General features: G+C 76.0%; 23 protein-coding genes (1 of these 23 only partly in view). 5 read left to right on the top strand and 18 right to left on the bottom strand.

The window, feature by feature from the left end; all coding sequences use genetic code 11:
• The first annotated feature begins 266 nt into the window (after positions 1-266).
• Positions 267-1,994 (top strand): ricin-type beta-trefoil lectin domain protein, encoded by a 1,728-nt coding sequence (locus tag B5D80_RS14305; RefSeq protein ID WP_088644354.1) that lies wholly within the window; start codon positions 267-269, stop codon positions 1,992-1,994.
• Here the strand turns inward: B5D80_RS14305 and B5D80_RS14300 are convergent.
• The 16 genes from B5D80_RS14300 to eccD all read right to left on the bottom strand — a co-directional run bounded on the left by B5D80_RS14300 (position 1,991) and on the right by eccD (position 46,350).
• Positions 1,991-2,953 (bottom strand): hypothetical protein, encoded by a 963-nt coding sequence (locus B5D80_RS14300; RefSeq protein WP_088644353.1) that lies wholly within the window; start codon positions 2,951-2,953, stop codon positions 1,991-1,993. The two genes, B5D80_RS14305 and B5D80_RS14300, sit on opposite strands and share 4 nt — an antisense overlap.
• An 82-nt stretch (positions 2,954-3,035) precedes the next feature.
• Positions 3,036-3,659: a sigma-70 family RNA polymerase sigma factor gene (locus tag B5D80_RS14295; protein ID WP_245854567.1), complete on the bottom strand. Its 624-nt coding sequence runs from the start codon at positions 3,657-3,659 to the stop codon at positions 3,036-3,038.
• A gap of 202 nt (positions 3,660-3,861) precedes the next feature.
• Complete coding sequence (locus B5D80_RS34295; RefSeq protein ID WP_088644351.1) at positions 3,862-7,218, bottom strand: AAA family ATPase; 3,357 nt, start codon at positions 7,216-7,218, stop codon at positions 3,862-3,864.
• A 51-nt stretch (positions 7,219-7,269) separates the two neighbouring features.
• Positions 7,270-9,837: a hypothetical protein gene (locus tag B5D80_RS14285; protein ID WP_088644350.1), complete on the bottom strand. Its 2,568-nt coding sequence runs from the start codon at positions 9,835-9,837 to the stop codon at positions 7,270-7,272.
• Between the two features lie 6 nt (positions 9,838-9,843).
• On the bottom strand, positions 9,844-10,938 hold the full coding sequence (locus B5D80_RS14280) for a hypothetical protein (protein WP_088644349.1): 1,095 nt from the start codon (positions 10,936-10,938) through the stop codon (positions 9,844-9,846).
• The gene (locus B5D80_RS14275) at positions 10,935-12,023 is read right to left on the bottom strand and encodes a hypothetical protein (RefSeq protein WP_088644348.1); all 1,089 of its coding nucleotides are present in this window, start codon (positions 12,021-12,023) and stop codon (positions 10,935-10,937) included. The genes B5D80_RS14280 and B5D80_RS14275 overlap by 4 nt, the downstream gene beginning before the upstream one ends.
• 31 nt (positions 12,024-12,054) lie before the next feature.
• The gene (locus B5D80_RS14270) at positions 12,055-37,377 is read right to left on the bottom strand and encodes a WXG100-like domain-containing protein (RefSeq protein WP_088644347.1); all 25,323 of its coding nucleotides are present in this window, start codon (positions 37,375-37,377) and stop codon (positions 12,055-12,057) included.
• 58 nt (positions 37,378-37,435) lie between these two features.
• Positions 37,436-37,768 carry a hypothetical protein gene (locus B5D80_RS14265; RefSeq protein ID WP_088644346.1) on the bottom strand — a complete coding sequence of 111 codons (333 nt, stop codon included), beginning with the start codon at positions 37,766-37,768 and terminating at the stop codon, positions 37,436-37,438.
• A complete protein-coding gene (locus tag B5D80_RS14260) occupies positions 37,768-38,214 on the bottom strand; it encodes a YbaB/EbfC family nucleoid-associated protein (protein WP_088644345.1) in 447 nt (148 codons plus the stop codon). Before B5D80_RS14260 ends, B5D80_RS14265 begins: the two co-directional genes overlap by 1 nt.
• Before the next feature lie 67 nt (positions 38,215-38,281).
• On the bottom strand, positions 38,282-40,303 hold the full coding sequence (locus B5D80_RS14255) for a hypothetical protein (protein WP_088644344.1): 2,022 nt from the start codon (positions 40,301-40,303) through the stop codon (positions 38,282-38,284).
• 24 nt (positions 40,304-40,327) lie between these two features.
• A complete protein-coding gene (locus tag B5D80_RS32925; protein WP_144081667.1) occupies positions 40,328-42,430 on the bottom strand; it encodes a hypothetical protein in 2,103 nt (700 codons plus the stop codon).
• 4 nt (positions 42,431-42,434) lie between these two features.
• Positions 42,435-42,809 carry a hypothetical protein gene (locus B5D80_RS14245; RefSeq protein WP_088644343.1) on the bottom strand — a complete coding sequence of 125 codons (375 nt, stop codon included), beginning with the start codon at positions 42,807-42,809 and terminating at the stop codon, positions 42,435-42,437.
• Between the two features lie 60 nt (positions 42,810-42,869).
• Entirely contained in the window at positions 42,870-43,166 is a 297-nt protein-coding gene (locus B5D80_RS14240; protein ID WP_088644342.1) for a WXG100 family type VII secretion target, read from the bottom strand.
• Positions 43,167-43,197: 31 nt separating this feature from the next.
• Entirely contained in the window at positions 43,198-43,494 is a 297-nt protein-coding gene (locus B5D80_RS14235; RefSeq protein ID WP_088644341.1) for a WXG100 family type VII secretion target, read from the bottom strand.
• Between the two features lie 67 nt (positions 43,495-43,561).
• Positions 43,562-44,956, bottom strand: a complete 1,395-nt coding sequence (gene eccB, locus B5D80_RS14230) for a type VII secretion protein EccB (protein WP_158224176.1) — start codon at positions 44,954-44,956, stop codon at positions 43,562-43,564.
• A gap of 2 nt (positions 44,957-44,958) precedes the next feature.
• Complete coding sequence (gene eccD, locus B5D80_RS14225) at positions 44,959-46,350, bottom strand: type VII secretion integral membrane protein EccD (RefSeq protein WP_088644339.1); 1,392 nt, start codon at positions 46,348-46,350, stop codon at positions 44,959-44,961.
• Positions 46,351-46,506: 156 nt separating this feature from the next.
• On the opposite strand from eccD, the gene eccCa reads away from it, so the two are divergent.
• Positions 46,507-50,544, top strand: coding sequence for a type VII secretion protein EccCa (gene eccCa / locus B5D80_RS14220; RefSeq protein ID WP_088644338.1), 4,038 nt, complete (start codon positions 46,507-46,509; stop codon positions 50,542-50,544).
• Between the two features lie 84 nt (positions 50,545-50,628).
• Here eccCa and B5D80_RS14215 read toward each other — a convergent pair whose 3' ends face one another.
• Positions 50,629-52,080, bottom strand: coding sequence for a S8 family serine peptidase (locus tag B5D80_RS14215; protein ID WP_158224175.1), 1,452 nt, complete (start codon positions 52,078-52,080; stop codon positions 50,629-50,631).
• A 214-nt stretch (positions 52,081-52,294) separates the two neighbouring features.
• On the opposite strand from B5D80_RS14215, the gene B5D80_RS14210 reads away from it, so the two are divergent.
• The 3 genes from B5D80_RS14210 (at position 52,295) to B5D80_RS14200 (ending at position 56,665) form a co-directional block, all read left to right on the top strand.
• Positions 52,295-53,878, top strand: coding sequence for a hypothetical protein (locus B5D80_RS14210; protein ID WP_158224174.1), 1,584 nt, complete (start codon positions 52,295-52,297; stop codon positions 53,876-53,878).
• Between the two features lie 139 nt (positions 53,879-54,017).
• Complete coding sequence (locus B5D80_RS14205) at positions 54,018-55,502, top strand: S8 family serine peptidase (protein WP_088644335.1); 1,485 nt, start codon at positions 54,018-54,020, stop codon at positions 55,500-55,502.
• Positions 55,499-56,665: a S8 family serine peptidase gene (locus tag B5D80_RS14200; protein WP_088644334.1), complete on the top strand. Its 1,167-nt coding sequence runs from the start codon at positions 55,499-55,501 to the stop codon at positions 56,663-56,665. The genes B5D80_RS14205 and B5D80_RS14200 overlap by 4 nt, the downstream gene beginning before the upstream one ends.
• Positions 56,666-56,782: 117 nt before the next feature.
• Here B5D80_RS14200 and B5D80_RS14195 read toward each other — a convergent pair whose 3' ends face one another.
• Positions 56,783-57,272, bottom strand: partial view of a helix-turn-helix domain-containing protein gene (locus tag B5D80_RS14195; RefSeq protein ID WP_144081664.1) — the 3' portion only. The gene runs 182 nt beyond the window's last position; 490 of the gene's 672 nt are visible here — the last part of the coding sequence; its start codon lies off the right edge, out of view — the gene reads right to left on this strand; its stop codon occupies positions 56,783-56,785.

The raw sequence follows: 57,272 nt of genomic DNA, 5'->3' as shown, positions 1-57,272 counted from the left end.
GGTCCTGGCCGAGGCCGCGGTGGAGAAGTTCGGTGGTGACTCGGTGACCGAGATCCGCCGCAACCTGACCGGTTACCTCGACACCCTCGTCATCCGGTGAACGTCCGGCAGGTCGGCGGCGTGCCGACCTGCCGCCGGCCCGGACCACCCACCCCGGCAGCGCCCCGGTCACCGGCACCCGGCAAACTCCACGCTGATCCGACTGAACCTTCGGCTGGCTCGGTGCGTTGAGAGGTCGAAGCCACAGCCTGTCGAGGAGCGCACCGGTGCCACTGACCTCCACGTCCCACCGCCAGCGGCTGGAACGACTCGTCGGTGGGGTGCGGCAACGGCTGTCACCACTGACCGGTGTCATCCGGCGGGGACTGTCCCGCCTACCCGGCCCGCCGATCGTGGCGCGGATCGTCGCCGGGCTGATGGCGCTGGCGCTCGCCGTCCTCGCCGGCTTCGCCGCCAGCACCGGATTCGGCACCGCCACCGCCGAGACCGTGGAGGGCAAACCGGTCCCCGCCGAGCAGGTGCCCCTGATCGCCCAGGCCGCACTCTCCTGCCCCACCCTCACCGCGCCCCGGCTGGCCGGTCAGCTCATGGCCGCCTCCGGGTTCGTGGCCGACGCCCGCACCGACGACGGTGGCTCCGGCGTGGCCGGCCTCACCGACGAGCTCTGGCAGCGGTGGCTGCCCTGGCCCGACGCGCCCCGGCTGGACGTCGCCGCGAACATCGTCGCGCTGGCCCACCACATGTGCGACCTCGTCGGGCAGGTGTCGCACGGCGACATCGACGGCGACACCTGGCAGCTCGCGCTCGCCGCACACCACTCCGGGATGTCCGCCGTCCGGGCCGACCGGGGCGTCCCCGAGGCGGCGGCCGGGTACGTGCGGACCGTCGTCGGCTACGCCGAGTGGTACTCCCGGCAGCCCGACTTCGACCCGGACGCGGCGGACGCGTCACCGACGCCCGCCCCGCCCGCGCCACCCGCCGGCAGCGCGCCGCGCCCCATCCCCGACGAACACCTGGCGGCGATCCTCGCCGCCGGCCGGACCTGCCCGGCGGTGACCCCGGCGAAGATCGCCGGTCAGCTCATGGCGGCGTCCGGGTTCAACCCGAACCTGCTCGGCCCCAACGGCGCGCAGGGCATCGCCCAGTTCCTGCCCACCGTGTGGAGCCGCTACGCGACCGCCGGCCAGTCACCGTGGGACGCCGCCACGGCGATCGCCACGCTCGGCCGGACGATGTGCGCCCTCACCACCGACCTGGGCGGGCTGACCGCCGACCCGTACCCGCTCGCGCTGGCCGCCTTCCAGTGGGGCCCGGGGGTGCAGGCCGGCGGCGCACCCGACCTGGACACGGTGGACGAGAACGCCGGCCGGGTCCTCGCCTACGCCGCCTTCTACGCCCAGGATCCCCGGCTCGGTGGGCGTCCGTCGCCGCGTCCCCCGCTGTCGGACACCACCCGGGGACCGGTGCTGGCCCTGCCCACCCCCGCCGCCCCCACCGTCGCCGGGGCCGGCCCGGGACGGCCGAGCGCCGCCGCGACCAGGCCGGCCCCGGTCGCCACCCGGTCCACCCCGGCCGCCGCCCGCCCGACCACCGCGCCGCCGGCCGCGGCCGCCGCCGGTTACCGCATCCGTGGGTACGGCGGGAACTGCGTGTACGCGCCCAGCGCCGCCGACGGCCAGCAGCTGGTGGTCTGGGACTGCAACGGATCGGCCCGGCAGAAGTGGACGTTCGGCGGCGACGGCACGATCCGGATGGGGTCGCTCTGCATGGACCTGGCGGACGCCTCCAGCGCCGACGGCACCCGGATCCAGGTGGCGACCTGCAACGGCGGCTGGGCGCAGAAGTTCTGGATCAACGGCTCCGGCGATCTGGTCAACTCGGCGATCGGCAGGTGCGTCGACATCCGGGACTGGTCCACCGCCAACGGTGCCGGCCTGCAACTGTGGACGTGCACCGGTGAGGCCAACCAGAAGTGGACGCGGGTGAAGGTCTAGCGGGGGCCGGCGGTGCGGCCGATCCGGGCCGACACCAGTGCCGTCCCGTCGGTCTCCGCGACGGCGAAGAACGCCAGCGTGTCGACTGCGGCCGGGATCTGCCCGGTGACCTCCTGCGGCCCGGCCGTCGCCGTCCACTGTGCCACCTGGTAGGTGCGGGTGTCGGCGGCGACCGCGTAGAGCCGGTACTGCACCCCCGCCGTCAGGCCGAGCACGGTGGCCCGCACGTCGGAGGCCGGCCCGGGGCCGTCGGTACGGGCGGAGACGGTGACGGACAGCCGGGTGGCGGCACCGACCCCCTCCACCGTCACCCCGGCGGCGACCGGGTTGACCGTGGACCGTCGGGCGTCGGGCACACCGACCTGCTGCCGCTGCCCGAGCGTGACCCCCAGGGACACCGCCGCGACCATGGCGAGCGTGCCGGCGACGAGCCACCGCCGTCGACCCCGCCGGACCCGGTCGGGTGCGCGGCCGGCCGGACCCCGCCCGTCCGCGCCCCGGGAGGGCGGCCGGTCCGCCGGCACCGGGCGCGACGGCGACGGACCGGCTGGGGCCGCCGACGGACGCGACGCGGCGTCGACGGACGGCGGGAGTTCGGGGGCCGGCGGGAGTTCGGTCGCCGGCAGCGACTCGGCGGCCGGTGGGGCCTCGGGGGGCGGCGTGACGCCGAGGGCCGGGACGACGGGGGCCGACTCGGCGGCCGGGACGACGGGGGCGGAATCGGCGGCCGGGACGGCGCGCAGGTCGGCGATCTCACCGGGGGTGAGCCCGGAGAACGCCCCCACCAGCGGACCCAGCCGGTCGCACTCGTCGAGGCAGATCGTGCAGGTGCCGAGGTGGCGTTCGAACTCCCACTCGTCCTGCGGGTCGAGGTCACCCCACAGGTAGGGAGCGCACTGCTCCAGAGGGGCGTGGGCCATCGGACCGGGGGCGTCGCTGTCGCTTCGGAGGTCGGTCATGGCCTGTCAGCTCTGCTCGGGAAGGCAGCGCCTCGCGGCCCCGCCGCCGCAATCGTATGCCATCGCGGTCGTGGTGGACGCCTCACGCACCGTCGACCTCCCCGATGACGGCGCGCAACGCGCGCAGGGCGTAGTGGGCACGGGACTTGACGGTGCCCTCGGCGATGCCGAACTCCGCGGCGATCTCGGCGGTGGACAGCCCCCGGAAGTAGACGGCCTCCACCACCCGGCGGTGCTCGACGCTGATCTTCGGCAGGGCGTCGCGGATGGTCCGCGCCGTCACCACCCGCTCGGCCACGTCGGCGGTCGCCGGCATCCGGCTGAGATCCAGCGCGCCGACCTCGGTCGGCCGGGCCTGCCGGGCCCGCGCCACGTCGATGGCGACCCGGCGGGCCACGGTGAACAGCCAGCGCCGTTGGGTCTCCAGGTCGGCGGCGAGGCTGTCGATGCTGCGCCAGGCCCGCATCATCGTCTCCTGGAGCAGGTCCTCGGCGAGTTGCCGTTCCCCCGACGCCAGCCGGAGCAGGAACCGGAACAGCGGCTCGGCGTGCACGGCGTGCAGCTCCCGCAGCCGCGCGTCGGGGGCCAGGTCGGCGGCGGGTGGCGGGGGCCCGGCCTCGACGGTCGATGCGTCGGCGGCTGGCACCACCCCGATGCCGGCCCCGCCCGGCGCGTCCGCGTCCGGCCCGCGAGAAAGACCTGCCAACCGGTGCCTCCCCAGCACGCTCACCGTCCGCGTGACCGGCCGAGCGGGCGCGCCCGTACCTCCGGTCCCACGTCGATCCAGGAGAGCATACGGGGCACCGTCGGACCCGCTGTCGCTGATGCCGCCCGTCGCCCGACGGCGCAACCGGCTCCGATGGGGACGGTCCACCGGCCGCAGCCGCCAGACGGTGCCACCGGGGCGGTCAGCCATGCGGGGCCGCCGCGGCGGTGACGTCCTCGGCCCGCAGGGTACGCAGGTCCGCGACGGTCGGCCCGGTCAGGCCGCGCAGCCGGCCCGCCTGCCGGGTCACCGCCTCGTCGAGCACCTGGCGGGCGTACCGGCCGTTGCCGAAGGCCGGACCGTGCGGGGCCTGCTCGAAGTGCTGGCGCAGCGCGGTCAGTGTGTCCCCGGGGCAGTCGTACCCGCCCGCGCGGGCCAGCCCCTCGAAGATGGCGACCAGTTCGTCGGCGGTGTACGGGGCGAAGTGGACGCGGCGGGAGAACCGGGAGGCCAGGCCGGCGTTGGCGGCGAGGAACTGCTCGATCTCCGCCTCGTAGCCGGCGACGATCACCACCACCTCGTCGCGGTGGTCCTCCATCAGCTTGACCAGCGTGTCGATCGCCTCCCGGCCGAAGTCGTTGCGGGCGTCGGGTGGTGCCAGCGTGTACGCCTCGTCGATGAACAGCACCCCGCCCCGGGCCCGTTCGAACGCCTCCCGGGTGCGGTGCGCGGTGTGCCCGACGTACTCGCCGACCAGGTCGGCGCGGGCCACCTCGACGAGTTGGCCGCCGCGCAGCACCCCCAGCGCGGTCAGCAGCTGCCCGTAGAGGCGGGCGACAGTGGTCTTGCCGGTGCCCGGTGGCCCGGAGAAGACCAGGTGCCGGGAGACCGACGGCGCGGGCAGGCCGGCCCGCACCCGGGTCCGTACGGCGGCCAGCAGGTCGATCAGGTCGGCCACCTCCTGCTTCACCGCGTCCAGGCCGATCATGGCGTGCAGCCGGGCCAGCAGCGCGTCCACCGCACCGGCGGGCGGCTCGTCGTCGGCCGGGCCGGCCGCCGCCTCGTCGAGGTCCTGCGGCAGCAACTGGGCCAGCTCCACCCCGGTGGCGGCGCCGCTGCCGGACAGCCGGAACGCCTGCCGGCTGACCATCTCCTCGAAGGTCTGCCGGGCCACCCGGGCGTTGCCGAACGAGGCCGTGCGCGGCATCGACTCGAACCACGACTCCAGGGCGAGCCGGGTGTCGTACTCCAGGGCGTAGTGGTGGTCGCGGCACAGCCGCTCGACGATCTGCACCAGCTCCGGGGAGGTGTAGCTCTCGAACTCGACGGTCTTGGAGAACCGGGAGGCCAGGCCGGGGTTCGCGGCGAGGAAGGTGCGCATCTGCGCCGAGTAGCCGGCGACGATCACCACCACCTCGTCGCGGTGGTCCTCCATCAGCTTCACCAGGGTGTCGACCGCCTCCCGACCGAAGTCGTGCCCCGAGCCGCCGCCGTCCACCGGGGCCAGGGTGTACGCCTCGTCGATGAACAGCACCCCGCCGATCGCCTCGGTGAACCGTTCGGTGGTCTTCACCGCCGTGCCGCCGATGTGTTCGGCGACCAGGTCGGCGCGGGCCACCTCGACCAGTTGCCCGCCGGGCAGCACGCCGAGGGCGGCCAGGATGCGGCCGTAGAGCCGGGCCACGGTGGTCTTCCCGGTGCCCGGCGCACCCGCGAAGATCATGTGCCGGGACATGGGCGGGGCCGGCAGCCCGGCGGCGGCCCGCCGCCGGCTGATCCGGTGCAACCCGACCAGGGTCGCCACCTCCCGTTTCACCCCGGCCAGGCCGACCAGGGCCGCCAACTCGGTCAGCAGCGGCGCGGCCGGGTCGTCGGCGGGCGGGTCGCCGGGCGTCGGCGTCGCCGGCACCGGCGCGACGGGGTCGACGGGCCGCGCCGGACCGGCCGGGTCGGGCCGGCCGGCCGGCGGCGGCCGGTGCGCCCCGTCCACCGTCGGGCCAAGGGGTGCGGGGTCGCCGTCGGTGCCGACGAGTTCCACCGCGGCGTCGTCCACCGTGGTACGCAGCCGCCCGCCCGCGTTGCCCCGCAGTTCGGTCTCGACCAGCCGCACCGGCCGGCGCGTCTGCACCAGCACCCCCGGCCCGGTGTTGCCGGACACCTCGCACCCGGTCACCTCGCCCTGCGACTCCCCGGCGAACCACACCCCCGGTCCGTCGCCGCCCCGCACCCGGCTGCGCCGTAGCTGCGCCGTCGCCCCCCGCTGGACGGTCAGCCCCGCACCCCGGCTGTCGAGCACCTCCACCCCGGTCGCCCGCAGCCGCCCGGCCGTCACCACCAGACCGGTCGCGCAGCCGCGCAGGATCGTCCCCTCCATGCTGAGTTCCCCGTCGGTCACCAGCACGCCGGCCGACCCGGCGTCGGTCACCTCGCCCCGGCGGACCCTCGGCCGGGCCGACTCCGCGACCCGTAGCCCGTCGCCGCCCGGCGCGGTGACGGTCAGGTCGTCGACCTCGGGGCGGGCGGTGCCCCGGGCCAGCAGCCCGCCCGGGGACCCGACGACCGTCACCCGCCGGACGTCGCCGGCCGCCGCGTCGGCGAAGAGCAGACCGACCCCGTCGGTGGCGGTCAACGTGCCACCCTCGATCCGGGGCGCCGCCGTGCCGCTGGCCACCACCGCCGCCCCGGTCGTCGTCCCGATCCGCAACCCGAGGTAGCTGCCGGTGGCGGTCGCCTGGACGCTCAGCCCGTGCCCGCCCCCGACGGCGAGGACGCAGTCGCGCAGCGTCGGGTCGGCGGCCCCGTCGACCAGCACCGCCGGGCCGGTCGCCGTGCGGATCTCGCAGCCGGTCAGCTCGGGGCTGCCCCCGGTCACCAGCACCGGGATGCCACCGGTGTCCACGATCCGGGTGTCGACCAGCCGGAGCGTGCCGTCCTCGACCACCACGCCGGGGCCGTCGACGGCGGAGACCACGCACTGCTCCACCAGCCCCCGACCGCCGCCGGTGCACAGCAGCCCGCTGCCGCGTACGTCGGTGATGGTGCAGCCGCGCAGCACCGGGTCGCCGCCGGTGACGGCCACCGCAACGGTGCCGATCCCGGCGACGGTGGTGCGGACGACCTCGCCGGTGCCGGCGCGTTCGAACAGCAGGCCCGCCCCGGCGGGGTTGCCCACCCGGCAGTCCCGCATGGTCAACTCCCCCCGGGGCACGTGCACCGCGACCACGCCACCGGCCCGTACGCCGCACCGGGTGAGTTCCAGCCGGCCGCCGCCGACCTGGACGGCCGGCATGTGCCCGCCCCCGCCGAGCAGCTCGATCCCGTGCAGCGTCACCTCGCCCGCGCCGACGTGCAGCACCACCCCGTCGCCCCCGTCGATGGTGACCGTGCCCGGCCCCTCCTCGGCGATCAGCGTCACGTCGCCACCGAGCTGGAGCTGTTCCCGGTACACCCCCGGCTGGACGACGACGGTGGCACCGGCCGGGGCGACCGCCAACGCACCGGCGATCGTCGGCGGGCATCCCTGCTCCGTCTGGGAGACCGCCATCACGGTGCTGTTCACCCCTCACCACCCTCTCGTCTGGTTGATTCCATGCCGCCCCGCCACCGGCGGTCACCCCGACGGCGGGGCGAACAGCCGCCCCGCCCCGTCGACGCCTACCCCCACCGGCAGCGGCGGGGTGCCGCCACCTGCCGGGTCCCCCGCCCCGACGGCCGCCCGCAGCCGCTCCAGCGTCTGCTCGCCGCCCTGTGTCGGCCGGCCGGCCGGCAACTCCCGCAGGAACACCTGCCGCAGCTCGCGGTCACCCACCGGCTCGTCCGCCAGCACCTGGAAGCAGGTCCCGGCGGGGAAGACCGCCGTACCGTCGGTGCGGGGTCCGGTGTGGATGCCGGTGGGTGTGGTGCGGGCCCCGGTGCCGGTCGTGCCGAGACCGCCCAGCCGGCGCGCGCCGACGGACCAGATCACGAACCGCACCCCGGCGTCCGGCACCGGCGCGGGCGTCGGGTCGACGTCGAGGAAGGCCGGCTCCACCAGCAGCGTGCCGGGCGGGTAGCCGCCCGGCGGTGCGACGGCCGCGGCACGGAAGACCGGTCCGAAGACCACCGGCAGGCGACGCAGCCCGTAGCCCACCCAGCGGGCCAGCACCGCCGGATCGTCGGCCGGCGCGGCGTCGCCCCGCAGTACCGGGTTCACCGTCTCCCGTTCCCCGGTGCAGTAGGCGCGGACCGCGACCAGGCCCGCCGGCAGGTCCGGCGCGCTCACCGCCGCCACCCGCAGGCCCGGTTCCTCTGCCAGGGTCCGGGTCACCACCTGCGTGTACGAGTCGTAGCGGCCGGCGAGGATCCGCCGCAGCGCCGTCCGGTCCCCGGCGGTGGGCGCACTCCCGTCCAGCCGGAACGTCACCGGGACCCGCGTCGGGGCGGGCGGGGCCGGGCGCGGTTCGGGGACGGCGGCCGGCGGCGCGCCGGGGCCGTCGGCCACCGGGCCGGGCACCGGTTCCGGTCGGTCGGGGGTCGCGTCGGGCGGCCGGACCGGAGTATCCGGACGGCCGGGTGCGGGGGCCGGTTCGTCGTGGGCTGTGGCGGGCGGCGCGGTCGGGCCGGGGGTCGGGCCCTCCGGGGCGGGCGGGGGCGTGTCCGTCGGCTCCGGGGCCGGCGGAGGGCCGTCCCCGGTCACCTCCGGCGACGCGACCCGCAGCAGGTCGAGCCGGGGAGCGGCGATCCGCTGCCAGCGGTCCGCACCGTCCGCCGGCACGGCCGCCGGGTCGACGGCCGACGCGGCCACGCCGGACAGGAGCACGCCCGGGGCGTCCGGGGCCGCACCGGCACCGTCCGGCGGCACGGCCTCGCGGGCGGCGGTCACGACGGGCTCGGCACGGGTCGTGGCGGGCGCGGTGCCGGTCGTGGCGGGCTCGACACCAGTCACGACGGGCTCGGCACCGGTCGTGGCGGGTTCGTCGGGTGGTGTGGGCGGCGCGGTGGGAAGGCACGCCGGGGCGGGGAGCACCGGACCGAGGTCGGTCACCGTGCGGGCGGTGCCGGCCGCCGGCCGGGGACGCCACCGGCGGAACGTGCCCGTGCTGGTCAGCAGCCCCGTCGCGGTGACCTCCACCCGGGCGTCACCGGCGACGACCGGAGCGCCGAGGGCGTCGGCGAGGGCTCCGAACAGCATCCCGGCCGTGGCGGGGTACGGCGCGTCCCCGCAGAGCACCACGGGTCGTCCGTCGTGCCGCAGGGCCGCCAGGTGACCGGCGAGCACCCCGGGTGGCACCGGCCGGCCGTCCACCTGGAAGCCGCCCGCGCCGAGCGCCACCTCGACCAGGAAGACGTCGAGGGGCACCGGAGCCCGCAGTCCGGGGCCCGGGAGATCGTCGCGCCCCAGCGGCGTCCCGGGCGGCGTAGCGGCGGGGTCGGGCAGGAAGGACCAGCCACCGGGGACCGGTCGTCCCGGCGGGCGGCCCCGGTCACCGGCCGGCGGCCCGCCTGGAGCACCCGGACCGCCGGCATCCGTCCGTTCCGGCCGCCCCGTGTCGGCGACGGACAGGACGGGCCCGACGGACCGGCCGGGCAGGGCAGGTTCGGCGGACAGCGCGGGCACGGCAGGCGGGGCGGGTTCGGCAGGCTCGGGGTGGCGCGGCCCGGCGGCCGGCGGTGGCCAGGTCGCGGGCAGCCACGTGTAGCCGTCCCCGACCGGGGCGACCAGCCAGCCCTCGGGGCCGCCGACCGGCCGGGACGGCCCGGCAGGTGGCGGGCACCAGGCGGCGGGCGGCTGCTCCGGTCGGGCCGGCCCCCCGTCGGCGGCGATCCACCGGCGGGCCGACGGCACTCCCCGGGTGGACACGGCCGGGGCGTCCAGCGGCACCGCCCCGTCGATCCCGAGATCCGTGCAGAGCCCGGCCGCCGAGTCCGGCACCGCCACCGGGTCGGCGTAACCGCCGAGCGGGACCAGCCGGAACCCGGCGGCCGACCCGCCGAGCTGGCGGGGCAGCAGATCGGCCAGGAGACCGAACAGGTCCGGTCGGGCCGACACGGTCGCCGAGCAGAGCACCACGGTACGGTCCGGGTCGGCCGGCAGCCGGGCGGCCACCCCGGCCAGGGCGGCGGACGGCTCCGTGGCGGTATGGACGACGAGCACGGCACCGACGAGGGCAGCGTGTACGGGGTCGGGCGGGTCGGTCATCGCCGGTCAGCCTGCCGTCCGTCGAACCGCGCCGGTGGCCTCGGCCAGCGCCGCCCGGCACCGGTGCACCGCCACCGCGTCCACGTCGGGGGGTGCGTAGCCGGCCGCCCGGACCGCCGCCAGCAGGCCGTCGTCCGGGGCGATCCGGTACCGGGTGAGGTAGTGCCCGGTGGCGGCGGACCAGATCCACCGGCCGTCGCCGAGCAGGTCCACCGGTACCGTGCGGCCCGGGGTGACCACGTCGGGCACCCGGGCCGGACTCGTGACGAGGGGGACCCCGGCGGCGAGGTAGCCGGCGACCCGGTTCGCCTCCGATGTCGACAGTCGGGGCCGGTCGGGGCCGAAGGTCGGGTTCCCGGTCGCGTCGAGGGTGTCGAAGGTCGCCGCGACGCGTACCCGCCTGGCCGGTCGGGCGGCCCAGAGCAGGACGGCTGCTTCCAGCGCGCGCCGGTGGTACGCCGGCAGCCCGGCGAGGTGTCCGAAGACCTCGACCAGCGGGTCGGTCCCGCCCACCGCCACCAGGGCGGCCTGGATCCGCGCGGTGAGCGCGACCGCCCCGGCGCGGGCCTGCACCAGGTAGACCCGGGTGGCCGGCGGGTACGGCGTCGCCGGGGCGGGCCGTCGCCAGACCCGCCACAGCCCGACCGGCTTCGCCTCCCCGCCGGCGAGGGCGTCGACGAGGGCGTCGACGGCGGCCCGGTCGACCCCGTCCACCCCATCGGGCGCGGTGTTCGCGGCGTGGGCGTCCACGCCGGAGACGGCCGATCCGGGCGGGCCGGCGGCGTGGCTGCCACCGGGCGGCGTGGGGCCGGTGGGCAGGTCCGGCGTCCAGACGTAGGGCGGGGTGCGGTCGGCCGCGGCGCGGGGCAGGTCGGCGAGCAGGTCGTCGGGCGCACCGGCGGCGGTGAGCACTCCGGTGAGCAGCAGCACGTCGGGGTCGGTCAGCCGGATCTGCCGGGCGGCGGCGGCGAAGGCCACCATCCGGGCCACCTCGCTCACCGCACCGTCGGCCAGCCGGGCGCGGGCGGTGCCGAGCAGCGCGGCGGGGGCCTGCCCGGCGATCCGCAGCAGGAGCCGGTGCATCGCCGACGGCACGCTCATGCCTCCACAACGGAGGGTCCGCCGTGCTGGTTCACCCCGGTCCGGGCGGGGTCGCACATCGCCGCGAATAGGTACGACAGCGACCGGTGCACCGCCACCGTGTCGAGGGTCGGGGCGGTGTAGTCGGCGGCCCGGATCGCCGCGAGCAGGTCCGGTTCGGGGGCGAACCCGTACTGGTCGGCGTAGTAGGTGACCGCCTCCGACCACAGCCACCGCCCGTCGCCCCGCACGCCCGTGGGCACCTGGTCGGCGGCCGACGCCGGGTCGAAGCCGTCGGCCGACCGGTGCGGGCTGGTCAGCAGCGGCACACCCGCGCCGAGGTAGGCCACGACCCGTTCCGCCTCGTCGTCGGTGAGGGTGTCGGGTGGGGCGGCGGGGTCCGGCGGGGCGGCCGTCCGCAGCGGGGCGGCGGGGCGGTCCGCCCACAGCAGCGCCGAGTAGGCCAACGCCCGCCGCTGGTACTCCGGCAGCTCCGTCGGTTCACCGAACGCCTCCACCAGCGGATGCCGTTCACCTGCCGCCTCCAGGGCGGCCCCGGTCCGGGCGGCGAGGACGACGGGTTCCGGGCCCTGCACGAGGTAGAGCCGCTTCGGCGCGGGATACCGCGTGTCCAGGGCCGGGTACCGCCAGGCCCGCCAGAGCCCCACCGGCCCCGGTGCGGCGGCCACCGCGGCCACGGCCGCCCGGTCGAGGTCGTCGGGCCCGCCCGGACCGTCCCCACCCACGGTCAGGTCCATGCTGTACGGCAGCCGACCACCGGCAGCGGCCAGCACCTGCGGGCCCACCGGGGCCATCCCGTACGCCACCGGCGGGGCGTCGCCGGTGGACAGCCCGGCGAGCACGTCGTCGTCCGCACCGGCGTCGGCCAGGACCCCGGCCAGCAGCACCCGCTCGGACGCGGTGAGCCCGATCCCTGCGGTCAGGCAGGTGAACGCCACCGCCTGGGCCACCTCGGCGAGCTGATCCGCCGCGAGCCACTGGCGGGCCGCGCTGACCACCTCGTCCGGGGCCTGCCCGGCGAGGCGCAGCAGCAGCCGGTGCACGGCGGTACGCCGATCGGTGGTCGGCCCGGTCGTCGTGGTCATGCCCCCACAACGGCCGGCGGGGCGTGCCGGTTCACCCCCGATCGGCCGCCGGTCGCGGGGTGCGCTGTCGACGGCGTGGCGGGCTGCCGGGGCGGTCCGGTACCGGGGCGGGTGTGGTCGACCGCGCGCCGGGCGGGTACACCGGTAATCCGGGGAGTCCGGCGACCAGGATGTCACCGAGTCCCGGCACGACGATGGTCTCCGGCAGGCCCACCCCCGCCAGGACCATCCCCGCCAGAACCGCGCCCGGCGGCACCGTACCCGTCAGGACCGGACCGGTCGGCACCTTGCCCGGCGCGACGGCGGCAGCCGGCCCGGCGTCCCGATCGACGACCGGCGGGACGGCGGTGCCGGCAGGTCGGTCGTCGGTGGTGACGGGGGCCGGCTCCGGGCGCGGTCGGTGTCGGGCGTTCGGCTCCTGCGTCGGCAGCATCCGGCTGGCCTCGTCGACGGTGACGACCGGGGTGTCGGCGGCGGCGAGCGTGTCCAGTGCCCGGGTGGTGTCGTCGACCGTTTCCGGGTCGGCGGCGTAGCTGTCCAGCGAGCCGGGTTCGGCCCGGTCGACCAGGGCCGCGAAGTCGCGGGCCGGGAAGACGTACACCTGCGCGTCGTCCGGGGCGGTGAACGCGTCGGTGTCGACGACGAACCGGCGTACCACCGGGCCGTCGCCGGGTGGCAGACCCACCTGCGCGAGGTGCTCGGCCATCCCCCGGGCGACCCCGTACGCGGTTTCCGGCCGGGTGAACACGGCGACGGGGGCGTACGGGTCACCTGTCGTGATCTGGACCCGTCCGGTGACCGGGTCCTGGTACAGGTCGGTCGACACCGCCTCCGCGGACCCGCTCTGCCGCCCCCGGGGCACCTCGACGACCAGATGCAGCAGGACCTGACCGGGGCCGGGCCGCGCCGCCCCGGGGCCGGGCCCACCCCCCGCCGGTCGGACCGGGACGGGCGGGCGGGCCCCGCCGGCCGGCGCGTCGAGGATCCGGTTCGACACCGCACGCGGGTCGCCACCGGGATCCTCCCGGTTGGCCAGTCGGACGAAGTCGGCCCGACCGGCCGCGATGCCGTCGCGGACCTGCCCGGCGAGGCGGTGCATGGCACGCAGCCGGGGCCGGTCCGGCTCCCCGCCGTTCCAGAGGGCGCTCATCTGTTGCAGGGTGCGCAGCAGCGTCATCCAGTCGGCGAGCGGGCCCGGTGCGCCGGGGATCCCGGCGAGCGCGCCGCGGCCGGGGTCGCGGCTGATCCGGAACGTGTCCAGGGCGGCGGTCGCCGCGTCGAGCAGCCCGTCGAGCATCGCCTCCCGGGTGTCCAGGGCGAGCCGGTCGAGTTGCGCGTCGGTGCGCAGACCCACCACCGCCAGCGCGTCGTCGAGCCGGGCGAGGGCACGGTCCGTCGCCGCCGGGTCGGAGCGGGGACGCAGCCAGCCGGCCAGCGCACCGACGGCCTCGGCGGCCCGGTCGAACGCCGCGAGGTCGGCGGTGCCGGCACCGAGCGTGCCGACCACCTCGTGGTACGCGTCGAGCGCCGCAGCGGCAGCCCCGAGGACGCGTCCGGCCGCGACCGGTTCGGGGCCCCCGGTCACGCCGAACCACAGCGCCCCGAGTGCCTGGGTCAGCAGTTGCCAGCCGTACACCTGCATGATCGGCCCGTCCAGGGCGATCCCGGTGGCGTCGCGCAGCCGGGTCAGCTCGGCACGGAACCGGGCCAGCGCCGCGACGTGGTCCGCGTCGTCCGCCTGGTGGCCGTCGACCAGCGGGGTCAGGTCGAGGTCACGATGGGCGGCCGGGGCCAGCTCGATCAGCGGCGTCAGCTCGGCGATCGCATCGAGCGTCCCGGTGGCGCGGGTGACCAGCCCGGCGACCTCGACGTCGCCGGTCCGCCACTGCTGTGCCCACCGGCCCACCAGCCACCGGAAATCGTCAAGCACACCGCGCACCTGTGCGGCGTGGGCCGCGAAGGGGGCGGCCAGGGCCGGCGTGACGAGCACCGGCAGCAGCCGGACCAGGACGCCGCCGAGCTGGTGGACGACGACCGCCGCCGCGGTTTCCGGCTCCCCGGCGGGCAGCCCGGCGAGGGCCTGCCGCGCCTCGGTGACGCGCAGCAACACGTCGTTGCGGAGGTCCCGACCGTCGTGGACTCCACCGACCGCGCGGCCGGACGTCGGATCGTCGGCGTACGCCGGGCCGGGGAGCACCCGGCGCAGGGACAGCTCGATCTGCATCCGGATCTGCTCGCGGACCCCGTCGACGACCCCGTCGAAACCGGTGACCTCGACGACGACCCGTACCGGGAGCATCCCGACGGGAGGCCGGGCGTCGAGCTGGGCCCGGAGGAAGTCGGCGGCGGCGTCGGCGAGGATGCGGGCCACCGCGTTGTCCCGGGAGTCGGCGAGCAGCTCCGGGGGCACACCCAGCACCAGACCGAACTCCAAGGCCGTGCCGGCGGTCGCCGGCTGCGGCAGGCCGGCCAACCAGGAGGTGACCAGTGAGGCCCGCCGGGCGATCGCGTCGCGGGTCGGTCCGGTCAACACCGCCCAGTCACTGACCGGTTCGGCCGGGGTGAGCCGCTGGTGGTCCCCGACGGCCGCTGACGGCGGGGTGTCGCCGAGCAGTTCCAGGTTCCACGGCCGGTGCAGCAGCTCCACCCGGTCGAGAACCGCCCGGACGGCGTGGTCCGCGGCGATCCGGACCGGGGCCTCGACGTCGAGGCGCTCGGGCCGGGTCCGCCAGGTGCGGTGCAGCTGGGCCGCCGTGACCGGCGGAACCGCCGGATCGGCTGCCGGAGGCTGCTGCCCCGGCTGGTCCGTCGTGGTCTGCGGTGCGAAGGGCGCGACACCGATCGGTCGCAGCACCGGGTCCACCGCACGGTACTCCCCGTCGGCGTCCGGTTCGCCGACCAGTGCCGCCAGCAGGTGGAGGTGACGCGACCGCAGCCCGGCCCACCGCATGTCCCGCAGCCGGGCCTTCTCCTCGTCGGACAGCGCCGCGCGTTCCTCGTCGGACAGGGCGTCGGCGGGGAGACCCGCGAGGTCGCCGAGCAGGCTGCCCGGGACGTTCGGGCGGTGCGGCGCGGTGTCGTCGCGGTACTCCTCGCGCAGGCCGAGCTGGTGGGCGAACTCGTGTACCAGTTCCTCCTCCAGGGCGTCGTGCCGCCAGTGGAACTGGTCGGTCGGCCCCTCGTCGATCACCTGCACCCGCAGGTGGGCGTCCTGCGGGGAGGCGGCCCGCTCCACGGTCACGTGCAGCAGGTCGCCGAATCCGTTGGGCAGCCGGTACGCCGTCGCGTCGGCGCCGCTGTTGAACACCCGGTGCACCCCCCGTTCGAGGGCGTCGAACATCGCCCGACCGTTGTCGCCGTCGAGCCACACCCGCACGGTCAGGTCGGTCACCGGCTGGCCGCCGTAAAGGAACCGGCGGGCCTCGAACCGCGACACGACCTCGTAGCGGTCGTCCCGGGCGGGGCCGGGTCGGCTGACCGGGTCGACCCAGTGGTGTTCGCGGACCGCGACCTGTGCCATCGCACGTCGGATCGTCCACTCCAACGGCTCGTCGTCCCCGCGTGGCACCGTGCCGGGGTCGGGGCGGGGCGGGGCCTCCTCCACCCCGTCGGGCCCGGGCAGCAGCGGGTCCGCGGTGCCCTGCGGCTGTTCCGGTGCCACGGTCGGGGTGGTGATCACCGCGCGCAGGTCGTCGGGGACGGCACTCGTACGGCCCTTCTGGTCCGGCCGGAACACCCGCCATCCGCCGAGGCCGTCGGTGGTGGACACCATCCGGGCCGCGCCGGCACGCTTGGAGATGTCGATGTCCGCGCCGTGGGTGAGGACCACCGGTGTGACGAGAAGTCCCGGCCGCTCGGCCACCGCCTGTCCGAGCACGTCGACCAGGGTCTGCGCCGCCGCGTGCGGCAGCGGGTGCCCGACGAGGACGAGACCCGCGACCGGTGTCGACTGGGCGATGACCGTCTCGACGACGGTCGTCGCCCAGCCGGGCAGGTACGTCGGCGCGTCGGGACCTGCGAAGACCAGCTGGCGGCTGTCGGTCGCCTGGATCAGTGGCACGAGGTCGAGCACGTCGGGGTCCTCGGTGCCGAGGAGAGGCGGCAGGACGTGCGCCACGTCCGGTGGAAACAGGTTCAGGTGGACCGTCGTCGGATCCAGCAGGTCGACCCGGTCGTCCAGCGGGACGAGCACCCCGTCGGGGTCGATTCCCCGCCGGATTGCCCGGTCACTGTCGGCGTCGTACAGCGCCGGCAGGAACTCCAGCCAGGGCCGCGTGCCGTCGGGCCAGTCGACCCGCAGCTCCCCCGCATCCGGATCCCACCTCGGCGTCGCCTCCTCGGCCAACGTGTAGACGGGTCGGCCGGTGAGGTCCGCGAGGCGTTGCAGGAAGACGTAGTGCTCGGGAAGGCCCACGTGCTGGACGACCCGGATCGCCGTCACCTCGTCGGAAACCGGCAACAGGGGGCGTAGCGACCAGTCCGGTGTGTACAGCGGCAACTCGACGGTGAGCAGGCCGGGCGGGCCGGCGTGCCGCCACATCGGCCAGAGTTCCCGGTCGGGCAGGGCCAGCTGGACGCCCCCCGGACGTTCCACCGTCGTGCCGGTGACCTGCAGCGCCTCGTCGAAGGCCGCCCCGGCCTCCCGGCGCAGGGCGGCTGCCTCCGCCTGGGCGGTGGCGCCGTCGACGTGCTGCGCGCCGAAGTACCTGACCTCAAGCACCATCAGCGGCAGCGCGCCGTTGGAGGTGTCGAAACCGTCGATCACGGTCATCCCGCCGTACCCGAGATGCTGTCGTACGTCTCCACGGAGGTAGTCGATGATCGACTGCTCCTTGTTCCCGTTCTTCTTGTCGACGAAGGCGATGTTCCGGAAGAAGTCACCGGCCAGCTCGGCGCCGTTCCTCGCCTTGAAGCGCTCTTCGAGATCCGGGATCCGGTCGGTGAACATCCTGCGGAACAGTTGTGCGATCCCCGTGAAGTTGGCCTGGAAGTAGGCCTGCGCCGACGGTGACAACGAGTCGAGCAACATCCGCATGTCCTGCCGGGACAGTGCCGCGACGTTCTCCTTGACCAGACCCTCGTGGAGCCAGCGTCCGGCGACGCCTGCGGTGTTGGAGTACAGCACGGTGGCGAAGCCTCGTAGCTCCGCGACGTCCCGGGGACTGCCGCCCCCGTCGGCGAAGTGCTCGGCCACGGTGTCGGCGAAGGACAACGCGTCCTGCAGGTGCGGGCGGGCGTAGGAGGGGGACACACTCGTCGGGCTGCGCCAGGTGTGCCGGGCGACGTAGCGCAGGAACGAGTGGGCACCGGCGAGCGGGACCCCGATGCTGTGGTGCACCCGGGCGCCGGGCTCGCTGTCCGGCGGACGCGGCCCGACGTTCACCTTGCGCCCGAGCGGTGTCAGCACCACCTGGGAGAGGTGGCCGGCGGCCTGCACCGTGCCCAGGAGCTGGGCGAACGGAACGGGCCCGGTGAGCGCCGACAGCGCCTGACCCAACGCGGTCATGGCCGGGTACAACGACTCGCCGCCGTGGTGGGCGTCCATCTCGGCGTCGGTGTCGGGTACGACGCCGACGATGACCTCCAGGATGGCGGCGACCTCCTCGGTCCGCTTCGGGGCCGGTCGCCGGTAGAGTTTCCCGTCGTCGCTGTCGCGGAAGTAGGTCTTGACTTCCACCTCGATGGCTGTCGTTCCCGCGGGATCCTCGGCGAGCGCGCTCGTGCGGGCCAGGTCGGGGAGCGTCTTGTCGGTGGCTCCGGGGAACATGTCGGCGGCCGCGCTGAGGTCGAGCGTCTCGAAGAACTCGAACTCCGAGCCGTGGCCCAGGAAGGTCCGGTTCACCGGCGCGTCCACGATCGCCCGTGCCACCGAGGTCGAGGCGACGGGCACGGACGTCCCTGCGTCGACCAGCGCCGCCGGATCGACCGTACCCTCGGGATCCACCAGGACCGCACGGGCGGCGATCTCCGGGCCGAGGGCGTTGAGCCGGGGCAGCCGGTTGTCCGCCGCCGCCCCGGGCAGCAGCGCCGCCCCCCGCTCGCCGCCGAACTGCACCCACCGCACCGGATCGGTCTCCCGGTCCAACCGGTACCCCACGAACGCGTGCCCGGGGGCGCTGCCGGGGCGTTCCAGCAGGACGAAGGCGGCGGTGCCGGGCGCGGCGGCGACGAGTGCCCGCTCGATCTGCGTCCAGGAATCCACCACCGACCAGTCGGACCGGTCACCGGCGAAGTCGCCGGCCCACCGGGTGCCGATCGCGGCGTCGTCCCGGGTCCGACCGACCCGCAGCCCCGGCCGGACGAACCCGTCGATGCCCGGATGCAGGACGGCCGCGAACCGACGGGCCAGAGCCAGGCACGACAACGGATCCTCGGGCGGGCGCCAGTCCGTCACCGAGCCGGCCGGAGGGACGGCGGCCTGCACGTCCAGGGTCTCCTGCACGGCCGTCTCCAACCCGGCCAGCGTCAACGGGTGCCGTCCCCGGCCGGCCGGGCGGGCCACGCCGGCATGACTGCCCGGATTGCCGAGGACGGCAGCGTCGGACCCGGCGTCGCTCTCGGCGTCACTGGGCACGATGTCGCTCTCCGCGCCGCTGAACACGGCGTCACTGTCCGCATCACCGTATCCGGGGTCGCTCCCGGTCGTGGTGGATCGGATGGTCGCCGCATCGGTGGTCCCGCGCCAGAGGCCGGCCGCCGGGCGGGGCAGCTCGAGCGCCTCCTCCCTGGTCCGGGCCAGATCGAGCACGTCCGGTTCCGGTAGCCACGCCCGGTAGTGGCCGTTTGCCAGGTAGAGCAGCACCGGTCCCTCGCTGATCCGGGCCTCGGCACCGTCGAAGCGCGGGTTGTAGACCGTCCGGATCGACCAGCCCCCGACGTTCGCCTGCGCGTCGTCGGCTGCCTCATCACGGACCGTCGCCTGCGCCTCGCCGGCGGACCGCGAGCCGGCGCTCGGGTCGCCTGCCGGACGGGCCGACGGGACGGGGGTGGCCAGCACCACCGGCCGGCGCAGCGCCGCTCCGACCAACAGGACGAGGTAGTCGCCGGTGTCGGCCGCCCAGTCCGCCTGCCACCTGTTGACGGTCCGCGCGAGTTGGACGCGTACCCGCCGCTGTGCCCGGACATCCCGGCCCAGCAGTCCGCCGTCGGCGATCACCTGTTCCACCTCGGCGAGCCGGCCGGTCACCAGCAGGGAGTGGATGCGGGCACGCAGCCCCTCGGCGACCCGCAGGACCACGGGCCGCAGGTGGGCGGGGAGGGTCACGTCGACGGGTCGGCGGCCGTCGCGCCACGCCTGGATCTCGTCGAGGTCCCGCCCGTACGACCCGGGCAGCAGCTCCCGCACCTCGGGCAGGGCACTGACCACAGCGGATTCGAGCAGGCACAGACCGGTGCGGTCGACGTCCACGAGTTCCCCGTCGGTGGGGGGCGGCAGCGCGGTGAACCGGTCGTCGGCGTCCACCCCGACCGGGACCGGCGGCGTCGGGACGGCCGACGGGGCGTCCGACCCACCCGATGCCGACCGGGCGGGGTCGTCCGGCTGTTCGACGGGCGACCGGGCGGGGGCGTCCCGCCGAGCCGGGGCGGGGCGTGCGACGGAGGGTGCCGGGTCGGTGTCGTCGACCGCCGGGAGGCGGGCCGGTTCGGCGACCGGGTCCGTGGCCGGGCCCCGTCCCAGGTGCCCGACGGCCAGACCAACCAGGCGTTCGACCTCGGCGCGGGCCTCCAGCCACCGGCGGTGCGCCGCCGCCTCCGCCTCGGCCCGTTCGGTCGCGTTGCCGGCGGCGGCCCGGGCGAGGGTGCCGGCGGCGGAGTCGGCGTCGCCCGGGAACCCGGCCACCAGGGCGATACGTTCCAGCTCCCGCCAGGTCTTCAACGCCTGCTGCGCCTGCTCGGCGGCGTGCACCGCCTGCTCCAGGTAGCTGGTGACGAGCAGCCGGTCCACGGGGCCGTCCCCCGACGTGCCGCCGGCCAGCAGGTGGTCCAGGACGTCGACCTGGTCGACCAGCACCGGCTGCGAGTCGGGCAGCGTCACCTGCACGGCGGTACGGCGGGTGCCGGTGAGGTCGGTGTGTTCGGCCACCACGACCGTCTCGGTGGTCCACCACACCTTCGCCTGCGCGCCTTCGTCGACGAGTCCGCCGACCAGCACGTCCGTACGGTGGGCGGTGCTCTCCTGCTGGCCGGAGCTGCCGGGCACCGAGACCCCGAGCGCCGGCACGTACCCGACGGACGTGCCGAGGGTGTCGGGCAGCGCGGCGTCGGCGCGGGCCACCAGCCGGGCGTTGCCGTGCCGACCGGCCCCGCCGCCACCGCGCAGTCCCTCGGCGGGCACGAGCACGGTGTCCAGCCGGACCGAGGTGACCCGGGTGTGCAGGACGAGGCGGTAGCCGTCGGTGAGGGCGATCTCGTAGGGTCCGGCCATCCGGTGCGGGGTCGCCGCCCACAGGTGGGTCCGCCCCAGCAGGGTCATCAGCTGGTGGTTGAGGGTCGATCCGGGCGCGCCGGGCAGCGGCCCGGAGCCGACGATCCGCAGCGCCCGCACGGCGGCGGCCTGGAGGGCGGCGGCCCCGTTGAACCCGAGCGCGGCGAACTGGCCGGGCAGCGCAACCGCCCCGTCCCGCCAGGCCCGCCAGTTGTCGGTGGGAATGGTGACCAGCCGCAGCGGCCCGGCCGGGCCGTCCACGGTCAGCGGTGCGTCGACCACCTCGGTCGGGTCGGGCAGCACGGCGGCCGGGCCGACCGGCCGGTAGGTGAGGTTCAGGTGTTCGGCGGCCGTCTCGGTGCGCAGCGGGACGGTCATCTCGTGGCGGCCGATCTCCTGCCGGCGGCGGTGGGCCGTGAACACCAGGCGTTGCGGGCCGTAGTCGACAGGCAGCCACGGGCCGGGCGTCTCCACCGAGGTCACCGCCCGGCTGACCGTGACGTCGCTGGTCCGGCCGGCGGCGGTCCGGCCGAGGGTGCCGACCGCGTTGAGCGCCGCCCGTTCCCCGAGGTGCGCCACCGGGAGCACCTCGTCGGTGACCGCCTCACCGGACTGGTGACCGCCACCGACCTCGCTGACGGTGCTCAGTTCCAGGTTGCCGGTGCCGGCGCGCAGCTCACCCACCCGGGCCGGGACGTCGGCGGGTACGGCCCGGACGATGATCTGCACCGCCGGGCGGCCGAGCAGGCCCGGGTAGCGCAGCACGAAGCTCAGGCCGCCGTCGAAGAGGTCGCCGAGGTGCGCGGCGATGGTGACCGGGTCGGTGTGGTGCAGGACGGTGCTGACGTTCAGGGCGGTGTTCCGGTCGTGGCCGACCAGTTCCATCCCCTCGTCCCCGCCGAGGCGCAGGCCACGCAGCCAGCCCAGCATGGCCTGGCCGATGGCGGGGGTGTCCACCAGCCGGCTGGTCTGGTGCATCACCTGCACCGCCGGCGGGGTGACCTGACGGGGCAGCCGCCAGCCGCCGGTGGGTGTGCCGACGGCCCGCCGGTACTCCTCGACCGACATCTGTCCCAGCAGCGACACGTCGCCGACCTGCCGGTAGCGGGTGAACGTCCGGTCGGGCAGCACCCACTTGGGTTCGGTGAGCACCACGGCGAGGTGCACCCGCAGCCGGCCGTGCACGCCCAGCAGGACCGTCCGGGACTCGGAGTGCTTGACGGTGCGTTCGACCTCGGCGGCGGCGAGCACCGTCTCACCCGAGATCCACTCGACCTGCCGCCGGCCGAACAACCGCAGCGCCACCGTCGCGGGCGGCTGGGTGGGGGTCCGGCTGGCCGGCTGGGTAGGGTTGGAGGCGGGGGGCTGACCCCCGGGTGTCGCTCCGGAGGGGCCGGTGGGCGCGGCGGGTTCCGCCGCCCGCCACGCCGCGCCGCCCCCGCCGGCCTCCAGCCGGACCTGCGCGCCGCGTTCCGCAGCGGAACGGCGCACCGCGAAGCCGGCGACGGCACTCTCGTACCCGTCGCCGGTGACCGCGCCGGACGGCGTCTGGTCGTGTCCGGTCACCTCGGCGAAGACGAACACCGTGACCGGCACGTCGTCGCCGACGACCACGCTGGGGGCGTGCACCGGTTGGGGCTGCTGGGTGGCCGGTGCCAGCAGCGCGGCCAGGTGCCCCTGGTCGACGAAGGCGTTGAGCCACTGGTGCAGGGGTGTGCCGGGAATGTCACCGCTGAAGGCCGTGCCCCGGCGGCGACCGCCCGCGCCGCCGGGCAGGTGCCCGGCGTCCATGTAGTCCGCGGTGGCGGCCCGCAACGCGTCCAGGAGCTGGGTGCGCAGCTCCGGCAGCCCGTGGAGGTGGTGGGTGACGGTGTGCTGGGCCAGTGCCGCGCCGAGGTTCCGCAGCCGTTGCCGCTGCGGGGTCACCTCCGGCGGCAGCAGTTCGCCGAGCGCCTCGCGCAGCACGATGCCCGCACTGGGCCCGCCGGCCGGGGTGGGCAGCACGACCGGTGGCGGCTGTCCGACCGCGACGGTCTGGGTGAACGGCACCGAGAAACCGAGTTCGAGGTCGACGGTGTGGTTCCCGGCGAAGCTCAGCGGTCGGGCGTGGACGGGTCGGTCGGACAGCCACCGCCAGGCGTCGACGAGATAGCCGCGGTACTCGACGACGACCGACGCCGACAGCTCCAACCGGACGTGGTCGGCGAAGACGGCGACCGCTCCCCCGCCGATGCCGACGACACCGGCCTGGCTGCCCTGGGTCACCTCGATGACGTCCCGCCAGAGGCCCTGCGCCCGCAGGCCGATCCCGGCGGACCCGCCGATCGCGTCGCTGCCCACCGCGGCGGTGGCCTGCACGCCGGTGGCGACGGTGCGGGCCGTCCGGTCCGTCGCCGCCTGCGCCCGGCCCTGGCTGGTCCGCAGCTTCACCGTGGGCTCGTCGTCCTCGGATTCGCCCGACTCGCTGTCGGTGGGTTCGGGGACGTCGGCGGTGACCGGGTCGGGGTGGGTGCCCCGCCGGCCCAGGTAGCGCGGTGCGGTGTCGGGGTCGCGGCGGCGTACCCCGATCCGGACCTCAAGCGTCCGGCCGGAGAGGATGTCGCGGACCCGCAGTTCGATCAGCAGTTCACCGTCGGCGACGCCGAGCAGTCGCGCCGAGTAGCGGCCGGGGCTGTTCTGCGCGGCGAGGTGCTCCTCGTTGCCGAGCCGGTCCAGGGCCCGCCGGATGCGGGCGGTCTGCACCTTCGGGTCGTTCCAGTCGGGCAGGTACCGCCGGTGGGCGGCGTTGCGCTCGTCGGCGAGCAGTTGCCGCAGCCGCCCGGCGACCAGGCCGGCGACGAGGTCCCCGCCGTGCAGGAAGCCGCGTCCGATGCGCAGCCGGTCGCCCCGCCACAGGTGGTCGGGCAGGGTGCGCTGGTCGTCCGGGTCGTTCTCGACGGTGCCGGCCAGCAGGGCGACGAGGTCACGGTCGGGCCGGGCCGACGACGCGACGTCGCCCAGCGCCGCCACCTGCTGCTGCGGGACGACCAGCAGGGTACGCACCGTCACCGGTCGCGGCCCGTGCCGCAGTCCCCGGTACGCCAGCGACCGGGTGACCGACCGGTACATGCTCCACTGCACGGTGCCGGTGTACTCGGCCAGGTAGAGCCCGAGCACGTGGTCGCCCGTCTCCTGCCCGGTGACGTTCTCGAACTGCGGCGCGAGGGCCTGCGCGCGCCGGTCCACGACCGAGACGGTCGGCCCGACGGCGAGCCGGAACAGGCCGAACGCCCGGCCGATCAGCGCCGCGAGGAAGCCACCCCGGTCCGAGGCGGACTGCACCGACTGACCGGCGGTGACCGATGCCGCCACGCGCAGCAGCGCCGACTCGGGCAGCTCACCGACCGGGGTGAGCCGGGTCAGCCGCAGCACGGGCCGGACTCCCTGGGCGTAGCTGGGCCGCCGCAGCCACGACGAGCTGGTCGCGGTGAGACCGGCCGCGCCGGGCTGCACCGCGTCGACGGCCCGCTGGCCGCCCCAGAGTCGCCAGAGCCGCAGGTTGCTCCCGCGGCGGCGGGTCACCTCGGGAATGCCGGTGAGCGCGGTGGTGGCCAGCCCGCCGTCGTCGACGACGTGCGTGGTGTAGCTCGCGTCGCGCAGGAAGGCCGCGGCGGCGGGACCGACCGTCAGCGGGTCGCCGTCGCGGACCGGCCGCATCATGGCGAGCACCTCGGGGGTACGGAACCAGAAGTGGTCGCCGTCGGCGGGCACCCAGGTCGCCGGGACGGCCGCCCAGGCCGGCGGGGTGGGCCGCGCGGTGATCTCCACCTGGACGACGACCGCGCTGCGGGTGAGGAACGAGTCGGGTACGCCGATCATCATCTGGTTGTCGCCGGTGGTGAGGGACTGCCCGATCGTGCGGACCGCCCGGCTGCTCAGCACCCCGCCGAGCAGGGTCACCCCGACGCCTCCGGCCGGGATCGGCACCACCACCCGGGCGGTGGCGGCCTGCGGCTGCGCCCACGCCGACGTCGACACGGTCGCGGTCCGCCGGTCCTCGATGCCGCCCAGCCCGGGGGCGAGGCGCACCTCGTCGGCGTCGGTCGGTCGGGGGACGAGGCGTACCCAGGCGAAGCGCCGCTCCCGGCCGACGCGGACGGGGTGGCCGGAGCCGTGGTGCAGGAACTCGGTGGGGTCGGTGGCCAGGGCGCGCAGCAGGGGGCGGGCGGTGGGCATGGTCACGCCCAGGGTGCGCAGCCGCCTGGTCACCCGGGCGTGGAGCACATCGGTCCAGGCCGGGTGTGCGGTGTGTGGCACCCCGATCAGCAGCGGCTGCGCGGTGATCGCGGTCCGGACGGCGGTGACCTGCTCCGCGGTGGGTTGCCGGCCGGGCACCTGGCGGGCCCCGCCGGTCGGGTCGAGCAGCAGCACCTGGGCCCGGCCGCCGGACAGTGCGGCGGTCAGGTCGGCGTCGCTGAGGTCGGCGACGTCGACCCCGACGACGGTGAGCTGGGCCGGCACCGTCGCCAGCGCCGGTTCGGCGACGAACATGAGCAGCCGGCCGGATTCCCCGGCCCGGGGCAGGTAGGCCAGCGCCAGCGAGCCCGGAGCGGCGCGCAGGGCGTCGACGGTGGCCTCGACGTCGTGCAGCGGTTCGAACTGTCCGCCCAGCGCGGCGGCCAGGGTGCCGGGGATCGTCTCCGGGGTCACCGTCAGCTGCGCGTCGAGCGTGCGGGGGGTCCGCCCGTAGTAGCCGTCGACCAGCCGCACCATGGCCCGGAGCAGGTCGGTGGCGTCGGTCACGACCAGCGTCGGGTCGGCGGCGGCCGCGATCAGCCCGGCCGGCGACGGGGCCAGGAAGTCGGCGAGGTCCATCGCGTCGCCCCGGGCGTCCACGGCCAGCACGGTGGTGCCGGCGCGGGTCAACGCCGCGGCGGTGACCGGGTCGTCGACGGCGGACCGGGCGAACACGCCGGGCCGGGCGGGGTCGACGACCCGGGGGGTGACCACGCCGTCCCGGTCGTCGGCGACCAGCCAGAAGACCCGGTCGGGCGCGTCCGGCGGCTGGTCGTGGACCAGCAGCATCGTCCCCGGCCGGCGGGTCAATGCCTGGACCGCCGCCCCCGGGTGGGTGACGTCCGACGGTACCGGTCGTCCGCCCAGCGCGCGGTGGAACCCGTCCAGGCCGAGCCGGGTCGCCGCCGGTGCGGTCACGGTGAGGTCGCCGATCCGGCCGTGCAGGACGAGGTAGGCGGCGACCGCCCGGATCCGGGAGCTGGCCGTGCTGGCGGCGGTCTCGTCGACCTGCACCGCGTCGACCCAGTCGGCGAGCCGGGTCAGCGACGGCCGGCCCCGGCGGACCTGCCGGCCGGATGCGAGGCGGGCCGCCGGCAGCCGGCGCAGCGCCTCCCCCACGGCGTCCACCGCCGCCGTCGACGGTCCGGGTGGGACGGGGTCCGTCGGGGATCCGGTGGACACCGGTGCGGTGTGCGGGGTGCCCGGCGGGGTCGGCTGCTCCCCCGCTCCCGGGTCCTGCGCCGCAGCCGGGTCCTGTCCCGACTCCGAATCCGAATCCCCGATCCAGTACGAGTACGGGTACGGTTCCGACGGCAGCTCCGGGTCCGGGTCCTGGTCCGGATTCTGCTCCCGGTCCCGGCCCTGGTCCTGGTCCTGGTCGGGACCAGGATCCGAGTCGGAGCCCGAGTCCGAGCCGGAATCCGAGTCGGAGTCGGAGTCGCGGTCGGGTGCGGCCTGACCGCCGAGGACCCGTTCCCCGGTCGCGACGCGGACGGCCACCGTCCGCCCCCGGTCCAACAGCATCGTCAGCGGGCCGGGCAGCTCGTCCGGGTCGAGCGCGGTCAGCCGGGCATCCGGCCCGGCGTCCGGCAGGACCAGCGTCAACGCACCGTCGGGTGCGCGGTGGACGAGGGCCACCGCGTCGTCGCGCCACACCGGGGCGACCGCGTTGGCCGGCAGCAGGCCGAGGGCCGCCGCCGTCACCGGGGTGGGCGTCGCGCCGAGCCGGCGGGCCAGCACCGTCAGGTCCGGCCCGGACGGACCGGGCAGACCGAGGCGGGTGAGCACGTGCCCCACCGACCGGCCGCCGGGCTCCCCGTCGACGGCGGCCCGCAGCCGGTCCAGCCCGAACAGGGCCGAGGCGAGCAGTTCGGCCCGGTCCCGCGCAGTGCCGACCGGCAGGCCGGACAGCCGGCGCAACACGCCGACCCCGTCCAGCCAGGCCCGCGAACCCAGCTCGCGGCCCCGGGTGTTGACCAGTCCGGTCAGCTCGGCAAGGTCGGCGGTGACCGCCGCGACCGCGTTGCCGACCAGCCGGAACGCCTGGAAATCGGTCAGCTCGTCGGTGTCGCCGGTGCCCGGCCGGGCACGGTGGGCGCGCCACAGCCCGTCGTCGGTCCGCACCAGCGCCACGGCTGCCTGCGCGGCGAGCGCACGGGCGAACGACTCCACCTCCGGGCCGTGGTCGAGGAACACGACGACGGGAATGCCGGCGTTGGTCTCGGGCAGGATCGCCCGGTACGCGGCGGCGGGCAGCGCGCCGCGCCCGTCGGGCCGCCCGGTGGTCACCCCGGCAGCGGTCACCGTGCCGGGTTCGACGAGGATGCCCCGTTCACCCAGCAGCGGGCCCAGCCCCAGGGCCCATATCTGGTCGGGCAGGAGCCGCACCAGCGGCCCGTCCCGGTACGGCACCGCCATCAACTGCGGCGGCAACAGGGGGTTGCTGAGCTGGTCCGGGTCTTCGACGTCCCACGCCAGCATCTGCCGGGCGGGGAGCTGGCCGGCGGCGGCCGCGGTGATCTCGATGGCCACCACGTCCGTGCCGACCCACCAGGCCGGTCCGACCGGCACGCCCACCGGGGCCACCCAGTCGGGGACGAACGTGCGGTCGACGGGGCCGAGACCGTGCCGGCGCAGCGGGTTGTCGGTGACCAGGTGCCCGATGCCGACGAGGTGGGCCAGTTCGAGCAGCAGGGTCCGCGCCTCGGGGCTCTGCTCCTTGGCGAGTTCGCTCGCCAGGACCGCGCCGACCGGACCCTCGTCCTCCACCAGGAGGTCGTGCCCGGCCGCGGCCAACGTCTCGCCGTCGATGGCCCAGCCCTGCAGGACGACCTCCCCGTCCGGACCGGGCGCCACGACCCGGTAGGCCGCGCCGGGCGGCAGGGTGTAGAGGTGGTCGGCGGCGGTGATCTCGTCGGCGGCCACGAACGCGACGTCGGTGGCGCGGGCGCCGGGCGGACCGTCGTCGCCGGCGTCGTCCGTCGCCTCCACCAGGAACCGTACGGCGGCCTGCGGCAGTGCCAGCACCTGCGGTCCGGGCCCGTACAGCGGCCTGGCCTGCGGATCCTCGGCGGCCAGGCCGGCGATGACGTAGGACAGGTCGGCGCCGGTCAGCACGGCGATCCGCTGTTCCCCCTCGACCCGCCAGTATCCCGTCCACGTCCCGGGGTCGCCGGCCTCGGACCGGACCACCACCGCGAACACCGAGTCGAAGATCACCGGGATCTCCTGGATGGTGTCGAACTCCCCGGGCACCACGACGATCCGGGTGCCCTCGGGCAGCCGTTCCATCAGCAGCGCGACCGCGTCGGCCGCCTGGTCGCCCGCCCGGACGCCGTCGACGACGTCGTCCAGTTCGGACACCGGGGCCACGGCCACCCGGAACGCCGCGCGTAGGGCCGCCGGCAGGCCGGTGCGGCCGGGCGACCAGAGCACCACGCCGTTGTCGTACCGGTCGACGGCGGGCACCGCCCACGACGGCATGGCCACGGCGAAGCCGGTCTGCGTGTCGTCGACCGGAAGCTCCAGGGCGGCCATCCCGGCGCCCAGCCACACCAACGCCTCGGCGTCGTCGTACGTCTGCGCGTCGACCGTCCAGGCGACGGTCCGCCACGACGGATGCGCGTCGACCGTCTCGACCAGGTTCCCGACGTGGTCGGGCGCGATGGGCAGGCCGCCGTGGCTGACCTGGTGGCTGGCGGCCGACCCGACGTCCGCCGCCCGCGCCGCCCGGCCCAGGTCGGGCGTCCACCGTACGACGGGGGCGGTCGCGAGCCGGTCGCGGATGAGGTCCGTCACCGGGGCGACGGTGGCCGGGTCCGCCGTGACCAGGTAGAGCTGTTCGCCCGACCAGTGGGGGAACACCCGGACCTGTTCGACCGGCACCCACAGCGTCAGGTCGTGCCCGTGCTGGTCCGGACCGCCGAGGAGGAGTATCCCGTCGCGGCCGGCGTCCGCCGCGAACGCCTCGGCGGTGGCCCAGCGGTTCAGGTGCAGATGCAGGTGCCCGTCGACCACCTCCTGCCCGTACGGGCGGCCGAGCAGGTCGAAGGCGGCGCGGACCAGCCCGGTCTGGGCCGGCGTCCGGTGGTGGGCGGTGGCGGCGCCGAGCACCACGGAGTCGAACTCGACTCGGAGTCGGCGCAGCAGGTCGGCGCTGTCCGGGCCGGTCAGCTCCACCTGCCAGCCGGGCAGCTGGTAGACGGCGGTCCACCCGGCCAGCTCGGCGTCGGGGGCGAGCACGCCGACACCGTGGGCCAGCAGCCGCTGGACGAACGGGCTGTCCACCGGCGGCGACCGGTCGAGCAGGACGACCCGGGGATGCGCCCGCAACGCCTCGCTGTCGATCAGCTCGTCGGCGGTCACCTCCCAGCCGTCACCTGTCAACCGGTCGCCGTCGAGCTGCCCGACGGCGACGACCAGCCCCCGGTCGTGCAGGTCCTCGGCGTCGGGCACGGTCACCGCCGCCCGTGCCGCCGTGGGCCGGGGTACGAGGTGGACCATCGGATAGTCGACGATGACCCGGGTGCCCTCGTCCACCAGCAGCAGCGTCCCGCGGGGTTCCCCCTGGGTCGTCCAGATCACCCCGTCGCGCGGGGAACGGCCGGCGAACACCTCCCGTACCTCGGCGAGCGCGGCGGCATGCACCGGGACGAACCGGTGGCCGGCCCCGGGCCACGCGCCGGTCCGCTCGTCGACGGGGAGCATCAGCCCGTCCCGGTACGCCAGGGCCAGCAGGAACGGGTCCCAGGGATAGGTGCGGTCCGGGTCGAGGATCGCCAGCCAGGACTGGATCCGCGACCAGGGCTCGTCCACCACCCGCCAGGTGTCGGGATGCTCGGCGGCGTAACTGCCGTCGACGACCAACCGCCGCAGTCGCGTGCCGCCCCGGTCGACCGGGGCGTACTGCACGAGTTCCGGACGGGGATCGGTGATCTCGATCAGCACGCGGTGCTCCGGCAGCCGGTACGGATCGACGAGCATGACCCCGCTGTCCCGTAGCCGTGACCGGAGTTCCCCGGCGTCGACCGGCTCCCCATCGTCGACCATGAAACGCACGGGTTCGTACGGTGTGGTCAGCACCGCGCTGTCGAAGATCTCGGTGAGCCAGTCGCCGTTCTCGCCGACCCGCAGGTCGGGGTCGGCGAGCAGCATCTCGGCCCACCGCCGGCCCTCGACCGGGTCGGCGGCGTGCAGGACGGCCCGGGCGAGCGCCTCGTCGAGGGTGCCCACCAGGATGTCCACCTCGGTGCCGGTGCCGGCGCTGCTGCCGGACACCGTCCACTGGACGTCGACGGGCAGCAGCGTCGGCAGGACGACGACGACGGAGGCGCGTACCGTCCGGACGAAGGCGGACTGCGCCGCCGTGGCGTGGTCGAGGTCGGGGAGGATCAGCACCCGGCTACCGCCGTCGGTGCCGGCCAGCCGGGCCAGGTAGTCGGTCGCGTGGTGGCGGACGCCGTCCGGCGTGACCAGGACGTCGTCCGACGCGCCGTCCAGCACACCGGGTTGCAGGACGATCCGGTGCGCGTTGCGCCAACCGAACCGCTGCACGTACGACCCGATCTCCGTGGACAGGATCCGCCACGGGTACCGCATGATCAGTTCACGGACCGGCCCGACCGTCCAGTAGTCGGGCAGCGGCATGTCCCCGGGCAGCCTGACCATCGCGGTCAACCCGGCGGCGTACGCGGGGCTCTCCCCGAACGTCTCCCAGAAGGTCTCCCGGACCGTGGCCAGCACGCGGGCCCGCAGCATCTCGCGGTCGACCTCGGCGTCGGGGTCGTCGCCGCGCTCGGCCCGGATCGTGGCCGCCTCGGTCTGCTCCGTGTCGTCGATCAGGTACAGCCAGGCCCGCCGGACCATCTCGGGCGGGTCCAGGATCGGTTGGGCCACCGGCCCGTCGGTGAAGTCGTTGCGCCACATCGACAGCACGGGCAGCAGGTGCGGTTCGACGTCGACCGCCGCCCCCGGCGGCTCGACCAGCGCCTGCACCTCCAGCGCCGGCTGGTCCTCGACGGCGGGCAGCGACACCCGCACCAGCCGGACCGCGTCGTTCGGGACCGCCACGGCGAGTTCCACCGGGTCCGCCCCGGTGGGGCCGTCGGTCGGTGGTGGCCATCCGCCGTGCAGCAGCCAGCCCCGGTGCCCGCCCAGACCGTCGGCCAGCCCGGTGTCGGGGACGGTGACCCGCCGCACCGGGCCGTCCGGCGGGACCTCCGCGGCGAGCCGTTCCGCCTGCCGGGCCGCCGCAGTCCGGAACTCCTCCTCCTGCCGCACCCGTTCCTCGTGCCGCCGGTCCTGCTGGACCCGGCCGTACGTGGGGGGCGCGTCGTCGGGCGACGGGGTGACCACCGGCTCCGGGGCCGCCGACGGGGTGAACGGGGGCAGCCCCTCGCGCCACGCGGCGGCACCGAGCAGCGTCCCCTCCGTGTAACCGGGTGGGGTGACGTACGCCTGCCGGATCCGGGCGGGCAGGTCGGCGAGGTGGACCTGGGAGAGCTGACCGGGAGGCGGCGCGGGCAGCCGGAAACGCAGGCGCGGCAGGCGCACCGGCTCGATCGGCACCTCGTTGGTGGACATGGTGACCACACTCAGGTGGCTCGGTGTCGGCAGCCCCACGTCCAGCCGGTGCCGCAGCTCCCGCTCGACGGCCCGGCCGAACGCCACCGCGTGCTCGTCGTTGTCGCTGACCACGGTGAGCACCATCGGCGCGCGGGGGTCGACGGTCGTGGCCGCGACCCACCGCGCCCCGGGGGGACCACCGGCGAACACGGTGCCCAACACCCCGCCCGGGGGCACCCGGTCGCCGAACAGCAGGGCGTAGTTCTCGTCGGCGAGCAGGACGAGCAGGTGTTCGCCGGGCAGGTCGACCGCGTCGACCTGCCGGATGAGCGTGGCCATCGACATCGACTCGTCGTCGCCGTCCCAGGGCCACAGCACACCCCGCTGCCGGGGCGTGCGCAGCACCCCCAGCCAGCCGGGGCCCTTGCCGCTGTCCGGCCGTTCGACGGCGCGTCCGTCGTCGCTTGCCGCGACGGCGGCGGGGACCCAGGCGTCGTAGTGGTCGCGTCCGTTGTAGAGCAGTCGGACCGGCTCGCCGGTGCCGTCCGGCCAGAGCACCGTGGCCGACGGCGGGTCGACCCGGCCCTGCCACACCGGCCGGTCGAGCGCCGCGCCGATGACCAGGGGCAGCACGTCACCGGCCCGGCCACCGGCGGCAGTGCCGTCCTCGACGGGCAGCGGACGCCGCCAGTCCCAGGTGTCGACCACGTCGAGCAGGGTGGCCTGCACGTCGTGTCCCTCCGGGAACAGCCAGGTCGTGGCCACGTGGTTGAACAGTTCCACCATCGTGGGTGACGGGTCGGCCACCCGCCGCCGGATCTCCTCGCGCAACGCCGCGTCGATGTCACCCAGATCGACGTCGTGTGACCGGGTACGCCGGACCCGCAGCAGCCGGTCCAGCGCGTCCGGCGGCATGCCCACGATGCCGGTCATCGCCTCCGGCACCGCCACCGCGACCGCGCTGAGCAGGCAGAGGCCGTCCCCGACGATGCGTACCCGGTCCCATTCGGTCGGCGGCAACGGCGCGTTGGTCAGCCGTACGCCGCTCCCGTCGGCGGTCCCGGCCCGGCTGGCGTAGCCGGCGAAGGGGGCCGCGAACGGCCGATCCGGCACGGCGGGGTCGGCGATCTCGTCGTTGACCACGTCCCAGGCCCCGGTGCCGTCGGGGACGAACAGCGCCCACGGTCGGCCGTCGACCGACAGCGGCAGGTGTCCCGCAGTGCCGGTCACCACCAGGTCGCCCTCGGGTGCGACGACGTCGGTGGCGCGCAGGTCGGCCAGGCGCTGCACAGCCCGCGCGCCGGTCCGGCCGGCCGCGCAGGACAGCAGCGCCAGCCGCCGGCCGTCCCGCTCGGGGGACTCCAGCAGGGTGTGCAGCTCGTCGGCGGTCAGCGTCGTGTCGCTGGTCCGCCCGTCGGGGTGGCGCAGCGGCACCCGGAACCGGTCGCCGGCCCCGTGCACGAGCACGGTCACGGTGTCGGTCGCGTCGGGCAGCCGGGGGTCGCCGGCCAGCCGGTCCCACTCCCGGGCCGGCAGCAGGGCGATGCTCCCCGGCCGGCCGGGGACGTCGTGCACGACCACCTGGCCGCCGCCGACCCACCAGCTCCCGTCCGCGCGCTGCCGCAGCCGCCCCGGGGCGGACCGGCCGGGGATACGCAGCCGACGGCGGTCCCGACCCACCCGGTCCCGACCGGCACGGCCGGTGGGGGCGAGGCGGCGGACGCGGTCGGTGAACGCGGGGCCCGGCTCGGTCCAGAGCACCGCCCGGCGACGCTGCTGCGGCGTCGTCGGCCGCCGCGTACCACCGGGGCTCGTCGACCGGCCGGCTCCCCGGCTGGTCTGCTCGACCCGGACCATCCCCAGCGGGATCCCCTCGGCCTTCAACCGCGCCGCCAGCTGAGCGCCGACCAGTTCCGCCAGCGAGGTCGCCCGCCGCCGGCCGGTCCGGCCGGCGCGCAGCCGCAGCCGCCCGGAGCCGTTGCCGCCGCCCTCGATGCGTACCCGCACCACCCGGGGCCGGTCGTCGTCCCACGCGTGGCGGGCCTGCGCGACCACCTGGTCGACGAACGCGTCCAGTTCGGCCCGCCGGCCGTGGCCGGCCACCCGCTCGCCCTCGGCGAAGTCGATGGTGACCGGGTCGTACGGACCGGGCTCCCCGGTGCCCCGCCGGGTCGCGACGACAGGCAGGTCGAACCGTTCGCCGACCGCCGTCGCGACGGCGTCCAGCCAGCCCTGGACCTGCTCCGGGGTAGCCGCCGGACGGGCCGCACCCATGAACTGTGCCGACCGGTCGTCGACCCGCCACCGGCCGGTCGCCTCGTTCCAGGTGAGTTCGCCGCCGACCCGGGCGTGCCGCTCGATGGCCCGGCCCCGCGCGTCGAAGCCGACCGCGAGGCCGGCGTGCCCCTGGCCACCGAGCCGCTCGCGCAGCCGCTCGGCGGTCAGCTCCGGGTCGCGTTCCCGCATCCCGGCGAGCAGGGCCCGGAAGTCCCGCTGCCGCATCGCGGCAGCGGCGTCGGCGGCGCCGAGGTAGACCTCGCCGTCCTGCGCCACCACGTAGAGCCAGGTGCGGGCCCGCGCCGGGTCGAGCAGGTGGGCCGGGAAGTCGGCCAGCCGGTACCAGAGCGGATTCAGCCGCACGTCGCCGGCCTCGTCGCGTTCCGCCGGGGTGATGCGTCCCGCCCGCACCGCCGGCCCGTAGACGTCGTCGAGATCCGCCGACCGGTCGGGCTCCGCCGGGATCCGGTCGGGCTCCGGCCGGGGCTGGTCGGGCTCCGGTGAGGCGGGGGGTTCCGGGAGGTCGGGGAGGTCGGTGACCTCCGGGTTGGACGACGAGGCGTCGTAGTGGGCGTCGTCGTTGTGGTAGATGGTCACCGGGGGGACGTCCGGCGGGCCGTACACCGCGCGTTCGCGGCCGTCGCGGCGGCTACGCACCCTCAGCGGCAGGTCCAGGGCGTCCGCCAGCAGCGGCAGCAGCGCCGTACCTACCGGTTCCCGCCAGGAGGTCGACCAGTTCGCCACGGCCGACTGCAACGCCCCGACCTCGGCATCGGTCAACGGACCGGTGTCGAAGGCGTACCCGTCGAGATACCGGGCGTGCAGGTCGTCGTCGGTCACCTCGGCCAGGGCCGGGTTCTGCCGACGCAGCTCGGCGAGCCGGTCCGCGCGGGCCGCCACGTCCGGGCTCTCCCGCTCCTGGTCGGCCAGCGCGAACCGGACCGCCGGGAGCAGGGCCGGCAGGGTGTCCCGGTGGGTGTGCAGATGGCCGGCGACGAGCGTGGCCAGGGCGGTGGCGACGAGGTCGGCCGGGGAGTCCTCGGGCACCGACGTCAGGTTGGTGGAGTACGCCTCGGCGTACCCGCCCACCTCCGCGCGTACCCGGTCGGTGTCGGCCAGCCAGCTCCGCAGCACGGGTGTCAGCAGCCCGGCCCGCGCCAACCGCTGCGCCACCTGTCCCGGTGCCGAGGTGAGTACGGCGAAGAGCAGGCACCGCCCGTCCGCCGGCACCCGCACCAGGTCGGCCGGCAGGTCCGACCCGGTGGCCCGTTCGGCCGGCGGCACGACCACCGGGGTCGACGTGACGGCGGGCGGGGCGGTCGCGGTCGTCGCGGTGACGGGCGGGGCGGTCGCGGTGACGGGCGGGGGCGTCGCGGTGGAGGGTGCCGCCTCCGGGCGTGACCTGCCGTACCGGCGGGTGGTGGCGGGGTCCAGCAGGGCGTCCACGGTCGCCGTGGCGTCCGGTGCGGACCGGATCGGGGCACCCTGCCCGTCGAGCAGGATGACCCGCGCGCCCACCGGCAGCTCCGGCGGTTCCCCGACCGGCCGGACCCGCCGGTCGGGCCTGGCCTGGGTCTCCACCCAGAACAGTTCACCGCCGTCGTTGACCAGGGCGAAGGCGTGCCGTGGGGCGTTCGGAGGCGCCACCAGCACCGCCGCCAGGGCCCGTGGGCCGGCCCGGCCCACGGACCCCACGATCTGGTCCCAGTCGGAGACCAGCTGCCAGTCGACGCCCAGCCGGGCGGCGAGGTCCTGCTCGGGGCGCACGGAGTCGATGGTGGTGTCGTCCCGGCTCGCCCGGGGTGCCGCCGACAGCCCGTCGATTACGGCCGTCAGCCGCAGCACACAGTCGGCCGCCGTGCCGTCGTAGGGCGGCAGCACCTCGCTCAGCCGCCGCTCCAGGGCGGCCCGGCGTCCGGCGACGGCCACGGTGGGGTCGGTCACCCCACCCACCGGCGGCGGGTCCACCGCCGACGGCGCGCCGGTCACCAGCTGCGGGCCGGCGGCGGGCTGCGGGCCGACGCCACCCGCCCCCCTCGTGCCGGGACCGCCCGCCGCCACCGGTGCGCCGGGACCACCCGCCGCTGGCGAGCCGGGGCTGCCCGCCGCCTGTGGGCCGACGCCACCCGCGACCTGCGCGCCGAGGCTGCCGGTCAGTGCCGACCCGACCGGCTGGGGTCCACCCGGCCAGGACCCGGCGGCCGGCCGGCCCGGGGTGGTGCCAGCCGGTCCGGACGGCCTTGCGCCGCCGGCTGCGGTCTCCGCCCCGGTGACCGGGGCCGGACCCGCCCCACCGCTGCGGGCCGCCGCCCCGGCGGCACCCGGCTGGCCGGCACCCGCACCCGTCAGGCCGGACCCGGCGGATCCGGCCGACGGCGGCACGCCGGCCACGGTGGCCGGACCGGTCGTGGCCGGGCCGGTCACGCCGGCCGGGCCGGTCATGGTCGACGGGACGGGCAGGCCGGACGCGGCGGCGGGGCCCGTCGGGGCCGGCAGGTCGGGGCGGGCAGCGGCGGTGACCGTGGCCGGGTCCACCGGTTGCGGTCCGGCGGGGTCCGGCGGCGGCGACCCGGCGTCGGCCCGACGGGGTCGGGCGGCCACGTCGCCGTCGCCGGCACCCGTACGGGTCGTCGGTCCGGTCCCACCGGGCCCGGCACCCGTACCGCCCCGGCCCGGGCCATCGGTGCCGCCGGTCGCGGCGGCACCCACGCCGGGCACGGCGGTCACCGCGTCGGCGTACGAGGGCGGCCCGTCGTACGCCGGCAACCGGACCGGGTCGTACGGGGGCAGCGGCTCCTCGACCGCCGTGCCCGCGACGGCCGGCGGTTTCGGCTCGGCGGACACCGTCGGCTTCGCCGTGCGGTCCCGGTCCCCGCCGGTGGCCCGGTGCAACTGCTGCCCGATGGCGGTGCCGGCGACACCGGCCATCCCCGAGGCCGCGCCCGCGATGACGGCCGCCCCGTCGGCCTCCCACTCGCCGGTGGTCATGCCGTTGTAGAGGAACTCGGTCAGCCACTCGCTGACCCCCTCGTTGATGACCTCCTGGGCGGCCTCGCCGGGCCGGAACCCGTGCGGGTCCGGGAGGTTCGACGAGGCCGTCAGCCCGGCCCGCCGGCCGATGTTCGTCGACCGGGCCAACCGTTCCAGGCCCTGCATCAGCCCGCCGAGGCCGAGGCCGACCGCGCCGCCGAGCGAACCGACCTCGGCGGCGGCCCGGGTCAGCTCGTCGTTCCAGCCGTCGCGGGTGTGGTTGCGGATCTGGTAGAGCTGCACCAGCCGGTCCATCACCGTCTGGAGGCCGATCCCGACGGCCTGTGCCATGGCGACCTGGAACAGCACCCGGGTGGTGACGTTCTGGAAGATGATCCGCATGATCACCTTGCCGACCGCGAGCCGGGCCAGCGCGGCGCCCGGGTTGATCCAGGCGATCGCCAGGGCGGCCAGCAGTTCCAGCATCAACGCGAGCAACGACGCGATGATCATCAGCTTGGCGTACTGCACCTCGGTGGCGGTGCCCCGGTAGCTGTCCCCCATCCGGTTGGTGTACTTCGACACCAGGCCGAGGTAGCCGGGGCTGTGCAGGACGTAACGCTCCATCGTGTCGACGAAGGAGTCCTCGGCCTGCCCGTTCACCCCGGCCCGGTACGCCCGTACCCCGTCACCGAAGGTCTCGGCCGACGTGACCACCTGCTCGGCGGCCCGTCGCAGCGCCTCGGCGGTGGCGAAGAGGTTGGTCTCGTCGGCCCTCGGGAACTTCTCCCCGATCAGGAAGCGCAGGAAGTTCGCCATCTCGGCCGAAACCTCGATCGCCACCGGAGACCACCCCTCGTCGTCGGACCACTGTCGGTGTTACGGGAACCGCTGCCGGCGGCTAGGTGTGCCGGCCGGTGTTGACGCCGCCGGAGATGTCGGCGTTGGTCGCCTCCACGCTCGCCAGGATCTGCCCCAGCTTCCGCAGGTCCTCCTGGTAGCCCTGGGGCACCGCACCCAGGAGCTTGATCAGGTCGGCGCCGAACGACGCCTTCGGCAGGTTGGCCACCAGCTCGTCGATGTCGGCGTACGGGGCACCGACGAGTCCGGGGGACTCGGTGTCGGCGCGCCGCAGCGTCTGCTGCACCCGGTCGAGTTCCTCGGTGAACGGGTCGAAGTTCGGGTTGGTCAACCGGCCGGTGTCGGCACCGATCGGCCCCTCGGCCGCAGGCATCAGCGGCCCCCCGCCGGGGTGGGCGGCGTCGGGTCGTCGTCCGGCCCGGCGGTGCGGAACATCTCGGCGAGCAGCTTGTCCATCGGCAGCGGGCCGTGCTCGGGGTCGGCCCCACCGGTCAGCAGGTCGACCATCGGCAGCCCGGCGGGCAGCAGCGACTCGAACGCGGCCACGGTCCGGGCCATCGCCTCGCCGCGGGCCGTCTCGATCGTGTCGACGAGCAGCTCACCCAGTTCGGGGCCGGCCATCGACCGGTAGGCCGAGGTCGGGAACTTGACCGCGGTGACCGCCCCCCGGCTGTCCACGGTCACCGACACCGCCCGGTTCTTGGCGGTGACCGTGCTGTGCACGCTGTGCAGGCCGCCCTGGATCTCGTCGATCGCGGCCTTCTGCCGTTCGAGTTCGGCCAGCGCCTGCTCGACCTGGTTGGACAACGGGCTGGACATGTCCTCACCTCCTGGTTCACGGTTCGTCTCTGCTGTGGGCGGGTTCCGGGCCCGGCACCGGGTCCGGTCAGCCCCGGCCGCGCGCCTGCTCCCGGCCGTGCACCACCGGGCCGGTCGCGGGGATCTCCGGCATCTCGGCCGGTGCCGCCACCGGCCGTCGGCGGGGCGGATCGGTCCGACCGACCACGGCCGCCGTACCCGTCGGGTCGGTCCCCCAGACCTGCTCGTCCTCGGTCAGCCGGGTGTCGCGTCGGGTGTCGCCGCCGTCCGACCGGCTGCCCGGCGCGCCGATCGCGGGCAGCAGCGGGGGTCCGCCGGGCCGGCCGGGGCCGGGCGGCCCGGCGGCCGGGGGACCGCCACCCGCCGCGCCCGGCAGCCCCGCGCCCCCGCCACCGCCGGCCGACCCGGTGCCGACGAGCCCCGGACCGCCGGCACCGCCCGGTGGGCCGGCGAGCAGGGCGGCGAGTTCCCGGCCGACGGCGGAACCACCGACCGCCGCACCCCCGGTGGGGGCCGACGCATCGGCCAGGTCGCCGATGTCGGCACCGCCGGCGGCCCAGCCACCCAGCGCGCCACCGGAGCGGCGGTCGATGTCCGCGACGCCGCCGGCCCGTCCGCCGATCACCGGGCCGACGCCTCCGGCCAGGGCCCCCACCCCGGCCACCGACGCGGGGTTCCAGCCGCCGACGCCGCTGCGGTCGGCGGCACCGATCGCTGCGATGCTGCCGCCGGCCGCGCCCGACGTGCCGGGGCCGCCGACGCCTGTCAGGTTCGTCGCGCCGAGGGCGGGCAGGCCCGCCCCGCCGAACCCGCCGCCGCCGAACGCGCCGAACGCGCCGATGACCGCCGGTCCGCCTGCCGGCAGGTTCCCCGGCCCGCCGGCCCCCGAGGAGGAGAACGCCAGCCCGGGGCCGCCGCCACCGGCACCGTCGAAGCCCGCCCCGGCGAAACCGGTGCCACCGGAGAGGGTGCTGGTGAACCGCACCTCGTCGGGCGACGGTGGGCCGGCGGTGGGACGCTGCGGGGGCCCCGGCGGTGGTGGGGGTTGCTGCCCGCCGCCGGACGGACCCGTGAACCGGTTGACGATTCCGCCGGTCTCCCGCAACGCGGCGACGAGCTGCGCCAGCGCGTCGCGCATCGCCAGGTCGAGCCGGACGAGCTGCCGCAGCCAGGCGGTACGCAGCAGCACGTCGAGGGCGGTCCAGCCGGCCGCGGTGGTCAGGTCGAACGTCCCGCCGACCGGGCCGGTGCCGTAGGTGTCCTCGATGGTGACCGACACCGCGTTCAGGCTGCCCCGGTCGACCTGTTCGAGGATGGTGCGGACCGTGCCGAACAGCGCGCTCGGGTGGTACGTGTTGTACCACTCGTGGGTGTGGTCGCTGAACTCCCGCCAGGCGTCGTTGATCCGCTCACGGAACATCAGCAGGTCGTTGGACTGCCGGAAGACCCGGTCCGACCAGGCGTTGGCCTCGTCGGCCGCGTTCATGTCGCGGGTGAGCCGGTCGATGTCGGCGTGCAGGGAGTTCAGGGCCGCCAGGAAGACCGCCGAGGCCGACCCGACGAAGCCGGAGCCGGTCCCGCTGATCCCGTCGCGCAGCACCCGCAGCTCGGCGGCGGTGGTGAGCAGCGTCTGCTCGACCCGCCAGAGCAGGTTGCCGGCGTCGGTGAAGCTGCGTTCGCTGAACCAGCCGTTGGTGCCGGCGTACAACCGGGTGAGGGCACCGACGCTGCCCCGGTAGAAGCTGTCGAACGCGCTGCTCGGCGGGGGCCCGCCGGTCTCCTCCCAGAAGGTGACGTGGCCGCGCACGATCTCCCAGAGGTCCCGCTGCGGATCGTCGACCCCGGGGCCGACCCGGCGGTAGCCGACCAGTTCCCGGTCGCCGGGGTCCACCGTGGGCCGGGTGCCCCGGTCCAGCTCCTGGGTGCGCCGTTCCACGAACCGGACCCAGGTGACGCCGTGCCCGGCGACCTGGTTGCGGTCGATCGGCGTGCCGGTGGCCTGGTCGGTGCCGTCGCGGCCCTCGTTGAGCACGTCGCGCAGCATCCGTTCCCAGGTCCAGTCGGCGTACTCCGGATTCGGGGCGGTCACCGGGCGGCCCGCCCGCGTCGGCGCTCAGCCACGGCGACGTCCCGTCGCCCGGGTGGGGCCGAGCGGTCCGCCGGTGCGGCGCGGCGCGGCCGGCACCGCGGTGACCGGTTCCTCGGCGTGCTCGGACCGGCCGATGACGGCCATCCCGCACTCCGGGTCGGTCCCCCAGACGTCCTCGTCCTCCTCCAGCCAGGTCTTACGTTCCCGGTCCTTCTCCCCCTGCTGGCCGGCCCCGCCCATGCCGCCCATGCCACCCATCGGGGGCATCATCGGGAACCCGCCGGCCGTGGCGGTCGCGGAGTCCGCACCGCGCGCCCCGCTGCCGCCGGGTCCGACGCCTGCCGGTTCGCCGAGCAACGCGGCCAGTTCGCTGCCGAGCGCCACCCCGCTGGTCGACGACTCGCCCGGCGAGCCGCCGCCCAGGTTGCCCACGTCGACCCCGTCGACGTCCGTCGGGAACTGGGCCGACGGGTTGGTCGTCCCGTCGTCGAGGCCGCCCGCGCCACCGCCCTTGACGCCGCCCAGGCCGCCGCCGGAGGAACCGAGGTTGCCCCATCCGCCCGACGGCAGGCCGGGCAGGACGACCCCGCCGCCGGGGATCCCGGTTCCGCCGCCGGTCCCACTGCCGATCCCGCCGCCGCCCGCCGCGCCGGACCCGGTGCCACCGCCGAGCAGGTCGTCCCAGTCGATGCCGCCGGAGCCGGCCGTGCCGCCGGAGCCGAGGTCGCCGCCGAGGCCCAGCCCGGAACCGGTTCCGCCGCCCAGTCCCAGCCCGGACCCACCGCCCAGCCCCAGGTCGCCACCGAGGCCGAGGCCGGAACCACCGCCCAGGCCGAGATCGCCACCGCCGCCCACGCCGAGGTCGCCGCCGCCCAGCCCGAGGTCGCCTCCGCCGCCGAGGCCCAGGTCACCGCCGCCGCCCGTACCCAGGTCGCCACCGCCGCCCAGGCCCAGGTCGCCGCCGCCGTTCAGGTCGGGGCCACCGCCCCCGTTGAGATCAGGTACGTCGACGTCGGGGGTGCCCCCCGGTGGCGACGTGGTGGTGGCCCGGGTCGGTGGCGGGGAGATGACGCTCACCAGGTGGGTGACGGCCCGCAGCCGGGTGGTCAGCCGCGCCAGCTCGGTACGCATCGTGGCGTCCAGCTCCCGCAACTGGCCCAGCCAGGCCCCCTTGACCAGGTTGTCGACGCTCTGCCAGCCGGCCTCGGTCATCAGGTTGAAGGTGCCGGTGTTGACCGTGCCGTTGCCGTACGCGTCCGGCAGGGTGATCGTGACCTGGCTGAAGTTGCCCGTCCTGACCTGCGTGACGATCTTCTTCAGCGAGTCGATCAGCGTGGTCGGGTTGTATCCGTTGAACCACTGGAAGGTGTGGTCGCTGAACTCCCGGAACGAGCTGGCGATCTTGTTGCGGAAGGTGGTCATGTCGTCGACCAGGTCGTCGACCTGGTCGGACCAGGCCCGGTCGGTGCTGTTGGCGTTCATGTCGACGGCGAGCCGGTGGACGTCGCGCCGCAGGTTCGCCATCGCCCCGATGAACACCCCGGATGCGCTGCCCTGGAAACCGGACGCGTCGTCGCCGACCCGGTCCAGGATGGTCTTCAGCTCCCGTTCGGTGCTGACCAGGTTGGTCTCCACATCGTGCAGCATCTTGGCGGCGTCGGTGAAGCTCTTCCAGCTGAACACCGGGTTGGTGCCGCTGGCCAGCCGCTGCAACGCCCCCTCACTGGACTTGTAGAAGGTCTCGAACGCCCCGCGCGGCGAGGGCGCCCCCTCGGTCTGCGACTCGCTGAACACGATCTTCACCTGGATGAACTGGGTACGGGTCGTGTAGTGGGGCTTGCCGTCCCGCACCGAACCGACCGTGCTGATCCGGTAGAGGAAGAACTCGTTGCCGTCCAGCGAGTCGATCCGGTCGGTGTAGTCGGCGTCGCTGGGCGGGTCCGCGGACTCGGTGACCGCGTCGGTGTGGTCGACCAGGCGCAGCCACCGCACGTCCGGCCCGGCCACCAGCTTGCGGTCCAGCAGGGTGCCGCTGGTGCCGTCCGGGCCGTCCTTGCCCTCCCCCAGCACGTTCTGGAGCATCGATTCCCAGGTCCACTGGGCCATGTCCTGGTACGGAGCGGTCACCGGGTCACGCCGTCGGGGTGGGGGTGGGTGGGGTGCCGGTGCCGGGCAGGAACTCCAGGAACCGTTCGGCGGTGACCGCGTTGAGTGACTCGATGTACTCCGAGTTGGCCAGCAGCTCGGTCAGCCCGACAGCGAGGCTGTTCATCGTGGTCCGGTGGCCGGTCATCCGGGTCAGTAGCGTGTCACCGGTCTTGTTGACCTGGTCGCGGATGGTCCGGCCGGGTTCGAAGGCGTTCGTCCCGGCCGAGACGACCAGGTCGCGCAGCGTCTGCGAGACGTACTGGCCCTGCCCGGAGGTGGCGGTGTCGACCGCGTCCCGCAGGCTGTTGAGCTTCGCGATGAGCTGGTTGATGTACGGCTCGTCGATGACGATCGGCATCGGTTCCTCCGTTGGGTGGGGGTGGGGCGGGCGGCCCGGGACCGCCCGCCGCACCGGGGGTCAGACGTTGCCCTGGAACAGCGCCGCGCCCCGCGCGTCGCCCAGCCGGTAGTTGTCGTGGATCTGGTCCAGCCGGGACGAGGCGTCGGCGAGCGCCTGGCGCATCTCATTGATCCCGGTGTTCCACTTGGCCTGCGCCGCGGTGAACGCCTCCCGGGTGTCACCGGAGTTGGCGCTGACGTACGTCTGTACGACGGTGTTGAGGTCGTCGATCGCGTTCTGGATGCTGGTGGTCACGCCCTGCAACTCGGCCGAGCTGTCCAGCAGCCCGTTGGGGTTGAGTCCGTACGACGGCATGGATCGTCCTTTGTGAGCGGTCGGTCGGCGGTCAGGTCCAGCTCGCGGAGAGGGCGTTGTCCTGCTCCACCTGCGCGCTGGTCTGGTAGTGCGTGGTCATCGCGGTGTTCAGGTCGAGCAGCCCCTGCTTGACCTTGCTCAGCCCCTCCAGCCACTGCTGGATGGAGGTGGTGAAGGCGGTCTTCGCCTCGCCGCGCCACTGGGTGTCCAGGAAGCTGGACGTGTTGTCGACGGCGCGCTGCGCCGCGTCGCACTGGGCGTCGGTCTGGTTCATCGCCGAGATGGTGTTGCGGATGGTCTGCTCGTCTACCTCGTTGCCGAGTGGCATCGGCGCTCCTTCCGGTTCGGGCGGTCGCGGCGGTTCCGCGCCGCCGGCTGCGCTGGCCGGGCCGGTCTCATCCGACGACCCGGGCCGGGTCGAGGGCGGGACCGGTCGGCAGCAGGTCGATCAGTTCCGGGGCGACGACCGTCGCGTCGGCGGGGTCGTAACCCAGCCGCTGCGCCACCGCCGCACCGGCGAGCGGGTACTTCACCCCGGCGTCGGTCACCAGGTGGTAGGTGGTGCCGGGCTGTCCGGCACGGCCGGCGACCACCAGCCCGCCGCGTCCGGGCGCGACGGTCACCGCGTCGGCGGTGTGCGTCGTCCGGGTCACCCCGACACCGCCGCGCACGACGCCGGACGCCGGTGCCGGCCGGGCCGCGACGACCCGGGGCCGTCCGTCGGCCCCGAAACGCAGGCACCAGGCGAGGCCGGGGGGCCGGGTGGCCACCCCGGGCGCCACCGCCGGCAGTTCCTCGGCCAGCGGTGCCCGTGCCGCGACCGGCACCCGGGCCAGCGCCGCCGGGCTGAGCACGGTCGGCGTCACGGCCCCACCGCCGTACCCGGCGACGGTCGCCGGGTCGGCGGCCAGCAGCGCGTACGCAAGCGGGGTCAGCCGGGCCAGCCCGTCGCGGCGCAGCAGGTAGTGGCGTTGCTCGCCGTCGGCCGGCCGGGCGGTGAAGAGTTGACCGATCCGGGTCGGCTGTCCGTCCACCGTCGGCCCGGCCGCGCCTCGTCCGGGCACCGGCACCGGCCCCAGGTCCGCCCCGGCGGGCAGCAGGTCCAACCAGGCCGCCGGGACGGTGACCGGGGGCGCGTCGTGACCGAGCACGGGCGGCAGCCACGACGCGGTGAGCCGGAACCGGTGACCATTGAAGATCAGGTGGTCGCCGCCCGGGTCGCCGGCCGGCCGGGCCAGCACCGCCCGGTCGGCGGCCAGCGGGGTGCCGTCGGAACCCGGGGCCACGGTGAGGGTGAGCGCGGTCGTCCCGGTGCCGGCCGGAGCGGTGCCGCCGGGCGCGCAGGCGGTCCAGTCGACGCCGGCCAGCCCGGCGGCCGGCAGCACGTCGGGAGCGCCGACGATGCCCAGCGGCTGCCCGTGCGCCACCCCGCGCAGCGACTTCGCCGACACGGTGACCACGGCCAGTTCCTCGCCGAGCAGCAGCCGGGCCGAGGCGTAGTTGAGCACCGGACGCAGCCGCCCGTCCAGGTAGAGGTAGCGCGAACCGGTCTCCTTCTCCACCACCAGCGCCCCGGCCCTGCGCCAGGCCGTGGCCCCGCCGGGGGCGAAGAAGCCGTACAGGGTGAAACCGCCGACCACCAGCGCGGCGACCAGGACCCCGGCGAGCAGCCCCACGGTGGTACGCCGGTGCGGCGTCTCCAGGCCGTCCGGCTCCCCGGCCACCAGCGCGGCGGTCAACCGGCCCAGCAGGTGCGACTGCGCCTGCACCTGGTCACGTCGGGACTGCACGCTCAGCCCCCGATCGCCCGGAAGTAGTCGTACACGTGCAGGACGGCGAGCCCGATCGGCAGCAGCGCCACCGCCGCGGCGGTGAGGGTGAGGTCGCCGACCCGCCCCCAGTACGGCGTCACCCGCCGCGCAGTGAGGCTGCGCCCGGCCAGCAGCAACGCCGGTACGGCGACCGGCAGCACCGCCAACGCCAGCACCCGGGTCAGCGGTCCCGCACCGGCCAGGGTGTCCACGGCGACGGCGACGAGCCCGACCAGCGCCGGCACCGCCTGGGTCAGCCGGTGCCAGGCGCTGGTCATCGGTCGGGCGTTGAGCGACCAGACCAGCGCGACCAGCAGCACCAGGGTCACCTCCGCCCACCCCGCCCGGTGCGCCACCGGCAGCAGCGCCACGGCGGTGGCCGCCGCGAGGCCGGCGTACAGGGCGGTCATCAGCCGGTCGACCGCGCGCGCCCGGTCCATCAGCGGGCCGGCGGGTTCCGGGTCGATGTCCTCCTGGAGGTGCTCGGGTCGGGTCGGCAACGGGGCGAGGCGCATCCCGGCCAGCCGGAACGCGAACAGGGGCACCGTCAGCACCAGGGCGGTCGCCGCCACCGCCACCACCGCCCCGGCCTGCGGCCCGGTCAGCCCGCCGGCCGTGACGGCGGCCCCGCCGAGCACCCCCAGCAGCAGCGCGACGGAGCCGGCGACGAACAGCGGGGTGGCCGCGCCGAGCAGGCCGGCGGCGAGCACCGCCACCGCCGCCCCGGTAGCGGTTCCGCCGAGCACCTGCGGCCCGGTCACCCCCGCTCCGACCGTCCCGCCGTCGCCGGGCAGCACCAGCCCGGCCAGGCCGGCGTAGCCGGTCGCGGCGGCCCCCAGCAGCACGCCGAACCCCCGCTCGGCGGCGGCCCGGACCACGGCGGCCCCGCCACCCAGCGCCACCGCCGCCACCGCCAGCGCCGCCACCGCCCGCAGCGGCACCGGGCCGGGCAGCGCCAGGGCGACCAGCCCGACGGCGAACAGCAGCCCGGCCAGCCCCAGCACCACCGGGCGGGCCAGCTCGGGCCGCCACCGGCCGGGGCGGTCCCGCACCCCGGTCGCCATCCCGTCGACGAGGTCGTCGAAGTCGACCTCGGGCAGCTGGTCGGCGCGCGGACGCAGGTACACCAGGTCGCCGTCGTGCAGGTCGAGCGCGGCGACGCTGCTCTCCTCGTCCAGCGGGGCCGAGCCGGCCCGTTGCAGCACCCAGCCGCCGTGGCTCAGCCCGGTGTCGGCCAGCCCGTCCCCCAGGTGGTGCAGCAGCGCCGGCAACAGGTCGGCCACGACCACCCCGACCGGCACGGCGACCTCGATCTGCCGGCTCGGTCCGCGTACGACCAGCCGGCACATCTGCTCGGTCTCGGTGCCTGTCACGGCCCCTTCAACGGAGCCGCCCGGAGAACGTTCAACGGCCCGGACGAATTTTCTTCGCCCGCCCGGCAGGCCCCCGCCCGGAAACCGGGATCGACCCGGATCGGCCCGGGCTCCGTTGTGGAGGGGGGCCGACGGCCCGGGTGGAGGGAGACGAGCATGGGGACGGTGCTGTTCCGGCGGCCGGCGCGGCGCGGCGGGCCGGAGATGCCCACCGGGGAGCTGACCCTCCAGGAGCCGCCGGAGCTGAGCGAGCCGCAGCACAACGGTGCCCGGCAGGCGATGATGGTGCTGCCGATGGCGCTCATGACCGGCGTGATGATGCTGATGTTCATGGGCCCGTCACGGGGTCCGCTGACCTGGGTGATGGCCGGCATGATGGCGGTGGCCATGGGCGGGGTGATGATCGGTTCGGTCATCGCCAGCGGCGGGGAACGCAAGCAACGCCACGGCGGTGACCGCCGCGACTACCTGCGCTATCTCGCCCAGCACCGCCGCCGGGTCCGCCGGTTCGCCCAGGACCAGCGTGACTCCAGCCTGTGGCGGCACCCCGATCCGGCGTCGCTGTGGTCGCTGGCGATGACCACCCGACGCTGGGAACGTCGCCCCACCCATCCGGACTTCCTGGAGATCCGGGTCGGCACCGGGGAGCAGCGGTTGGCGGTGCGGATCGCGCCGATGCAGACCAAACCGGTCGAGGACCTCGAACCGGTCGCCGCGAAGGCGCTGCGCCGGTTCATCCGGGCGTACAGCACCCTGCCGGACCAGCCGGTGGCGCTGTTCCTACCGGGCTTCGCCGAGATCCGGGTGACCGGGGACCGGGCGGCGGCGCGGGCGTTGCTGCGGGCCCTGCTCACCCAGCTCGGCGCGTTGCACGCGCCGGAGGAGGTCCGGGTGGCGCTCTGCGTCGACCCGGACGGGCTGGCGGCCTGGGAGTGGGTCAAGTGGCTGCCGCACGCCCAGCACCCCACCGAACAGGACGCCGCCGGGACGGCGCGGCTGGCCGCCGACGGGATCGAACGCCTCGAACGGCTGCTCGGCGCGGAGTTCACCGGCCGCCCCCGCTACGAGCCGGGGGTCACCCCCGATCGGGACGAGCCGTACGTGGTGGTGGTCCGCGACGGCGGCCGGGTGCCGGCGGGTCACCGGCTCACCACCGGCGGCTACCGCAACGCGGTCTTCGTCGACCTGGACGACCCGCCGGTCGCCACCGGCAAGGGCATCCTCAACCTGGAGGTCGCCGACGGCACGCTGACGATGCTCGGGCGGGACCGGGTCGGCCAGGAGACCCGGCAGGTGCTCGCCGCCCCCGACCTGCTCGGCCCGGCGGCGGCCCGCACGGTCGCCCGGCTGCTGTCGCCCTACCGGCTGGCGGTCAGCACCGAACTCGCCCCCGAACCGATGAAGGCCGACTTCGACCTGGGCACGCTGCTGCGTATCGCCGACCTGGAACGGTTGGAGCTGGCCGCGCTGCGCGACCGACGCGGGCCCGACGAACGGCTGCGGGTGCCGATCGGGGTGGACGCCACCGGCACTCCGGTCGAGCTGGACCTCAAGGAGTCCGCCCTGGGCGGCATGGGCCCGCACGGGATGCTGATCGGCGCGACCGGCTCCGGCAAGAGCGAGCTGCTACGGACGCTGGTGCTGGCGTTGGCCGTCACGCACTCCTCGGAGACGCTGAACCTGGTGCTTGTCGACTTCAAGGGCGGGGCGACGTTCCTCGGCCTGGACCGGCTGCCGCACACCTCGGCGGTAATCACCAACCTGGCCGACGAGGCGTCGCTGGTCGGCCGGATGCGCGACGCCCTGCACGGCGAGCTGGTCCGCCGGCAGGAGCTGCTGCGGGCCGCCGGTGGATACAGCTCGGTGCTGGAGTACGAGAAGGCGCGGGCCGGTGGCGCCCCGCTGGACCCGCTGCCCACCCTCTTCGTGGTCGTCGACGAGTTCTCCGAGCTGCTCGCCGCGCACCGGGACTTCATCGACCTGTTCGTCATGATCGGGCGGCTCGGCCGTTCGCTGGCCGTGCACCTGCTGCTGGCCAGCCAGCGCGTCGACGACGGCCGGATCGGGCAGTTGGAGTCGCACCTGTCGTACCGGATCGGGTTGCGGACCTTCTCGGCGATGGAGTCCCGCTCGGTGATCGGGGTGCCCGACGCCTACGAGTTGCCGGCCGCCCCGGGCAACGGCTACCTGCGGATGGACGTCTCGACGCTGCTGCGGTTCAAGGCCGCGTACGTCTCCGGCGAGTACCGCCCCCGGCGGGCCCGGGTCCGGCAGGAGGTGGTCCAGCGGCAGGTGGTCCCCTACCGCCTGGACGCGGTGACGGCGGAGCCGACCCCGCCGGTGTCACCCGTCGGCACCGCACCCGCGACCGACCCGGCCCGACCGGACACGCCGACCGCAGCGGTCGGGCCGGCGGGGTCCGCCACACCGCCGGCAGCCGGGGCGGAGCCGGTCGCGCGCAGCGTGTTCGCGATCGTCACCGACCAGCTCGTCGACTCCGGGCCACCGGCCCACCAGGTCTGGCTGCCGCCGCTGGCCGAATCCCCCACCCTGGACAGTCTGCTGCCGGCGCTGACCCCCGACCCCGAGCTCGGGCTGGTCGCCGCGGACTGGCCCGGCAACGGTCGGCTGGTCGTCCCGCTCGGTTTCATCGACAAGCCCTACGAACAGCTGCGCGACCTGCTCACCGTGGACCTGTCCGGGGTGGGCGGGCACATCGGCGTGGCCGGCGGCACCCGCAGCGGCAAGAGCACCCTGATCCGGAGTCTGATCTGCGCGCTGGCGCTCACCCACCGCCCCACCGACGTGCAGTTCTACTGCCTGGACTTCGGCGGTGGCACCCTGGGCACCGTCGCCGGCCTGCCGCACGTGGGCAGCGTCGCCGGCCGGCTCGACACCGACCGGGTCGGCCGGACCGTCGCCGAGGTGACCGGACTGATCAACCAGCGGGAGCGGCGCTTCACCGAACAGGGCATCGACAGCATCCAGACCTACCGCCGGCTGCGCGCCGAGGGTCAGGTCACCGACGACCCGTACGGCGACGTGTTCCTGGTGGTCGACGGCTGGTTCACGCTGCGGCAGGAGTTCGAGCCGCTGGAGGTGGCGCTGCGGCAGATCGCCGCCCGGGGGCTCAACTTCGGCGTCCACCTGATCGTCAGCGCGGCCCGCTGGTCGGAGGTGCACCACAGCATGCGCGACCAGCTCGGCATCAAACTGGAACTGCGCCTCGGCGACGCCGTCGACTCGGCCATCGACCTGCGGTTGGCGGCCACCGTGCCACGTGCGCCGGGGCACGGCCTCACCCCCGAGAAGCTGCACTTCCTGGGGGCGCTGCCGCGCATCGACGGGGTTCCCGATCCGGCGAGCACCGCCGAGGGGGCGCGTGAGCTGGCCGGCACGGTGGCCGAGTTCTGGGCCGGTCCGGTGGCGTCGCCGGTGCGTACCCTGCCGGCGGTGCTCCCCGCCGCCGATCTGCCGCCGGCCGAGGGCGACCTGTGGGTGCCGCTCGGCCTGGACGAGGCCGACCTGAAGCCGTACTGGCACGACTTCGCGGAGCTGCCGCACCTGACCGGGCTCGGCGACAGCCAGAGCGGCAAGACCAACCTGCTGCGTCACCTGGCCCGCATGATCGTCGGTCGGTTCACCCCGGCCGAGGCGCGCATCCTGATCGTCGACTACCGACGGCAGTTGTTCGACTCGGTGCCGGCCGCGTACCGCCTCGGCTACTCGGTCTCCACCGACGCCACCCGGGAGACCGTCGCCGACGCGGTGGTCGGCCTCAAGGGGCGGCTGCCGGGTAAGGAGATCAGCCCCGAGCAGTTGCGCCGCCGCGACTGGTGGACCGGGCCCCGGCTGTTCGTGCTGGTCGACGACTTCGAGATGCTCGCCGGGCAGGACAATCCGCTGCAACCCCTCATCCCGTACGTCCCGCACGGCATCGACATCGGGCTGCACGTGGTGGTCGTCCGGGGAACCGCGAACCTGATGCGGATGTCGATGGACCCGCTGCTGCGTCGCCTCCAGGAGGCCAGCAGCCCGGACCTCGCGCTGTCCTGCCCGCCGACGGAGGGGCCGCTGCTGGGCGGGGTGAAGGGGCGGCACCTGCCGCCCGGCCGGGCGATGGTGCTGACCCGACGAGGACACCGGATGATCCAGACCGCGTACGTCGAACCCGAACCCGTGCCCGTCGGCTGATCGCCGTCCGGGCGGCACGGGCCCTGGTCGGGCCCCGGGCGGGCCGGTGGTGCGGCGGGGGTGGGCCCCGTGCGGCGGGGTGGGTCAGCGCCGCCGACGGCGACGCAGGCCGACGGTGAGGGTGACCAGGGTGAGGATCGCCGTCAGCACGGTGATCGCGCCGGCCGGGCTCCTGCGCTGCACGGTGGTGGCGACGCCGGCCGGGGTGGCGTTCACCGCCGCCGCCGGATTGATCATGCCCCAGCCGTGCCACGGGTCGGGCCCGCCCGCCGGGGGTGCCGCCCCGTCGGCCGTGGCCGTGACCCGGGCCGCCGCCTCGACCGCGTCCAACCGGGGCGCGCTGGAGCGGACCAGGGCGACCAGCCCGGCGACGAACGCCACGGCGTAGTCCGTGCCGGTGCCCTGCACCTCGCCCGAGCCGATCCCGAGACCCACCACGTCCACGCCCGGTGCCACCACGTCGACCTCTCCCGGCCGGTGCACCTCGGCCAACCGGTCGTCCGGGCCCACCGCGCCGACCCGCAGCACCCCCGGCGGCAGGGCGGCGCCCTTCGCCGCCGTCGCCGGACGGGCCGCCACCACCACGGTGGTGCCCCCGGTGACCGCCGCGCGCAACGCCGCGACCACCCGCTTGTCGGTGGTGTCGACCGAGCCGCCGACCACGGCCACCCCGGCCCCGGCCGTGGTCGCCACCCGCAGCGCGGTCACCAGCTCGGTCGACTCCGCCGTCCCGGCGGCCATGCCGACCCGGACCGGCAGGACGGTGGCCTCGGGGGCGAGACCGACGAAGCCGGTGCCCGGCTGGCGGGCGGCGGCGACGATCCCGGCCAGCGCGGTGCCGTGCCCGGTGCAGTCCCGGTCCCCCCGGGTGTCGCCGCCGGCCCCGGCGTCCGCACCGGGACGGACCCGGCCGGCCAGGGCCGGCGGGGTGGCGTCCACCCCGGAGTCGATGACCGCGACCGTGACCCCCGCGCCCCGGCCCCGGGTCCAGGCCACCTCCGGGGTCAGTCGCAGCTGCGCCCAGGGCACCCCGCCGATCCGCCGCTTCGGGGCCACCGTGCAGACCAGGGCGCTGGTCGGCGCGGCGCTCGGCCGGGGGCGGGGCGTCGCCGCCGGGCGGGCCGGGGCGAACGCCGGCAGCGGGCCGTAGCTGACGCCCACGCCGACGGCGTCCCAGGGCAGCACCAGGACCCAGCCCCGGCGCAGCACCGCGGGGTCGGTGACCGCGATGCCGTCCGGTTGGACCCGTCCCTTGTTCAGGGCGAAGATCTCCGGGTACCGCTGCGCGTCGCCGAGGACCCGCAACGCGACCTCCCAGAGGTGTTCGACCCGGCCCTGCTCCGCGCCGACCACCAGGTACTTCACGAAGCCGTTCGGCGCGGTGCCCGGCCGGGCCGGCGTGCCGGCCGGGGGCGGAGGCACGGGAGCGGCCGGCGCGGGCGTCGCCACGACCGCCGTCGACGCCGGGACGGCGAGCCCACCGAGCAGCAGGGCGGCCAGCGGACGGGACCATCGGGCCCGGTGGCGTCCGGTCACCGGAAGCGGGCGGGACAGCGCTACCTCCCAGCGTCGTCGTGGCCCGCCCAGGCTACGGCCTCCCCCGTGCCGGCCCCGGGTCCGGTCGATTGCGATTCGGCCAACCGGACGGGGGACGGACGACGAAGCCGGACTGAACAGATCGCCGGTCGCCGCCGTTGTAGGCAGCGGCCGGGGAAGGGCTGCACCCGGTGGAGGATCAAGGAGGCTGACCGTGCGACTGCCGACCACTACCGGCACCGGGCGACCGGTGACCCGACGGGTCACCCTCCGGTCGAGGCGGCGCGGCATCGTCGTCACGACGGCGGCGGTCCTGGCCGCCCTCCTGCTCGCCGCCGCCCACGCCGCGGGAACGGTGCCCGACCGGGGGTCCGTCCACCCGGCACCGTCGCACGCGGGGTCGGTCGGGACACCGTCCGCCACGAACTCCCCCGGTGCGGCACCGGCGGGACGGTACTACGTGGTGGGGCCGCCGGTGGGTGGGCAGCGGGAGTACCTGTACCAGATCGCGGCCACCACCCTCGGCGACGGCAACCGGTACCGGGAGGTCTTCGAGCTGAACCGGGGCCGCCGCCAGCCCGACGGCGGACGGTTGACCGACCCGGCCGAACTGCGCCCCGGCTGGGTGCTGGCCCTGCCACCTGACGCGCGGGGGCCGGGCGTACGCATCGGCCCGCTGCCGCCGACCGGCGCGGACGCCACCCCACCGGCCACGGCCGACCCGGGGCACACCGGTCAACTGGTCGTGCTGGCCGGACTCGCCGCCGTCGCCCTGCTCGTCGCCACCCTGCTGCGCCGGCCGCCCCGACGTCGGCGGGCCCTGCCCGGCCTCCCCGCCCGGCTCGCCCTCGCCGCAGGCGGCCCGACACCGCCTCCCCCGCACCTGCCGGTCGGAGCCACCACCTCCGTCGACATCGACCCGCCAGCCGGAGCCGACCCGCCAGCCGGAGCCGCCCTGCCGGCCGGCACCATCCCGAGCGCCGGGGCCGACCCGACCGCCGACGGTGCCCCCACTGCCGTGCCGGCCGGAATCCCGGAACCGGCACGACCGGGCCCAGCGCCACGACCGTCCCCCGTGGACCGATCCGCCCCCGGGGCACGCGCCGACGCGGCGGCACGCCCCGCCCCGGGCCACGGCGTCGACGGCACCGACGCCGGCCCGGTGCCGGACGTCGACGGCGACCTCGACACCGAGGTGACCTCGCCCGCCGGCACCCTGGTGGTCCGGGTGCCCGGGGCGGCGGCGGGCGGCGGGCGGCCGCACCACGCCTGGCAGGTCCCGGCGCAGCCCCGACCGTCGATGCGGCTCCCGGTCCGGCTCGGCCACCGGCGGGGCTGGGCGCTCTGGGTCGACCTGGCCGGCACCTCGGACGTGTTCACGGTCACCGGCCCGGTCGAGGCCGCCCGGCACCGGGCCCGGACCATCGCCGAGCAGGTGCACGCGGCCGGGCACACGGTCACCGTGGTCGGTGACCTGTTCGGCTCCGACCTGCCCGACGGTTGGGTCCGTCGGGCGGCCTTTCCCACCGGGGAGACGGACCTGCCCGCCGGCACCGGGGTGCTGTGCAGCGCCGCCCTGTCCGGCCCGGAGTTGGTCTTCGCCCGCCGGATCGCCGCCCTGACCGGGCACCGGCTGGTGCCGATCGTCGTCGGCCGGGCGTTGCGGGCCCGCTGGTCGGTGACCGTCCGACCGGACGCCACCGCCGGGCCCGAGCACGTCGCCGCCGTCCCGGCCGGCGCGGCACACGGCGGCGGGTCGACCGGCGGCGGGCCCTCCGCTGACGGCGGCACGCCGTGACCGGCGGCCGGTCTCCCGGCGACCGGGGTGAACCGTGACCGGCGGCGCGCCGTTGTGGTCCGGGGGTGCCACGTCGGACGGCCCCGCCGGGCCGGGGCGTCGCACCGGCCGATGCCCGCTGGTGACGAGGAGACGGTGGATGAGCCGGTTACTGGTGTCCTGGACCCGGTCGCTGGGTTGCCTCATGGCGACCTGCACGCTGGTGCTCACCCCGCCCGCCCCGGTCCGGGCGGCCCCACCGCCACCGCCCCCGACGTACGTGAAGTACTACCCGGTGTCCGACGGGGCCGAGGACGCGGTGACGGACCTGACCGGGGTGGCCGCGCGGTTCCTGGCCGATCCCGACCGGGCCGACGAGGTCTACCGGCTCAACGAGGGACGCCGGCAACCCGACGGCGGGGCCCTGACCGCCGTCGGGCAGCGGTTGTCCCCCGGTTGGCTGCTGGTGCTGCCCTGGGACGCCTCCGGCGACGAGGTCCGCTACGGCCTGCTGCCGGCGAACGTCCCGACGGCGAAGCCGGCCCGGCCCGCCCCCGGCGCGGGCGGTGCCGGCTGCGTCCCCGCCACCTCCGGCGACGGTGGGTCACCGTGGACGGACCCGAAGCTGTCCCCGGCGCGCGCCTGGCCGCACAGCACCGGTGCCGGGGTGCTGGTGGCGGTGGTCGACTCCGGCATCGACGGGGAACTGGCCGCCCTCGCCGGGCGGGTCGCCCCCGGGTCGGACGTCCTCACCGGCAAGGCCCGCGCCGACACCGACTGCCTGGGCACCGGCACCGCGATGGCGAGTGTGATCGCGGCGGCCTCCGGCACCGGCCCACCCGCGCCACCGGTGGTCGGCGTGGCCCCCGAGGCGGCGGTCCTGCCGGTGCGGATCGTCGCCGACGCCACCGACGCCGATCCGCAGCGGACGGCGCTCGGCATCGAGGTCGCCGTCTCGGCCGGCGCGACGGTGGTGGCCCTGGGCGGGTACGCGAAGCTCAGCGATCCCGCCGTGACCGAGGCCGTCCGGTCGGCCGTGGCGCACGACGTGGTGGTGGTCGCCCCCGCCGCCACCGCCGACGGTGCCCCGGCACCGGCCCAGGAGGGGCTGCTCCGGGTCGCCGGGGTCGACCCCGACCGTCGGCCCGTCCTGGCGTACCCGGCCGGTGGGGTCGACGTGACCGCGCCCGGCCTGGACGTACCGACGCTCGGCGTCGGTGCCACCACGCCCCGCAAGCGCACCGGCACCGAGTACGCCGTCGCCTACGTCGCCGGGGTCGCCGCGCTGGTCCGGACGGCGCTGCCCGGGGCGGACGCCGTCCAGGTGGCCCGCCGGATCGCCACCACCGCCGACCCGGGGACCCGGTCGAGCCCGAGCCCGGAGCACGGTTGGGGCATGGTCGACCCGCTGGCGGCGGTCAGCACCGGCCCGGACGCGGTGCCGCCGGCCCGTGCCGATTCCTCCGTCTGGCCCGTGCCGGTGGCCGCCGGGCTGGGTGTCCTCCTGCTCGCCGTGGTGGGGGTGTTGGCCCGGCGGGCCCGCCGGCTCACCCACCGGGCAGCGGTATCCCCCGGGCCGTCGGAACCGGACGGGACGGTGGTGGCGGGTGCACCGGCGACGGCTACACGGGGTGCGCTGCCGTGACCGGTCGGTTCGGTCGGGGTCGCGCCGGGATCGTCGGGATGTTGGTCGGCCTCGGGGCCCTGGTCGCCCCGCCGACCGGTGCCGCCGCTGCCGGGGAGCCGCCGCCGCTGCCGGCGACGGCGGGCCGCTGTGTCGGACCGTCGCCGGTGACGGTCCGGGAGACGCCGTGGGCGCTGCGCCTGCTCGCCCCTCAGGCCGGTTGGCCGTTGACCCGGGGGGCCGGGGTGGTGGTCGCCGTCGTGGACACCGGGGTGAGCGCCGCCGCACCCGCCCTGGCCGGGGCGGTGCGCCCGGGTGCCGACGTCACCGGCGGACGGGCCGACAGCGACTGTGCCGGTCGGGGCACCGCCCTGGCCGGCCTCGTCGCGGCCCGACCGACCGGCGGGGGCCCGACCGGGATCGCCCCGGACGCCGAGATCCTGCCGGTGCGGATCACCGACGGGAACCGGCGGATCAGCCCGGCCCGGCTCGCCGCCGGCATCCGGCTCGCCACCACCGCCGGAGCGGACGTGATCCTGGTGGCCGCCGGGGTCACCACGGCGACCCCCGACCTGGCCGACGCGGTACGGGCCGCGGTCGCCCGGGACATCCTGGTCGTCGCCGCCGTCACCGACCGGGGCGGGGAGAACGGCGGGGACCCTCCGGTTGGCTATCCGGCCGGGTTTCCGGCGGTGCTGGCGGTGAACGCGGTCGGTGTCGGCGGGGCGGCCGGTCCGGTGGCGGCCGACGCGGGCACCGACCTGGCCGCCCCGGGGGCCGGGCTCGGCATCGCCCCGAGCGGGTCCGGCCACTACCGGATCGGTGGCGCGGCGGTCGCCGCCGCGTACGTCGCCGGGGTCGCCGCGCTGGTCCGGGCGTACCACCCGGGGTTGTCCCAGGCCGAGGTGCGCGCCCGGCTGGAGCGCACGGCGATCCCGGGTGGCGGGTCGCCCCGGGAGGTCGGCGCTGGGACGCTCGACGCGTACGCGGCGGTCGCCGCGCTCGCGCCCCGGCAGGGCGACCCGCCGGTGCCGGTCGCGGCCGGGCCGGTCGTCGTGCCGGCCGCGCCCGGTCCGTCACGGGCCGCCCGGGTGGCCGGCCTGACCGTCCTCGGCGCGTTCGTGGTGACCCTGCTCGTCGCCGCCGCCACGCTCACCCGGCGGGGCTCCCGTCGGCCCGGGTGAGCCGGCGGTGGGCGGGGACCAGTCGGTGCTCTCCGGGGACACCTGCCGGGTGGGGACGGCGGCGCGGTGCCAGGCCCCAGCGCGTCGGCGAACCCGGCCGGCGCGTGGGACCGGACGTCAGGCGCGCTCCAGCGGGGTGAGGAACAGCCCCAGCTGGTGCGACGGCGGCTGCCCGTCCGTCGGTACGCGGGCGGCCCACCGCGCCAGCACGGCCATCAGCTCGCCCTGCAACCGCTTGGCGTCGGCGGCGGTCAGCGACAGCGGAACCCAGTTGAACACCACCGCCGGGTGGCCGGCTGCCAGCAGCATCGACGGATCCCAGTCACCGCCCTGCGCGGCGAGGTCGACCCGGACCCGGTCCTCGTCGTCGCGGTAGAGCCGGACCGCCCAGTCGCCGATGCCGGCCCGCCCGGCCAGCCGGGTCAGCGCCGTCAGGAACGTCTCCCGCATCGGCTCGTCGACCAGGCGGAAGAAGTCCCGCGCGTCACCGTCCGGCAGCACCATCAGGGGTGCCCGGATCTCCGCCGGCGCCCGGTAGACGGTCACCGCCCGGCCGGCGCGGGCCCGGGTGTCGACGGCCCGCAGCAGCCCGGCCCGCAGCATCGCC

The organism is Micromonospora wenchangensis (genome assembly GCF_002210435.1).
In the GTDB taxonomy this organism is placed as follows: Bacteria; Actinomycetota; Actinomycetes; order Mycobacteriales; family Micromonosporaceae; genus Micromonospora; species Micromonospora wenchangensis.
The sequence above is the reverse complement of the archived record's forward strand: the minus strand, read 5'-3'. Positions and strand labels throughout refer to the sequence as shown.

What these genes read in the sequence shown, in the direction of transcription:
- B5D80_RS14300 (WP_088644353.1), bottom strand. Translation starts at nt 2,953, where the DNA reads ATGACCGACCTCCGAAGCGACAGCGACGCCCCCGGTCCGATGGCCCAC.
- B5D80_RS14285 (WP_088644350.1), bottom strand. Translation starts at nt 9,837, where the DNA reads ATGACCGACCCGCCCGACCCCGTACACGCTGCCCTCGTCGGTGCCGTG.
- B5D80_RS14280 (WP_088644349.1), bottom strand. Translation starts at nt 10,938, where the DNA reads ATGAGCGTGCCGTCGGCGATGCACCGGCTCCTGCTGCGGATCGCCGGG.
- B5D80_RS14275 (WP_088644348.1), bottom strand. Translation starts at nt 12,023, where the DNA reads ATGACCACGACGACCGGGCCGACCACCGATCGGCGTACCGCCGTGCAC.
- B5D80_RS14265 (WP_088644346.1), bottom strand. Translation starts at nt 37,768, where the DNA reads ATGCCTGCGGCCGAGGGGCCGATCGGTGCCGACACCGGCCGGTTGACC.
- B5D80_RS14260 (WP_088644345.1), bottom strand. Translation starts at nt 38,214, where the DNA reads ATGTCCAGCCCGTTGTCCAACCAGGTCGAGCAGGCGCTGGCCGAACTC.
- B5D80_RS14245 (WP_088644343.1), bottom strand. Translation starts at nt 42,809, where the DNA reads ATGCCGATCGTCATCGACGAGCCGTACATCAACCAGCTCATCGCGAAG.
- B5D80_RS14240 (WP_088644342.1), bottom strand. Translation starts at nt 43,166, where the DNA reads ATGCCGTCGTACGGACTCAACCCCAACGGGCTGCTGGACAGCTCGGCC.
- B5D80_RS14235 (WP_088644341.1), bottom strand. Translation starts at nt 43,494, where the DNA reads ATGCCACTCGGCAACGAGGTAGACGAGCAGACCATCCGCAACACCATC.
- eccCa (WP_088644338.1), top strand. Translation starts at nt 46,507, where the DNA reads ATGGGGACGGTGCTGTTCCGGCGGCCGGCGCGGCGCGGCGGGCCGGAG.
- B5D80_RS14205 (WP_088644335.1), top strand. Translation starts at nt 54,018, where the DNA reads ATGAGCCGGTTACTGGTGTCCTGGACCCGGTCGCTGGGTTGCCTCATG.